General features: G+C 70.7%; 54 protein-coding genes and 1 riboswitch (1 of these 55 cut by a window edge). Of the genes, 22 read left to right on the top strand and 32 right to left on the bottom strand.

From position 1 onward, the window contains the following. The 3 genes from pknB to DY218_RS26770 form a co-directional block, all read left to right on the top strand. Nucleotides 1-7: the 3' portion of a Stk1 family PASTA domain-containing Ser/Thr kinase gene (gene pknB, locus DY218_RS26780; RefSeq protein WP_199566864.1), read on the top strand. 1964 nt of this gene lie to the left of the window's left edge; the window shows 7 of its 1971 coding nt (coding positions 1965-1971); its start codon lies beyond the left edge, outside the window; its stop codon occupies nucleotides 5-7. Between the two features lie 57 nt (nucleotides 8-64). After that, on the top strand, nucleotides 65-964 hold the full coding sequence (locus tag DY218_RS26775; protein WP_128558701.1) for a deoxyribonuclease IV: 900 nt from the start codon (nucleotides 65-67) through the stop codon (nucleotides 962-964). Between the two features lie 68 nt (nucleotides 965-1032). Further along, nucleotides 1033-1575, top strand: a complete 543-nt coding sequence (locus tag DY218_RS26770; protein ID WP_128558700.1) for a DUF4396 domain-containing protein — start codon at nucleotides 1033-1035, stop codon at nucleotides 1573-1575. Nucleotides 1576-1603: 28 nt separating this feature from the next. On the opposite strand, the gene DY218_RS26765 is transcribed toward DY218_RS26770, so the two are convergent. Beyond that, nucleotides 1604-2230 (bottom strand): sulfite oxidase-like oxidoreductase, encoded by a 627-nt coding sequence (locus tag DY218_RS26765; protein ID WP_128558699.1) that lies wholly within the window; start codon nucleotides 2228-2230, stop codon nucleotides 1604-1606. 171 nt (nucleotides 2231-2401) lie between these two features. Between DY218_RS26765 and bfr the strand changes: the two genes are divergently transcribed. Further along, nucleotides 2402-2881 carry a bacterioferritin gene (bfr, locus tag DY218_RS26760; protein WP_128558698.1) on the top strand — a complete coding sequence of 160 codons (480 nt, stop codon included), beginning with the start codon at nucleotides 2402-2404 and terminating at the stop codon, nucleotides 2879-2881. 40 nt (nucleotides 2882-2921) lie between these two features. Here the strand turns inward: bfr and DY218_RS26755 are convergent, their stop codons facing one another. Both DY218_RS26755 and DY218_RS26750 read right to left on the bottom strand, forming a co-directional pair. Further along, complete coding sequence (locus DY218_RS26755) at nucleotides 2922-3158, bottom strand: (2Fe-2S)-binding protein (protein WP_233521917.1); 237 nt, start codon at nucleotides 3156-3158, stop codon at nucleotides 2922-2924. 204 nt (nucleotides 3159-3362) lie between these two features. Then, the gene (locus DY218_RS26750) at nucleotides 3363-4715 is read right to left on the bottom strand and encodes a class II 3-deoxy-7-phosphoheptulonate synthase (RefSeq protein ID WP_128558696.1); all 1353 of its coding nucleotides are present in this window, start codon (nucleotides 4713-4715) and stop codon (nucleotides 3363-3365) included. 161 nt (nucleotides 4716-4876) lie between these two features. Between DY218_RS26750 and DY218_RS35910 the strand changes: the two genes are divergently transcribed. Both DY218_RS35910 and DY218_RS26740 read left to right on the top strand, forming a co-directional pair. Further along, nucleotides 4877-4933: a trp operon leader peptide gene (locus DY218_RS35910; RefSeq protein WP_407703692.1), complete on the top strand. Its 57-nt coding sequence runs from the start codon at nucleotides 4877-4879 to the stop codon at nucleotides 4931-4933. 107 nt (nucleotides 4934-5040) lie between these two features. Further along, the gene (locus DY218_RS26740) at nucleotides 5041-6969 is read left to right on the top strand and encodes an anthranilate synthase family protein (RefSeq protein ID WP_128558694.1); all 1929 of its coding nucleotides are present in this window, start codon (nucleotides 5041-5043) and stop codon (nucleotides 6967-6969) included. Here DY218_RS26740 and DY218_RS26735 read toward each other — a convergent pair. From DY218_RS26735 to DY218_RS26715, 5 genes are all read right to left on the bottom strand, one after another. Then, the gene (locus DY218_RS26735) at nucleotides 6909-7916 is read right to left on the bottom strand and encodes a 2-hydroxyacid dehydrogenase (RefSeq protein WP_128558693.1); all 1008 of its coding nucleotides are present in this window, start codon (nucleotides 7914-7916) and stop codon (nucleotides 6909-6911) included. The two genes, DY218_RS26740 and DY218_RS26735, sit on opposite strands and share 61 nt — an antisense overlap. A gap of 149 nt (nucleotides 7917-8065) precedes the next feature. Continuing rightward, nucleotides 8066-9094, bottom strand: a complete 1029-nt coding sequence (locus DY218_RS26730) for a 6-phosphofructokinase (RefSeq protein ID WP_128558692.1) — start codon at nucleotides 9092-9094, stop codon at nucleotides 8066-8068. Between the two features lie 125 nt (nucleotides 9095-9219). After that, complete coding sequence (locus DY218_RS26725) at nucleotides 9220-9951, bottom strand: response regulator (RefSeq protein WP_233521916.1); 732 nt, start codon at nucleotides 9949-9951, stop codon at nucleotides 9220-9222. Beyond that, nucleotides 9948-11183 (bottom strand): MacS family sensor histidine kinase, encoded by a 1236-nt coding sequence (macS, locus tag DY218_RS26720; protein WP_128558691.1) that lies wholly within the window; start codon nucleotides 11181-11183, stop codon nucleotides 9948-9950. The genes DY218_RS26725 and macS overlap by 4 nt, the downstream gene beginning before the upstream one ends. A gap of 66 nt (nucleotides 11184-11249) precedes the next feature. Further along, complete coding sequence (locus DY218_RS26715; protein ID WP_128558690.1) at nucleotides 11250-12014, bottom strand: lysophospholipid acyltransferase family protein; 765 nt, start codon at nucleotides 12012-12014, stop codon at nucleotides 11250-11252. Nucleotides 12015-12204: 190 nt separating this feature from the next. Here DY218_RS26715 and DY218_RS26710 point away from each other — a divergent pair, with 190 nt between their 5' ends. From DY218_RS26710 to DY218_RS26700, 3 genes are all read left to right on the top strand, one after another. After that, on the top strand, nucleotides 12205-12996 hold the full coding sequence (locus DY218_RS26710) for an alpha/beta hydrolase (protein WP_128558689.1): 792 nt from the start codon (nucleotides 12205-12207) through the stop codon (nucleotides 12994-12996). Then, nucleotides 12989-13693 carry a hypothetical protein gene (locus DY218_RS26705; protein WP_128558688.1) on the top strand — a complete coding sequence of 235 codons (705 nt, stop codon included), beginning with the start codon at nucleotides 12989-12991 and terminating at the stop codon, nucleotides 13691-13693. Before DY218_RS26710 ends, DY218_RS26705 begins: the two co-directional genes overlap by 8 nt. A 125-nt stretch (nucleotides 13694-13818) precedes the next feature. After that, entirely contained in the window at nucleotides 13819-15990 is a 2172-nt protein-coding gene (locus DY218_RS26700) for a terpene synthase family protein (protein ID WP_128558813.1), read from the top strand. Nucleotides 15991-16017: 27 nt separating this feature from the next. Here the strand turns inward: DY218_RS26700 and DY218_RS26695 are convergent, their stop codons facing one another. From DY218_RS26695 to DY218_RS26670, 6 genes are all read right to left on the bottom strand, one after another. Continuing rightward, nucleotides 16018-16812 (bottom strand): endonuclease/exonuclease/phosphatase family protein, encoded by a 795-nt coding sequence (locus DY218_RS26695; RefSeq protein ID WP_128558687.1) that lies wholly within the window; start codon nucleotides 16810-16812, stop codon nucleotides 16018-16020. A 54-nt stretch (nucleotides 16813-16866) separates the two neighbouring features. Continuing rightward, nucleotides 16867-17808, bottom strand: a complete 942-nt coding sequence (locus DY218_RS26690; RefSeq protein WP_128558686.1) for an ROK family glucokinase — start codon at nucleotides 17806-17808, stop codon at nucleotides 16867-16869. Between the two features lie 55 nt (nucleotides 17809-17863). Beyond that, a complete protein-coding gene (locus tag DY218_RS26685) occupies nucleotides 17864-18289 on the bottom strand; it encodes a DUF5304 domain-containing protein (protein ID WP_128558812.1) in 426 nt (141 codons plus the stop codon). 222 nt (nucleotides 18290-18511) lie between these two features. Further along, a complete protein-coding gene (locus tag DY218_RS26680) occupies nucleotides 18512-19681 on the bottom strand; it encodes an ArsA family ATPase (RefSeq protein WP_128558685.1) in 1170 nt (389 codons plus the stop codon). Between the two features lie 161 nt (nucleotides 19682-19842). Further along, a complete protein-coding gene (locus DY218_RS26675) occupies nucleotides 19843-20298 on the bottom strand; it encodes an SRPBCC family protein (RefSeq protein WP_128558684.1) in 456 nt (151 codons plus the stop codon). Between the two features lie 149 nt (nucleotides 20299-20447). After that, a complete protein-coding gene (locus DY218_RS26670; protein WP_128558683.1) occupies nucleotides 20448-21215 on the bottom strand; it encodes a metallophosphoesterase family protein in 768 nt (255 codons plus the stop codon). Between the two features lie 306 nt (nucleotides 21216-21521). Here DY218_RS26670 and DY218_RS26665 point away from each other — a divergent pair, with 306 nt between their 5' ends. After that, nucleotides 21522-23315, top strand: coding sequence for an AMP-dependent synthetase/ligase (locus DY218_RS26665; protein WP_128558682.1), 1794 nt, complete (start codon nucleotides 21522-21524; stop codon nucleotides 23313-23315). Nucleotides 23316-23380: 65 nt separating this feature from the next. Here the strand turns inward: DY218_RS26665 and DY218_RS26660 are convergent, their stop codons facing one another. From DY218_RS26660 to DY218_RS26635, 6 genes are all read right to left on the bottom strand, one after another. Next, nucleotides 23381-24523 (bottom strand): glycosyltransferase family 4 protein, encoded by a 1143-nt coding sequence (locus tag DY218_RS26660; RefSeq protein WP_128558681.1) that lies wholly within the window; start codon nucleotides 24521-24523, stop codon nucleotides 23381-23383. Between the two features lie 349 nt (nucleotides 24524-24872). Continuing rightward, complete coding sequence (locus DY218_RS26655) at nucleotides 24873-26105, bottom strand: hypothetical protein (protein ID WP_128558680.1); 1233 nt, start codon at nucleotides 26103-26105, stop codon at nucleotides 24873-24875. Between the two features lie 65 nt (nucleotides 26106-26170). Continuing rightward, nucleotides 26171-27196, bottom strand: coding sequence for a C40 family peptidase (locus DY218_RS26650; RefSeq protein WP_128558679.1), 1026 nt, complete (start codon nucleotides 27194-27196; stop codon nucleotides 26171-26173). A 305-nt stretch (nucleotides 27197-27501) separates the two neighbouring features. Further along, complete coding sequence (locus DY218_RS26645) at nucleotides 27502-28530, bottom strand: C40 family peptidase (protein ID WP_128558678.1); 1029 nt, start codon at nucleotides 28528-28530, stop codon at nucleotides 27502-27504. A 269-nt stretch (nucleotides 28531-28799) separates the two neighbouring features. Next, entirely contained in the window at nucleotides 28800-30161 is a 1362-nt protein-coding gene (locus tag DY218_RS26640; protein ID WP_128558677.1) for an NYN domain-containing protein, read from the bottom strand. A 29-nt stretch (nucleotides 30162-30190) separates the two neighbouring features. Continuing rightward, nucleotides 30191-30430, bottom strand: coding sequence for a hypothetical protein (locus DY218_RS26635; RefSeq protein ID WP_128558676.1), 240 nt, complete (start codon nucleotides 30428-30430; stop codon nucleotides 30191-30193). A gap of 209 nt (nucleotides 30431-30639) precedes the next feature. Between DY218_RS26635 and DY218_RS26630 the strand changes: the two genes are divergently transcribed. The 7 genes from DY218_RS26630 (at nucleotide 30640) to DY218_RS26600 (ending at nucleotide 37096) form a co-directional block, all read left to right on the top strand. Continuing rightward, on the top strand, nucleotides 30640-31479 hold the full coding sequence (locus tag DY218_RS26630) for a rhomboid family intramembrane serine protease (RefSeq protein ID WP_128558675.1): 840 nt from the start codon (nucleotides 30640-30642) through the stop codon (nucleotides 31477-31479). Then, nucleotides 31476-31757: an Lrp/AsnC family transcriptional regulator gene (locus DY218_RS26625; RefSeq protein ID WP_128558674.1), complete on the top strand. Its 282-nt coding sequence runs from the start codon at nucleotides 31476-31478 to the stop codon at nucleotides 31755-31757. Before DY218_RS26630 ends, DY218_RS26625 begins: the two co-directional genes overlap by 4 nt. A 158-nt stretch (nucleotides 31758-31915) precedes the next feature. Then, nucleotides 31916-32221, top strand: coding sequence for a small secreted hydrophilic protein (locus tag DY218_RS26620; RefSeq protein ID WP_128558673.1), 306 nt, complete (start codon nucleotides 31916-31918; stop codon nucleotides 32219-32221). Continuing rightward, nucleotides 32184-33662, top strand: a complete 1479-nt coding sequence (locus DY218_RS26615) for a sensor histidine kinase (protein WP_233521922.1) — start codon at nucleotides 32184-32186, stop codon at nucleotides 33660-33662. The genes DY218_RS26620 and DY218_RS26615 overlap by 38 nt, the downstream gene beginning before the upstream one ends. A 56-nt stretch (nucleotides 33663-33718) precedes the next feature. Then, nucleotides 33719-34387, top strand: coding sequence for a response regulator transcription factor (locus tag DY218_RS26610; RefSeq protein WP_128558672.1), 669 nt, complete (start codon nucleotides 33719-33721; stop codon nucleotides 34385-34387). 92 nt (nucleotides 34388-34479) lie between these two features. Further along, nucleotides 34480-35898 carry an SLC13 family permease gene (locus DY218_RS26605; protein WP_199566862.1) on the top strand — a complete coding sequence of 473 codons (1419 nt, stop codon included), beginning with the start codon at nucleotides 34480-34482 and terminating at the stop codon, nucleotides 35896-35898. Nucleotides 35899-35944: 46 nt separating this feature from the next. Then, nucleotides 35945-37096: a glycerate kinase family protein gene (locus DY218_RS26600; protein ID WP_128558671.1), complete on the top strand. Its 1152-nt coding sequence runs from the start codon at nucleotides 35945-35947 to the stop codon at nucleotides 37094-37096. A gap of 8 nt (nucleotides 37097-37104) precedes the next feature. Here the strand turns inward: DY218_RS26600 and DY218_RS26595 are convergent, their stop codons facing one another. The 6 genes from DY218_RS26595 to ctaE all read right to left on the bottom strand — a co-directional run bounded on the left by DY218_RS26595 (nucleotide 37105) and on the right by ctaE (nucleotide 44567). Continuing rightward, nucleotides 37105-38490, bottom strand: a complete 1386-nt coding sequence (locus DY218_RS26595) for an aminotransferase class V-fold PLP-dependent enzyme (RefSeq protein WP_128558670.1) — start codon at nucleotides 38488-38490, stop codon at nucleotides 37105-37107. Nucleotides 38491-38687: 197 nt separating this feature from the next. Next, nucleotides 38688-38804, bottom strand: a riboswitch (SAM riboswitch). 352 nt (nucleotides 38805-39156) lie between these two features. Next, on the bottom strand, nucleotides 39157-40221 hold the full coding sequence (gene trpD / locus DY218_RS26590; RefSeq protein ID WP_128558669.1) for an anthranilate phosphoribosyltransferase: 1065 nt from the start codon (nucleotides 40219-40221) through the stop codon (nucleotides 39157-39159). A 141-nt stretch (nucleotides 40222-40362) separates the two neighbouring features. Further along, nucleotides 40363-42009: a cytochrome bc1 complex cytochrome b subunit gene (gene qcrB, locus DY218_RS26585; protein WP_128558668.1), complete on the bottom strand. Its 1647-nt coding sequence runs from the start codon at nucleotides 42007-42009 to the stop codon at nucleotides 40363-40365. Further along, a complete protein-coding gene (gene qcrA / locus DY218_RS26580; RefSeq protein WP_128558667.1) occupies nucleotides 42006-43064 on the bottom strand; it encodes a cytochrome bc1 complex Rieske iron-sulfur subunit in 1059 nt (352 codons plus the stop codon). Before qcrA ends, qcrB begins: the two co-directional genes overlap by 4 nt. Continuing rightward, nucleotides 43061-43870 carry a cytochrome bc1 complex diheme cytochrome c subunit gene (gene qcrC, locus DY218_RS26575; RefSeq protein WP_128558666.1) on the bottom strand — a complete coding sequence of 270 codons (810 nt, stop codon included), beginning with the start codon at nucleotides 43868-43870 and terminating at the stop codon, nucleotides 43061-43063. Before qcrC ends, qcrA begins: the two co-directional genes overlap by 4 nt. Before the next feature lie 76 nt (nucleotides 43871-43946). Then, entirely contained in the window at nucleotides 43947-44567 is a 621-nt protein-coding gene (gene ctaE / locus DY218_RS26570) for an aa3-type cytochrome oxidase subunit III (protein ID WP_128558665.1), read from the bottom strand. A gap of 223 nt (nucleotides 44568-44790) precedes the next feature. On the opposite strand from ctaE, the gene DY218_RS26565 reads away from it, so the two are divergent. Further along, nucleotides 44791-45192: a hypothetical protein gene (locus DY218_RS26565; RefSeq protein WP_128558664.1), complete on the top strand. Its 402-nt coding sequence runs from the start codon at nucleotides 44791-44793 to the stop codon at nucleotides 45190-45192. Nucleotides 45193-45274: 82 nt separating this feature from the next. Here the strand turns inward: DY218_RS26565 and DY218_RS26560 are convergent, their stop codons facing one another. From DY218_RS26560 to ctaC, 4 genes are all read right to left on the bottom strand, one after another. After that, nucleotides 45275-46531: a L,D-transpeptidase gene (locus DY218_RS26560; protein ID WP_128558663.1), complete on the bottom strand. Its 1257-nt coding sequence runs from the start codon at nucleotides 46529-46531 to the stop codon at nucleotides 45275-45277. Between the two features lie 128 nt (nucleotides 46532-46659). Then, nucleotides 46660-47058, bottom strand: coding sequence for a cytochrome c oxidase subunit 4 (locus DY218_RS26555; protein ID WP_128558662.1), 399 nt, complete (start codon nucleotides 47056-47058; stop codon nucleotides 46660-46662). Continuing rightward, nucleotides 47055-48791, bottom strand: coding sequence for an aa3-type cytochrome oxidase subunit I (gene ctaD / locus DY218_RS26550; protein ID WP_128558661.1), 1737 nt, complete (start codon nucleotides 48789-48791; stop codon nucleotides 47055-47057). Before ctaD ends, DY218_RS26555 begins: the two co-directional genes overlap by 4 nt. Then, nucleotides 48788-49780, bottom strand: coding sequence for an aa3-type cytochrome oxidase subunit II (gene ctaC, locus DY218_RS26545; protein ID WP_407703689.1), 993 nt, complete (start codon nucleotides 49778-49780; stop codon nucleotides 48788-48790). Before ctaC ends, ctaD begins: the two co-directional genes overlap by 4 nt. A gap of 335 nt (nucleotides 49781-50115) precedes the next feature. Between ctaC and DY218_RS26540 the strand changes: the two genes are divergently transcribed. Continuing rightward, nucleotides 50116-51513 (top strand): cysteine desulfurase/sulfurtransferase TusA family protein, encoded by a 1398-nt coding sequence (locus DY218_RS26540; protein WP_128558660.1) that lies wholly within the window; start codon nucleotides 50116-50118, stop codon nucleotides 51511-51513. 141 nt (nucleotides 51514-51654) lie between these two features. On the opposite strand, the gene DY218_RS26535 is transcribed toward DY218_RS26540, so the two are convergent. Beyond that, on the bottom strand, nucleotides 51655-52629 hold the full coding sequence (locus DY218_RS26535) for a carbohydrate kinase family protein (RefSeq protein WP_128558659.1): 975 nt from the start codon (nucleotides 52627-52629) through the stop codon (nucleotides 51655-51657). 135 nt (nucleotides 52630-52764) lie between these two features. Here DY218_RS26535 and DY218_RS26530 point away from each other — a divergent pair, with 135 nt between their 5' ends. Both DY218_RS26530 and DY218_RS26525 read left to right on the top strand, forming a co-directional pair. Further along, nucleotides 52765-52965: a hypothetical protein gene (locus tag DY218_RS26530; protein ID WP_128558658.1), complete on the top strand. Its 201-nt coding sequence runs from the start codon at nucleotides 52765-52767 to the stop codon at nucleotides 52963-52965. A 181-nt stretch (nucleotides 52966-53146) separates the two neighbouring features. Then, complete coding sequence (locus tag DY218_RS26525) at nucleotides 53147-54658, top strand: hypothetical protein (protein WP_128558657.1); 1512 nt, start codon at nucleotides 53147-53149, stop codon at nucleotides 54656-54658. Between the two features lie 86 nt (nucleotides 54659-54744). Here the strand turns inward: DY218_RS26525 and DY218_RS26520 are convergent, their stop codons facing one another. After that, nucleotides 54745-55101, bottom strand: coding sequence for a HesB/IscA family protein (locus DY218_RS26520; RefSeq protein ID WP_128558656.1), 357 nt, complete (start codon nucleotides 55099-55101; stop codon nucleotides 54745-54747). Between the two features lie 302 nt (nucleotides 55102-55403). Between DY218_RS26520 and nadA the strand changes: the two genes are divergently transcribed. Then, on the top strand, nucleotides 55404-56612 hold the full coding sequence (nadA, locus tag DY218_RS26515) for a quinolinate synthase NadA (RefSeq protein WP_128558655.1): 1209 nt from the start codon (nucleotides 55404-55406) through the stop codon (nucleotides 56610-56612). Nucleotides 56613-56656: the final 44 nt, after the last annotated feature.

The following is a 56656-nucleotide window of genomic DNA, read 5'->3' as shown; positions in this document are numbered from 1 at the left end:
GCGCTGACCTGCAGACACCGGGCCCTTGTCGGGCCCGGCCCGAGCGCATGCCACCCTGGACGGCGTGACCAGCAGGAACCTTCGCAACCCCGTCGGCGGCCACGTACCGGTCGCCGGAGGCCTCGCCTCCGTCGGCCTCACCTACGCCCGCGAGATGGGCGCCGAGACCGTCCAGGTCTTCGTGGCCAATCCGCGCGGCTGGGCGACACCCGCCGGCAGTCCGCGGCAGGACGAGGCATTCCGCACCGCCTGCGCCGACGAGGGCATTCCGGCGTACATCCATGCCCCGTATCTGATCAACTTCGCCTCGCACACGGCCGCCACGGTCGACCGCTCCGTCGAATCGCTGCGGCACTCGCTGCGCCGCGGGCGCGAGATCGGTGCGCTCGGCGTCGTCGTGCACACCGGTTCGGCGACCGGCGGCCGGCATCGCGAGGAGGCGCTGCGGCAGATCCGCGAACGCATGCTGCCGCTGCTCGACGAGCTGACCCACGAGGACGACCCCCAGGTCCTGCTTGAGTCGACGGCCGGCCAGGGTTCCTCGATCTGCTCGCGCACCTGGGACTACGCCCCGTACTTCGAGGCCCTCGACGCCCATCCGAGGCTCGGTGTCTGCCTCGACACCTGCCACATCTTCGCCGCCGGCCACGATCTCACCGGTCCGGACGGCATGCGCCAGACGCTCGATCTGTTGGTCGGCACGGTCGGCGAAGGACGCCTGCGACTGATCCACGCCAACGACTCGAAGGACGTGGTCGGGGCACACAAGGACCGGCACGCGAACATCGGCGCGGGGCACATCGGCCTCGACCCGTTCCGCGAACTGCTCGCGCATCCCGCGACGGAAGGAGTTCCGCTCGTCATCGAGACCCCCGGCGGCAAGGAGGGCCACGCGGCCGATGTGGCCCGTCTCAAGGAACTCCGGGAGCTGCCGGACCGGCAGCTCCTCGCCCACACCCCTTGAGTCATACCCCTAGGGGGTATACGGTTCGGATCGGTCACAGGAACCGTCGTACGACCCTGGGGGCACGCATGCAGCACGGCACGCACGACCCGCACGCTTCACACGCCACGCACGGCACGCACTCCGCGCACGACCACGAAGCGCACGGCCACGACGCACACGCCCAAGGAGCCCCCGTCACCTGGGCCATGGCCGCCAGGGCGACCCTGCACTGCCTCACCGGCTGCGCCATCGGCGAAGTGCTCGGCATGGTGATCGGCACCGCACTCGGCTGGGGCACCGCACCGACCATGGTCCTCGCGATCGCCCTGGCCTTCGTCTTCGGCTACTCGCTCACGCTGCTCGCCGTGGTCCGCGCCGGACTGGGCCTCAGGGCCGCGATCGGCGTCGCGCTCGCCGCGGACACCCTGTCCATCGCGGTGATGGAGCTCGTCGACAACGGCGTACTGCTGCTCGTACCGGGCGCCATGGAGGCCCATCTGACCGACGCCCTGTTCTGGGGCGCCCTGGCCATCGCGTTCGCGGTCGCCTTCGCGGTGACCACCCCGGTCAACAGGTGGATGATCGGCCGCGGCAAGGGCCACGCCGTCGTGCATCAGTACCACCACTGAGACGGCACCGACAGGCGCCGCCCGCCGGCTACAACTCGGGCCCGTCGCCCGGCTCCTCCTGGTACGAGTAGCGCTGCTCGCGCCAGGGGTCGCCGACGTTGTGATAGCCGCGCTCCTCCCAGAACCCGCGGCGATCGGCCGTCATGTACTCGACGCCGCGGACCCACTTGGGCCCCTTCCAGGCGTACAGATGCGGTACGACGAGACGCAGCGGGAAGCCGTGCTCCGCGGTGAGCGGTTCCCCGTCGCGATGCGTCGCGAAGATCGTCTGCTCCGCCGCGAAGTCGGCGAGCCGCAGATTGGAGCTGAAGCCGTACTCGGCCCAGACCATCACATGCGTGACATCGGGGGCCGGGGGCGAGATCTCGAGGAGCGTCCGGGCCGACACCCCGCCCCATTCGGCGCCCAGCATCGAGAATTTCGTGACGCAGTGCAGATCGGCGACCACGGTCTCGTACGGCAGGGTCGCGAACTCCTCATGGGTCCAGCAGCGCTTGTCACCGTCGGCGGTCGCGCCGAAGACCCTGAACTCCCAGCGCTCCGGCCGGAATTTGGGGACGGGGCCGTAATGAGTGACCGGCCATCCGCGCTGCAGCCGTTGTCCTGGCGGAAGTTCCGACTGCTCCGACACCCCGCGACTTTCCGGCTGACCCATGACTCCATCCTGACAGACCGGGCAGGGTGGAGGTGACCAGGTCTGCACCGATTCGGGCAACTCCTACTAAGCCTGTACTTACTTACTAAGCATGTACTTACTGGACGACCCTCGGCGCCGATGCAAGGATGCGCGCACCTGCCCCGAACGCGCCTGGAAGGAGCCTCTGCCATGCAGGGCGACCCCGAGGTCATCGAATTCCTGAATGAGCAGCTGACCGCTGAGCTCACCGCGATCAATCAGTACTTCCTGCACGCCAAGATGCAGGACAATTTCGGCTGGACGAAGCTCGCGAAATACACCCGCGCCGAGTCCTTCGACGAGATGAAGCACGCCGAGATCCTCACCGACCGGATTCTCTTTCTCGACGGACTGCCCAACTACCAGCGGCTGTTCCACGTCCGGGTCGGCCAGACGGTCACCGAGATGTTCAAGGCGGACCGGCAGATCGAGGTCGAGGCCATCGACCGGCTGAAGCGCGGTATCGAGATCATGCGCGCCAAGGGCGACGTCACCTCGGCGAACATCTTCGAGTCGATCCTCGAGGACGAGGAGCACCACATCGACTATCTGGACACCCAGCTGGAGCTCGTCGAGAAACTCGGGGAGCCGCTCTACATCGCGCAGCTGATCGAGCAGCCGGAGAGCTGAGCGCGGCCGGACGGGCGGAGCCGCACGGACGGAAAGGGCCTCAGGCCGCTTCCGGCAGTCCGGGCCGGACGACGGGCGCGGGCTCGGCGACCCCCACCGCTTCGGCGGCCAGCGCGGCCGCCGTGGCGCCCTGGTCCACCAGCTCGCGCCGCGGGCAAGCGCCCCGGCCGAGCAGGGACTGGATACGACGGACACAGGAACCGCAGTCGGTGCCCGCCTTGCACGCGGAGGCGATCTGCCGCGGGGTGCACGCACCGGCGTCCGCGTGCTGCTTCACCTGCTGCTCCGTGACGCCGAAGCAAGAGCACACGTACAAGCGGTTCACCTCCCCGGGCTTCGTTCGGGATCGATCCGTCGTGCCTGTCCCGATGAATCGGTGAGGCTAACCTAACCTTACCCGGCCCGCTCCGGCTACGAAACGCCGTGGGGCGCGGATCACATCGATCCGCGCCCCACAGTGGTATGTCCGCCCCGGCGGGACCTACTGGTCCCGGTACATCTCCGCGACCAGGAACGCCAGGTCGAGCGACTGGCTGCGGTTGAGCCGCGGGTCGCAGGCCGTCTCGTAGCGCTGGTGCAGGTCGTCGACGAAGATCTCGTCGCCGCCGCCCACGCACTCGGTGACGTCGTCGCCGGTGAGCTCGACGTGGATGCCGCCCGGGTGGGTGCCCAGGCTCTTGTGCACCTCGAAGAAGCCCTTGACCTCGTCGAGCACATCGTCGAAGCGCCGGGTCTTGTGGCCCGATGCGGCCTCGAAGGTGTTGCCGTGCATCGGGTCGGTCACCCAGGCGACCTGCGCGCCCGAGGCGGTGACCTTCTCGACCAGCGTCGGCAGCTTGTCGCGGATCTTGTCCGCGCCCATCCGCACGATGAAGGTGAGCCGGCCCGGCTCGCGGTCCGGGTCGAGGCGCTCGATGTACTGCAGCGCCTCCTCCGGCGTCGTCGTCGGACCGAGCTTGATGCCGATCGGATTGCGCACCTGGGAGGCGAACTCGATGTGCGCGCCGTCCATCTGGCGGGTGCGCTCACCGATCCAGACCATGTGCCCGGAGGTGTCGTACCAGTTGCCGGTGCGGGAGTCGGTACGGGTCAGGGCGGTCTCGTAGTCGAGAAGCAGCGCCTCGTGGGACGAGTAGAACTCGACCGTCTGGAACTCGGCCGGGTCGGTGCCGCAGGCGCGCATGAAGTTCAGCGCGTTGTCGATCTCGCGGGCGAGCTGCTCGTAGCGCTGGCCGGACGGGGACGACTTCACGAAGTCCTGGTTCCAGGCGTGCACCTGGCGCAGGTCGGCGTAGCCGCCGGTGGTGAAGGCGCGGACCAGGTTCAGCGTCGAGGCGGAGGCGTGGTACATCCGCTTCAGGCGCTCGGGGTCCGGGACCCGGGCCTCCTCGGTGAAGTCGAAGCCGTTGACGGAGTCGCCGCGGTAGGTCGGCAGGGTCACGCCGTCGCGGGTCTCGGTCGGCTTGGAGCGCGGCTTCGAGTACTGGCCGGCGATCCGGCCGACCTTCACGACAGGCACGGAGGCGGCGTACGTGAGGACGGCGCCCATCTGGAGGAGCGTCTTGAGCTTGTTGCGGATGTGGTCGGCCGACACCGCGTCGAAGGCCTCGGCACAGTCGCCGCCCTGGAGCAGGAACGCCTCCCCCTTGGCGACGGACGCAAGGCGGGCGCGCAGCTGGTCACACTCGCCGGCAAAGACCAGCGGGGGATACGACTCGAGGTCCGCGATCACATCGCGCAGCGCCTCGGCATCGGGGTACTCGGGCTGCTGCGCCGCGGGAAGGTCTCGCCAGGTGTTGCCACCGGATGCGGTGGTCTTAGCGTTCACGGTCACCTCGTCAACATTACGGGGTCGCTCGGCGTGGTCTGCGCGGGGACCACTTGCTGAGACGCGCTGTCCAGCTCCGCGGTGACGCCGGGCCGCTCGCTCGTACGGGTGACCTGGGCGTGAGACGGGAGTGCCGGTACTCGCCGGTGTCCGCTAGGGTGCCTGGCATGTTCGCGCACACGACCCGTGACTGGTGGTGGACCGCTCGACCGGCGGCCCACTGACTGCGCGTACCCACACTCGCAAAGGCCGCCCGAGGGGCGGCCTTCTTGCATGTCCGGGCCGTTCCTCCCCCTTCGCACTCCGCTGTGATCCGACGGGAAGGAACACCATGCTGAGCCGTCTGCTCGAGGACGACTGCCCGCCCTTCGCCCTGCTGCGCCGCCGCACACCGGGCCGCGACCACGACATCGTCGAGGTGCTGACCGGTCCCACCCACGAGGCCGGGCGTCTCGCCGACATCCCCGAGAGCCCGCTGCCCGTGCTCGCTCTGGTGCCGTTCCGGCAGATCGCCGAGCGCGGCTTCGACGTACGCGACGACGGGACACCGCTCACCGTGCTGACCGCGGAGCAGACGTACGAGCTGACCGTGGCCGAGGCACTCGAGCAGCTGCCCGCGCACCGGGTGCAGGTCACCGACGGTGCATTCGACGTGGACGACGAGGCCTACGCGGAGATCGTCGAGCGGGTGCTGCGTGACGAGATCGGCAGGGGCGAAGGCGCGAACTTCGTCATCCGCCGGAACTTCGAGGGCCGGATCGACGGCTTCTCACGGGCCGATGCGCTCGCCCTGTTCCGCCGGCTCCTGGAGGGAGAGCGTGGGGCGTACTGGACGTACGTCGTGCACACCGGAGGCCCCCACGGGCGCACGCTTGTCGGCGCGAGCCCCGAGGTGCATGTGCGGATGAGCGGCGGGACCGTCGTGATGAATCCGATCAGCGGCACCTTCCGCTACCCCGAGCGGGCACCGAGCGCGGACGATCTCCTGCGCTTCCTCGACGACGCCAAGGAGACGGCCGAGCTGTCCATGGTCGTCGACGAGGAGCTCAAGATGATGTGCACGGTCGGCGACATGGGCGGAGTGGTGGTCGGTCCGCGTCTGAAGGAGATGGCCCATCTCGCGCACACGGAGTACGAGTTGCGCGGTCGTTCCTCGCTCGATGTGCGCGAGGTCCTGAAGGAGACCATGTTCGCCGCGACCGTCACGGGGTCGCCGGTGCAGAACGCCTGCAGGGTGATCGAGCGATACGAGCCCGCCGGATCGGACGGTGCCGGCCGCGGCTACTACGCGGGGGCCCTTGCCCTGATCGGCCGGGACTCCGGCGGGGCGCAGACCCTGGACTCCCCCATCCTGATCAGGACCGCCGACATCGCGGCGGACGGGCGCGTGAAGGTGGCGGTCGGCGCGACGCTCGTGCGCGACTCGGATCCGCGGTCGGAGGTGGCCGAGACGCATGCCAAGGCGGCCGGAGTGCTGGCCGCGCTCGGTGTACGTCCCGGGCGGAGGCGAACGGAGGACGCCGGTCCGCGGCTCGCGGACGATCCGCGGGTGCAGGAGGCCCTGGACTCCCGGCGTGCCTCGCTCGCGCCGTTCTGGCTGCGGATGCAGGAGCGGACCGGGGAACTGACCGGGCGCGCGCTGATCGTCGACGGCGAGGACACCTTCACCTCGATGCTGGCGCATCTGCTGCGTTCCTCGGGGCTCGACGTGCAGGTCCGGCGCTACGACGAGCCGGGGCTGCGGGACGTGGTGCGCGCCCACGAGGGACCGCTGGTGCTCGGCCCCGGCCCCGGCGACCCCTCGGATCTCGGCGATCCGAAAATGCGGTTCCTGCGGGAGCTCGCGGCAGAGGCGGTGCGCGAGCACCGGCACGGGATCCTCGGGGTCTGTCTGGGCCACGAGCTGCTCGCCGCCGAGCTGGGCCTGGAGATCGTCCGCAAGCAGGTCCCGTACCAGGGGGCGCAGCTGCGGATCGATCTCTTCGGCCGTCCGGAGACCGTCGGCTTCTACAACAGCTTCGTGGCGCGCTGCGACGACGAGGACGCGGCCGAACTGGACGCGCACGGGGTGCGGGTGGCCCGGGACGCGGCCACCGGCGAGGTGCACGCGCTCAGCGGTCCGGGCTTCGCCGGGGTGCAGTTCCACCCCGAGTCGGTGCTCACGCTGCGCGGCCCGGCCGTGGTGGCGGAACTGGTGCGTCAGGTGGTGGAGGGCAGGACGGGGACCAGGACGTTCTCGCTGCGGCGGCCCTCGGTGTAGTCCAGGACGTTCTGCAGGGTGGTGGCGATGATCTCGCCGACGGCGTCCACGGTGTAGTACGCCTGGTGCGAGGTCACCACCACATTGGGGAAGGTGACGAGGCGGGCCAGGGTGTCGTCCTCGATGCCCTGGATCGACTTGTCGAGGAAGAACAGCCCGGCCTCGGCCTCGTAGACGTCCAGGCCGACGCCGGCGAAGCGGCCCTGGCGCAGCTCGCCGACCAGCGCCTCGGTGTCGATCAGGCCGCCGCGGCTGGAGTTGACCAGGATCGCGTCGTCCTTCATGGACTTGAGCTGTGCCGCGCCGATCAGGTGCTCGGTGGCGGGCAGCAGCGGTACGTGCAGGCTGACCAGGTCGGACTCGGCGAGCAGGCGGTCCTTGTCGACGTACTCCATGCCGAGCTCGACGCAGGCCGGGTTCTCGGCGACGTCCCAGCCGAGCAGGCGCATGCCGAAGCCGTGGGCGATCCGGGCGAAGGCCTCGCCGATCTTGCCGGTGCCGAGCACGCCCGCGGTGCGGCCGTGCAGATCGCGGCCGAGCAATCCGTCGAGGCGGAAGTCGAAGTCGCGGGTGCGGCCGGCGGCGCGGACGATGCGGCGGTTGACGGCCATCGCGAGGGTCCAGGCGAACTCGGCCACCGAGTACGGCGAGTAGTACGAGACCCGGGCCACGGTCAGGCCGAGCCGCTCGGCGACCTGCAGGTCGATGTTGTTGAAGCCGGTCGAGCGCTGGGCGATGAACTGGGTGCCGCCGGCCGCCAGGGTCTGCAGGACGCGGTTGTTGAGGCTGGCGTTGACGCTGGTCGAGATGACCTCGTGGCCGGCCGCGATGAGGGCGGTGTCCTCGTCCAGGAAGACGTCCAGACAGCGGATGTCGTGGTGGCCCGCGAAGGCCTTCTCGAGCAGCGGCCGCTCGTCGGACTGCACGCCGAATGCCAGGATCTCCACGTCTGGTCCCGCCTTCTCGTAGCCGTTCGTCCCTGCGGCTTTCGCGCGCTCTGCGCACTGTGCCGGTCAGGGCGAATATACGGCGGTGTCCCGGCCGGGACACTCCGGAGCGTCCGGCGTGCGCCGGCCGGGTAACCGACGGGCGCACCTCAGCCGAAGAAGACGCCGACCTCCTCGTACAGCTCGGGGTCGACCGTCTTCAGCCGGGCGGTGGCGTCGGCGATCGGCACGCGCACGATGTCCGTGCCGCGCAGCGCGACCATCTTCCCGAAGTCCCCGTCCCGTACCGCCTCGATGGCGTGCAGGCCGAAGCGAGTGGCGAGCCAGCGGTCGAAGGCGCTCGGGGTGCCGCCGCGCTGGACGTGCCCGAGCACGGTCGTACGGGCCTCCTTGCCGGTACGGTCCTCGATCTGCTTGGCCAGCCACTCACCGACACCGGAGAGCCGGACGTGGCCGTACGAGTCGAGCGAGCCGTCCTTCAGCACCATCTCGCCGTCGCGCGGCATCGCGCCCTCGGCGATCACCACGATCGGTGCGTACGAGGCACGGAAACGCGAGCTCACCCAGGAGCACACCTGGTCCACGTCGAAGCGCTGCTCGGGGATCAGGATCGCGTTGGCCCCGCCGGCCAGGCCCGAGTGCAAGGCGATCCAGCCCGCGTGCCGGCCCATCACCTCGACCACCAGGACCCGCATATGGGACTCGGCCGTGGTGTGCAGCCGGTCGATGGCCTCGGTGGCGATTCCGACCGCGGTGTCGAATCCGAAGGTGTAGTCGGTGGCCGACAGGTCGTTGTCGATGGTCTTGGGTACGCCGATGACCCGGACGCCGTACTCGTCGGCGAGGCGGGCCGCCACGCCGAGGGTGTCCTCGCCGCCGATCACGATCAGGGCGTCGACCTCGGACTTGGCGAGATTCTCCTTGATCCGCCGGATGCCGTTCTGCTCCTTGAGTGGGTTGGTCCGCGAGGAGCCGAGGACGGTGCCGCCGCGCGGCAGGATGCCGCGCACCGCCGGGATGTCGAGCGGCACCGCGTCACCCTCGAGCGGCCCTCGCCAGCCGTCCTTGAAGCCGATGAATGAGTAGTCGTACTCCTGAACGCCCTTGCGGACGATGCCCCGGATGACGGCGTTGAGCCCGGGGCAGTCGCCTCCTCCGGTCAGTACTCCGACCCGCATGGAAACTTCCCTTCACCGCGTGGCTGTGTGCGGCCACGCTAATGGTGATCCAGGTCACTCCGGGATGGTCGGGACGTCAATTCCCTTGAAAGAGGGAGGTGTTGATCTACGGCTCGACGGTGGGGTCAACGAGGGCGAGCGGAATCCGGAGGCTCCTCGTCCAGGCCGCGCTCGATGGCGTACCGGACCAGCTCGACGCGATTGTGCAGCTGGAGCTTGCCGAGGGTGTTCTGGACGTGGTTCTGGACGGTGCGGTGGGAGATCACCAGGCGCTCGGCGATCTGCTTGTAGCTCAGGCCTTTGGCGACGAGCCGGAGCACCTCGGTCTCGCGGTCGGTGAGCTGCGGGGCGGAGGGCTCCTCGGCGGTCGCCGGGGCCGGCTCGGAGGCGAGCCGGCGGTACTCGCCGAGGACCAGGCCCGCGAGACCCGGGGTGAAGACGGGGTCGCCGGCGGCCGTCCTGCGCACCGCGTCGATCAGCTCCTCGGTGGAGGCCGACTTGAGCAGGTAGCCGGTGGCGCCCGACTTGACCGCCTCCAGCACGTCGACGTGCTCGCCGCTCGCCGAGAGGACCAGGACGCGCAGGGCCGGGTCGGCGCGGACGAGTTCCTTGCAGACCTGGACGCCGGGCTTGGCCGGCAGATTGAGGTCGAGTACCAGGACGTCGGGCGCGACCGCCCTGGCCCTGCGTACCGCCTGCTCGCCGTCGCCGGCCGTGCCGACGACCTCGAATCCGGGCTCCGCGCCGAGGTCGCGGGCGACGGCGTCGCGCCACATCGGATGGTCGTCGACGACCATCACCTTGATGGGGTCCGCCCCGTCCCGCTCGGTCCCCGTGGTGTCGTCCGCGCCTGTCATCGTGTCGCCTTCCCCCGGTTGTCGTCTCGCTGCTTCGGTGCCTTCAGTTCGACCTCGGTGCCCTGCCCGGGCATCGAGATCAGATCGGCCGTGCCGCCGATGTCCCGGAGCCGGCCGCGGATGGACTGGGCGACGCCGAGCCGGCCCTCGCCCTCGGCCTGGGCCAGGCGTCCGTCCGGGATGCCGGGGCCGTCGTCGCGCACGGTCACGATCACCTCGTCCGGCCAGTCCTCGATCAGGATCCAGGCGCGGGCCTCGTCGCCCGCGTGCCGGCGCACATTGTCCAGGGCCGCGCCGACGGCGGCGGCCAGCTCGCGTGCGGCGTGCGCGGGGAGCAGGACGGGGGCGCCCGGTTCGGAGAGAGTGACGCGCGAGCCGGCGTACGGGGTGAGCAGGCTACGCAGGTCGCGAGGGCCGTCGGGTCCGGCTGTTCCATCTGTGGTGGTGTCGGTGTCGTCGACCTCGCGGACCAGGGCGCCCTGCGAGGCGTCGTCGCAGGCGCGGGACACCGGGACCACGCCGCCGGCGACCAGACTGCGCAACGCCACCTCCTGCTCCCCCGCCATCCGGCCGAGCTCCGCGGCCTCGCCACCGAGCTGGGTGCCGCGGCGCTGCACCATGGACAGGACCTGCAGCACGCTGTCGTGGATGTCCCGGGCGAGCCGCTCGCGCTCGCGGGTGGCGGCCTCGATCTCCAGGGCCCTGGCCAGGGTGCGCTCGGAGGCACGGGCCACCTCGACGACGTAGCCGATGGCGATGGAGGCGACCCAGACGAGCAGCACGTTGTGCACGGTGTCCTGGCTCGGTGTGCCGCGCTGGACGAGATTGGCCGCCGCGACGAGCGAGGACGCCAGGGCCGCCCAGCGCCAGCCGCCCTTGACGGCGAAGGCGAGGACGGCGCCCGCGGTCCAGATGGACGGCAGGGTCGGCCCGTCGCCCCGGTCGACGTCGGCGAGCGGGGTCAGGAGTATCCCGGTGAGGGCCACGGTGAGGTCCGCGGCCAGGAAGCGCCGGGTGCAGCTGGCCTCGTTGGCCACCTTCGGCAGGGTGGCGAGGGTCCAGACGGCGAGCACGGCGAGGAAGGCGTAGCCGACCCAGGGCCGTTCGTAGTCCGCCCGGTTGTGCACGAACAGGGCGGCCGCGTACAGCATCGTCAGTACGCGGTAGGCGGTCAGCGCCCGCCACAGCGGCAGCTCGACCGACATCCGCAGCACGCGTTCGCGTCGCGCCATCTCCCCCACCTCGCCTTCGCCCGCCTCCGCCGCCCCGACCGGGGGCGCGACCGGGCACCTGTGGTCCTAACCGGGTCCGGACGACTCGTCCGAGGGCCCGTCTCCTTCGGCCTTGCGGGCCTTCTCCAGCTCCGCCTGCTTCTTGGCCGCCTCCGCGATCTGCCGCTTCGCCGCCGTCGCGTAGATGTCGACGTACTCCTGCCCGGAGAGCTTCATGATCTCGTACATCACCTCGTCGGTGACCGAGCGCAGTACGAAGCGGTCGCCCTCCAGACCGTGGTAACGGCTGAAGTCAAGCGGCTCACCGATGCGGATCCCCGGGCGCATCAGCTTGGGCACGACCTTGCCGGGCGGCTGGATCTTCTCGGTGTCGATCATCGCGACCGGGATGACCGGTGCTCCGGTGGCGAGGGCCACGCGCGCGAGGCCGCCCGGTTTGCCGCGGTAGAGACGGCCGTCCGGCGAGCGGGTGCCCTCCGGGTAGATGCCGAACAGCTCGCCGCGTTCGAGGACCGAGATGCCGCTGCGGATGGCGGCCTCGCCGGCACCGCGACCGCCGGAGCGGTCGACCGGGAGCTGGCCCACGCCCTTGAAGAACGCCGCCGTCAGCTTGCCCTTGACACCTGGCGAGGTGAAGTACTCCGCCTTGGCGATGAAGGTGACCTTCCGGTCGAGCACCGCGGGCAGGAAGAAGGAGTCCGAGAACGAGAGGTGATTGCTCGCGAGGATCGCCGGCCCCTCGGCAGGGACGTTCTCGAGGCCCTCCACCCAGGGCCTGAAGACAGTCTTCAGGGACCCGCCGACGGTCAGCTTCATCACGCCGTAGATCAACGCAGGTGCCTTTCTGTTCCGTCGAACAGACCTTAACCCGTGACGCGGTGCCGGTCCCCGGCACTGGCGCGCCGTCGGGAGTCCCGACGGCCCTGGTCGGTGTCGGTCCGGTCGCGTACGGTGAAGTACGCCTCCGCAGTGCGCTCCCCCGCGGGGCACCCCGCCCCTCTTCACGAACAGGAGACCGAAGGTGCCGGTCCTCCCCGGAGCCGAGCCGTACCGCCACGACGGCGGCGAGGTCGGCGTGCTCCTCTGTCACGGCTTCACCGGCTCGCCCCAGTCGATGCGCCCCTGGGCCGAGTACTTGGCCGAGCGCGGCCTGACCGTCTCGCTGCCGCTGCTCCCGGGGCACGGCACCCGCTGGCAGGACCTGCAGATCACCGGCTGGCAGGACTGGTACGCGGAGGTGGACCGCGAGCTGCGGGCACTCCTCGACCGCTGTGCGCAGGTGTTCGTCTTCGGCCTCTCCATGGGCGGCGCCCTCGCGCTGCGGCTCGCCGCCAAGCACGGCCACGCGGTCCGGGGCGTGGTGGTGGTCAATCCGGCGAACAAGGTGCACGGACTCGCCGCCCACGCCCTGCCCGTGGCCCGGCACTTCATCCGTACGACCAAGGGCCTCACCAGCGACATCGCCAAGGAGCACGGCGTCGAGATCGGGTACGACCGGGTGCCGCTGCACGCCGCCCACTCGCTGCGCCGCTTCTTCCGGATCGTCGACTCCGAGCTTCCCCAGGTGACCCAGCCGCTGCTGCTCCTGCACAGCCCGCAGGACCATGTGGTGCCGCCCGCCGACTCCGCGCGCGTGCTGAGCCGGGTCTCCTCCACGGACGTCACCGAGACCCTGTTGGAACAGAGCTTCCATGTCGCGACGTTGGACCACGACGCGGACCGGATCTTCGAGGACAGCCACGCCTTCCTCACCCGGCTCGCCACGAGCGCGGACACGGAAGCGGACAAGGAAGGGGCCTCGACCGGTGACTGAGCACGACGCGGACCGCGACCGGAGCCGCGAGGAGAAGGACGGCCCCGAGGACGCGGCGGCCCAGGGCGAGGCCCTGGTGCCCGAGACGGCGGGCGGCCCGCCCCAGAGCGCCGACGCACAGCCCGAGGAGGCCCCGCGCCGCCTCGACGAGGACGAGGTCTGGGCCGAGATCGTCGCGGGATACGGCGACGAGCCACCGGACCCGCCCGGTGCCAAGCCCTTCAAGTCGGTCGAGGACCTCGCGGGCCTGGTCGCGGAGGCCACGGGCAAGGACGCACCGGCCGGGCCCGAGCCGGACACCGAGGACTCGGGCCGGGACCGCGAGCGGGGCGAGGGCCGCTCCGGCGGTCCGGTCGGCGGCTCGATCGCCTTCGCACCCGGCGTCGGACCGCGCGACTACAGCCCGCGCGAGCCCGCCAAGGACGACCCGGAGGCCGAGGCCGACGACGAGGGACACTTCGTACCGCCCGAGCCGCCGCCGCTGCCCAGCGCGGACACCACGGCGCGGTTCGCCTGGCTGGCCGTCATCGGCGGCCCGCTGCTGCTGCTCGTCGCGATCCTGCTGTCCTGGCCGATGACTTGGTGGCTGGCCACGCTCAGCATCGGCGGCTTCCTCGGCGGCTTCGCGACCCTCGTCATGCGGATGAGCGACGACGACGAGGAGGACGAGGACCCGGGGCGCGGCGCGGTGGTCTGAGGCCGGCGAGCGGGTCTTGGCTGCGGCACCGGTGTGACTATTCGCAGGTCAGGATGGGCCGTACGGGCGAGGGGTAGGGCTGGGCCGTATTCGACCCTCCCGCCACCGTGAAAGGCCTGGTGCGCATGGCGCAGCCCTTCGAGCTCCCGGATTTCTACGTCCCGTATCCGGCACGCCTGAATCCCCATGTCGAGTCCGCCCGGCGGCACACCCGGTCCTGGGCCCGCCGTATGGAGATGCTGGAGGGCTCCGGCATCTGGGACGAACGCGATCTGGAGGCGCACGACTACGCCCTCCTGTGCGCGTACACCCATCCCGACTGCGACGCCGAGACCCTGTCCCTGGTCACCGACTGGTACGTGTGGGTCTTCTTCTTCGACGACCACTTCCTGGAACTCTTCAAGCGGACCCAGGACCGCGCGGGCGCGAAGCGCTATCTGGACCGGCTTGCGGCGTTCATGCCGGCCGATCCCGCGGTCGGTACGCCCGAGCCGACGAACCCGGTCGAGGCCGGTCTGGCGGATCTGTGGGCCCGTACGGTGCCGGCGATGTCCGGCGCCTGGCGGACACGCTTCGCCGAGGCCACCGAGAATCTGCTGCGCGAATCGCTGTGGGAGCTGTCCAACATCAACGAGGGCCGGATCGCCAACCCGGTCGAGTACATCGAGATGCGCCGCAAGGTCGGCGGCGCCCCGTGGTCGGCGGGCCTCGTGGAGTACGCGGCCCGGGCGGAGGTACCCGAACAGCTCGCCGGGGCCCGGCCGTTGCGCGTACTGCGGGACGCCTTCAGCGACGCGGTGCATCTGCGCAACGACCTCTTCTCGTACCAGCGCGAGGTCGAGGAGGAGGGTGAGAACAGCAATGGCGTCCTTGTCATGGAGCGCTTCCTCGGCTGTTCCACACAGCAGGCCGCGGAGTCCGTGAACGATCTGCTCACCTCCCGGCTGCAGCAGTTCGAGCACACCGCCGTCGCCGAACTCGGGCCGCTGTGCGCCGAGTCGGGGCTCGATGTGGCGGAGGCGGCCGCGGTCGCCGCGTATGTGAAAGGACTGCAGGACTGGCAGTCGGGCGGCCACGAATGGCATCTGCGCTCCAGCCGGTACATGAACGAGTCCGCAGGATCCGCGGGCGGGATCCGGCTGACGCCGCGCTCCGAGGCGGCACGGCTGCGCCGACACGGTCACATCCCGTACCAGCGGGTCGGGCCGGGCGAACTGCCCGAGTTCGAGATGCCGTTCCGCACCACCCTGAGCCCGCATCTGGCGGGCGCGCGGCTGCGGTGCGTGGACTGGGGCGAGCGGATGGGCATGCTGCGTGCGCAGCCCGGTATGCCCCACTCGGACATCTGGGACCAGCGCAGGCTCGCCGGCTTCGACTTCCCGCTGTGCGCCGCGGGTCTGCATCCGGACGCCACACCGGAGGCCCTCGATCTGGCCTCGCACTGGCTGACCTGGGGGACGTACGGGGACGACTGGTTTCCGGTGGTGCACGGTCACGGGCGGGACCTGGCGGGTGCCCGGGCGGCGAACGAACGTCTGTCGCTGTTCATGCCGCTCGACGGCGAGCCGGTGCCTGAGCCGGTCAATGCCCTGGAGCGCGGCCTCGCCGATCTGTGGGCGCGTACCGCCGGGCCGCTGCGGCCGGGCGACCGTGCCACGTTCCGCCGGTCCGTGGAGGAGATGACCGCGAGCTGGCTCTGGGAGCTGGCCAATCAGGCCGCGCACCGGATCCCCGACCCGGTCGACTACATCGAGATGCGCCGCTTCACCTTCGGCTCCGACATGACGATGTGGCTGGCCCGCCTGCAGCACGGCGGCCTGGTCCCGGACGCGATCTACGACAGTGGCCCGCTGCGGTCCCTGGAGCGCTCGGCACAGGACTACGCGGCCCTGCTCAACGACCTGTTCTCGTACCAGAAGGAGATCGAGTACGAGGGCGAGGTGCACAATGCGGTGCTCGTCGTGCAGAACTTCTTCGCGATGGACCGTGCCACGGCGACGGAGGTCGTCGCCGATCTGATGAACTCCCGGATGCGGCAGTTCCAGCATGTCGCACAGTACGAACTCCCGGTTCTGTACGAGGACTTCGAGCTGGACGAGGAGACCGTGGCCGTCCTGGACGCGCATGTGCACGAGCTGGAGAACTGGATGGCGGGCATCCTCACCTGGCACCGCGGCTGCCGCCGCTACCGGGAGGAGGACCTGCGCCAGGGCACCGGCGGGGCGCCCTGGCGCCTCGAGGGGCCGCGCGGGATCGGTACGCAGGCGGCGCGGATCGGGGCGCTGACCGCCGGATAGCTGATCCGGCCGGCAGCGGCAAGCGGTTCAGCCTGCCGGTACCCGCAGCGCGGCCAGCACCGGCAGGTGGTCGGTGGCCGCCGTCAGATCGGCGGCGGCCACACCGGGCAGACCGAGGGGCACTCCGCAGCCGAGCACCTCGATCCCGGGGGTGGCGAAGACGGCGTCGATGCGCTGGTGCGGGTCGTGGGGTGTCGAGGTGTACTCGGCGCCCCACGGCCGTACCGTCCAGCAGTCCTGCAGCTGCCCGGCCAGGCGCCGGAAAGTGCGGCCGTTCGGACGCTCGTTGATGTCGCCGCCCGCGACGGCGTGCGGCACACCGAGGGCCGCGAGCCGGTCGAGGAGCATCCCGCCCTGTGCGTACCGCTCGTCCTTCTGCAGCGAGAGATGGCAGCTGACCACGCCGATCCGGGCGCCGCCGAAACGCACCACCGCGGTGGAGAAGCCGCGCCGGTGCAGTCCGGGAGTGAGCGGCAGAAGCACGTCCTCGGTGCGCTCGACGGTGGCGCGCAGCGAACAGAGCAGCGCCGGCCCCGAGGCGGTGGCGCCGCCGGCGAGCGTGACCAGACCGGACGCCTTGGCGAGCCGCGCGAGATGCTTGCGCCAGCGGAAGAACCGCGGCGCCTCCTGGACGAGTACGAGATCGGGCGAGCAGCCCGCGATCACCCGGGCCAGCGCGGCGGTGTCGTCGCGCATCGAGCGGATGTTGTAGCTGAGCACACGGATGACGGCCGAACCGTCCTGTTCCGTACGGGAGTCGGGGAGCTGTTCTGCTTCCGTACGGGAGTCGGGGAGCTGCTCTGCACGGGTTTCGGGAGGCACGGGGATCAGGCTAGGGGGTACCTCCCCGATCTTCGTGGAGGTACCCCCCTGAGGTCAGCCCTGTCGGGCCAGGTCCGCGGCGCCCACCAGGCCTGCGCGGTTGCCCAGTTGGGCCGCGAGCACCTGGGCGTGCGGGCGCCAGGCGCCGCCGATCAGCCAGCGGCGGAACGATTTGCGGATCGGGTCGAGCACCAGATCGCCCTCGTCCGATACGCCGCCGCCCACGATGAAGGCGGACGGGTCGAACAGCGAGGCCAGGTCGGCGAGTCCGGCGCCGGCCCAGCGGGCCAGCTCGCGGAACGAGTCGATGGCCACCGGGTCGCCGTCGCGGGCCGCGGCCGAGACGTGCTTGCCCTGGATCCCGTCCGGCGAGCCGTCGCCGAGCGAGAGCAGCAACTCGGCTTCCTGCGGCGTCGCTTGAGCGCGCTGCCGGGCGTATCGCAGCAGCGCGCGGCCCGATGCGTACTGCTCCCAGCAGCCCTGGCTGCCGCAGCCGCACAGCAGTCCGTCCGGCACCACCCTGATGTGGCCGAACTCGGCGGCCACGCCGAAGCGTCCGCGGCGCAGCTTGTTGCCGATGATGATGCCGCCGCCGAGGCCGGTGCCGAGCGTGATGCAGATGACGTCGTCGTGGCCCTGGCCCGCGCCGAAGCGGTACTCGCCCCAGGCGGCCGCATTGGCGTCGTTCTCCACGACGACCGGCATGCCGACGCGCTGCTCGACCTTGTCCTTCAGCGGCTCGTGACGCCAGTCGATGTTGGGCGCGAAGAGCACGGTGGCGCGCTTGTCGTCCACATAGCCCGCGGCGCCGATGCCGACGGCCTCGATGTCCTGGCCCTCGCCGGCCGCCGCGACGGCGGCGCAGATCGCGTCGACGATGCCTTCGGCGGTCGGCGGTGTCGGCACGGTGTGGGTGTCGAGGATGGCGCCCTCCTCGTCGACCACTCCTGCCGCGATCTTCGTACCGCCGATGTCGACGCCGATGGTGAGTCCCATTAGTCCCTCAGTTTTCGGTCGTGCCCCGCTGCGCCCACCTTAACCGAGGAGGCTCTCAGTCCAGATCGATGTGTTCATTTGTTGAAGGGCCGTTGTCCTCGGGGCCGTCGGTCCAGCGGCGTTCGTGGCTCTCCACCGCCGACCGGTAGGCGGCGAGGAGTTCGGACCCGGCCGCGGCAAGATGGTCGAAGACATCCGGATTGCGCTCGATGACCGGTTCCACCGCCGCCTTGGCCTGGTCGATGAACTGCTGCACGGCGCCCTGTGCGGCGAATCCGGCGAGCGGACCCTGTACTCCGCCGAGCTTGTCGGCGACCGCGTCGACGAGCTTGCGCAGCTCCTCGGCGGCGGACCCGGGCGGTGTGCCGTACTCCTGCCGGCGCCGGGCCTGCTCGGCGGCCAGGTCCTCGGCACAGGCCTTGGCCCACGCGTCGTCGTCGACGGCCTCACGCGGGTCGGGAACGTTGCGGGCGCCACCCATGCCGTCGGGGCTAGGGGGGAGCTCGGTGTCACTCATGACGGGCTCCTGCGGGCTCTGGGGCGGGGCACGACCGCGTACGGTCTGCGAAGCGCTGGTACGGGTCGGCGAACCGCTGGTACCACTCGACGTTACCCGAACGGCCGTACCCCGTTCACGTCCTGCACATGCCCGGATCCGGGCGCCTTGCGGCCGCCGCGGTCCGGGTGCCGAGCGGTCGCCGCGTCAGGTGCCGCGCGGCCACAGGTCCGGGTCGGGGGCGAACCGGACGCGGAGCTCTCCCTCGCGCAGCCCCGCGCCCGCCACGGTGCAGCGGCGCAGGGCCGCGGGCAGGGCGAGGATCCGCCGGAACCGGCCTGCGGTGACGAGGAGTTCGTCGCCCCTGCGGACCAGGTCGAGGTCCTCGCGTACGGCGCCGGGCAGCGGGATGTGCCAGACCAGTACGCCGTCGTCGGCGAGCCGGTCGTCGATGCGCAGGTCCACGGAGCGGGGCGCTGCGGGGGCGGGCAGGCCGAGCGCCGCGAGGTCGTCGGCGCCGTGCGGATCGTGGCCCAGGTGCGGGGCGCGGTGCACGGCGGGCCCGCCGGCCGCCTCCCACTCGGCGAGTGCCTTGGCCTGCTGGGCGGCGAGCGATGCGACCCAGGGGTCGGCCGAGTCCTGGGGCACGGTGCGGTTCGCCACCAGGGACTCCACCGCGAGTCCGTGCAGGGCCAGACCGAGGGTGGCGCTGCGTATCGCTTCGGTGCCGGCCGGACCCGGCTCGGCGACCAGGCGTACGTCGGTGTCGGGCGCCTCGATCAGTGCCTGCAGCTCCGCGAGGTGCTCGTCCCAGCGAGCGGCGGCGCCGAACAGCCACTGCGCGGGCATCGGCACACCGGCGAGCTGGGCGAGCACGGGGCGCAGCGCGCGGGCGGCCTGCCGCTCCTGCGGAAGTACGCGCTCCAGATAGCGGCGCAGGCGCTCGGGCAGTGCGAGCAGTTCGAGGGCGCGGTCGGCCGGCGGCAGGTCCACGACGATCAGCTCGTACGGTCCCGCGGCGGCTTCGCGCAGCGCGCCGAGCAGGGCGAACTCCTCGGCGCCCGGCAGCTCGGTGAGTTCCTCCTCGTCCAGGCGGCGGGCGCCGAAGGTGTCGAGGGCGGGGCCCGCGCGGTGCTGCAGGGCGAGGAGTTCGGTGCGGAAGCCGGCCGCCGGGTCGACGCGGCGGACGTCGAGGCGTTCCGCCGCCTCCGCGGTCTCCGGGCCGGTGGTTGCGTTCAGGGCTGCGCCCGGGGTGTCTGCGCGGTCCGCGGAGAGCAGCAGGGTGCGGGTGCCGCTGCGGGCGGCCGTTCGGGCGGTTGCTGCGGCGACGGTGGTGCGGCCGGCGCCGGCGGGGCCTGTGAGGAGGAGGGTGCGCATGCGGTTCTGTCGTCAACTCCTGTAGCCGGGTGGCCGCCGGGCCCGGGCCCGGCGGCCCTTGTCGTCAAGGGCCGGACAGGCTGAAAGATGCCCTCGAACGCCGGGCGGGACAGGACACGTCCTAGCGGACCAGGACTCGCCCTGAGGGTCCTTAAGGATCCTCAAAGGGTGTCCGACGACCCCGGCTTCGATTCCACACGGGTCTTCAGACCCGCCAACGCGCGGTCGATAATGACCTTTTCGGCCTTGCGCTTGATCATGCCGAGCATCGGGATCTTCACGTCGACGGTGAGCCGGTAGGTCACCTCGGTGCCCTCGCCCGCGGGCGCGAGCCGGTAGGAGCCTTCGAGGGCGCGGAGCATCTGGGACTTCACCAGGGTCCAGCTGACCTCGTTGTCCCCGGTCCAGGTGTACGCCAGGGTCTGGTCGTCCTTGATCGCCCCGGCGTCCATCACCAGGCGGACCTGCTCGGCCCTGCCCTGGTCGTCGGAGGCCAGTACCTCGGCCTCCTTCACTTCGCCGGTCCAGTCGGGATAGCGGGCGAAGTCGGCGATCACTCCCATGACATCGGCCGGCGCCGCCTCGATCGTGATGCTCGAGCTGGTGTGTTCCGCCATCGCCGTGGCTCCTCCAGTGCGGTCCTGCGGGGGTGGATGGATGGCGTGGGCCTCGGCCGGGACGCTAGGTCCTGCCTGCGGGATCCGCCGCGGTGAAGGCTACCGGCTGCGGCCGCGGCGGTGTGCGCCGCCCACGGGCCGTGGCCTCGTCACCACTCCAGCGCCCACGGCCTGCCCGCCGAGGCGAAGTGTCCGACATTCACGCACTCGGTCGCTCCCACCCGCATCCGCCGTACCAGGGGTTGGTGCACGTGCCCGAAGAGCGAATAGCGCGGTCGGGTCCGGTGGATGGCCTCGAGCAGGGCCTTGCTGCCGCGTTCGAAACGGCGGGCCACGGTGTCGTAGACCAGCTCCGGCACCTCCGGCGGGATGTGCGTGCAGAGCACGTCGACCTCGCCGATCGCCTCGATCTTGGCCGCGTACTCCTCGTCACCGATCTCGTACGGAGTGCGCATCGGAGTGCGCAGTCCGCCGCCGACGAAGCCGAAGACCAGGCCGCCGATCTCGACCCGCTCGCCGTCCAGGACGGTGGTGCCCTCCTCGGCGTACTCGCTCCACAGGCCCGGGATGTCGACGTTGCCGTAGGTGGCGTACGTCGGAGTCGGGAAGACGGCGAAGAGTTCGGCGTACTGCTTGCGGACGGCCCGCTCGATGGCGGCCGCACGGTCCGACTCGATCGTCCCCCAGAGCTCGGCGCCGAAGGCGCGGGCCTCCTCGAAGCGGCGGGCGGTGCGCAGTTCGACGAGCCGGTCCGCGTTCTCGGCGCCGAACAGGTCGGGGAAGATGCCGCGCGAGTGGTCGGCGTAGTCCAGGAAAAGCACCAGGTCGCCGAGGCAGACCAGCGCGTCCGCGCCATCGCCGGCCCGGGCCAGGTCCCGGGCGTTCCCGTGTACGTCGCTCACCACATGGACCCGCATGCCGTCACCCTAGGACGCTTGCCGCTCCCCAGGTAGAGGGCCCTGGACCTGCGGTTACTTCCGAGTCGCAGACGAAGGGGACTAGTCTGCGCAAAGGAGCGCCAGGGCGTGTGACACACGGAACATCTGGTCGGACCCCCCTATCGAAAACGCGGTACCGGTGGGTAACGTCCGGGCAGTCCAGTCGTGCTCGGCCCTCCTCGCAGTGCCCTCGGCCTCGATGAGCCCGAGCACCTGCCAGATCTTGGACCGCTCCGTCGCATCACACAGTGTCGTGGCGCCGGCGCCCTATGAGGAGCAGCAGTCTTGCGCGAGTTCAGCCTTCCGGCCCTGTACGAGGTCCCTGCGGACGGCAATCTGACCGACATCGTGCGCCGCAACGCCGCACAGCATCCGGATGTCGCCGTGATCGGCCGCAAGGTCGCCGGCACCTGGCAGGACATCTCGGCGAAGGTCTTCCTCGCCGAGGTCCGCGCCGCCGCGAAGGGTCTGATCGCCTCCGGGGTCCAGGCGGGCGACCGGGTCGGCCTGATGTCGCGCACGAGATACGAGTGGACGCTCCTGGACTTCGCGATCTGGAGCGCCGGCGCGATCACCGTGCCGGTGTACGAGACGAGCTCCCCGGAGCAGATCCAGTGGATCCTCGGTGACTCGGGTGCCGTGGCCTGCCTGGTCGAACTGGACGCGCACGCCGCGGCCGTCGAGTCGGTGCGCGACCGGCTGCCGGCGCTCGGGAACGTCTGGCAGATCGAGCGCGGCGGCATCGAGGAGCTGGGGCGCATCGGCGCGGACCTCAGCGACGAGGCGGTCGACGAGCGCTCCTCGGTGGCCTGCGCCGACGACCCGGCGACCATCGTCTACACCTCCGGCACCACCGGCCGCCCCAAGGGCTGTGTGCTCACCCACCGCAGCTTCTTCGCGGAGTGCGGGAACGTGGTGGAGCGGCTGCGGCCGCTGTTCCGCACCGGTGAGTGCTCGGTGCTGCTCTTCCTGCCGCTGGCCCACGTCTTCGGCCGCCTCGTGCAGGTCGCGCCGATGATGGCTCCGATCAAGCTCGGCCACGTACCGGACATCAAGAACCTCACCGACGAGCTGGCGTCCTTCCGGCCGACCCTGATCCTCGGAGTGCCCCGGGTCTTCGAGAAGGTCTACAACTCGGCGCGCGCCAAGGCGCAGGCGGACGGCAAGGGCAAGATCTTCGACAAGGCCGCGGACACCGCGATCGCGTACAGCCGCGCCCTGGACTCCCCGTCCGGCCCGTCGCTCGGCCTCAAGATCAAGTACAAGACGTTCGACAAGCTCGTGTACTCGAAGCTGCGCGCGGTGCTCGGCGGCCGCGGCGAGTACGCGATCTCCGGCGGTGCCCCGCTCGGCGAGCGGCTCGGGCACTTCTTCCGCGGCATCGGCTTCACGGTCCTGGAGGGCTACGGACTGACCGAGTCCTGCGCCGCGACCGCGTTCAACCCCTGGGACCGGCAGAAGATCGGCACGGTCGGTCAGCCGCTGCCCGGTTCGGTGGTACGGATCGCCGACGACGGCGAGGTGCTGCTGCACGGCGAGCACCTGTTCGCCGGGTACTGGAACAACGAGGAGGCGACCGCCGAGGCGCTCGCCGACGGCTGGTTCCACACCGGTGACATCGGCACCCTCGACGCGGACGGCTATCTCGCGATCACCGGCCGGAAGAAGGAGATCATCGTCACTGCGGGCGGCAAGAACGTGGCACCCGCGGTGATCGAGGACCGGATCCGCGCGCACGCCCTGGTGGCCGAGTGCATGGTGGTCGGCGACGGCCGCCCCTTCGTCGGCGCCCTGGTCACCCTGGACGACGAATTCCTCGGCCGCTGGGCCGAGGAGCACGGCAAGTCCGGCCGTACGGCGGCGGAGCTGCACCAGGACGCGGACCTGCTCGCGACGGTACAGACCGCCGTCGACGACGGGAACGCGGCCGTCTCCAAGGCCGAGTCGGTGCGCAAGTTCCGTGTCCTGGCAGCCCAGTTCACGGAGGAGTCGGGCCATCTGACCCCGTCCCTGAAGCTCAAGCGCAATGTGGTCGCCAAGGACTACGCGGACGAGATCGAGGCGATCTACCGGGCCTGACCACAGGACCGGGTACGACGCGTGCGTGCCCCGTCCGGCGACGGGGCACGCACGCGTGTCCGGGGCTACAGCAGCCCCTTGAGCTCCTCCGCGAGCAGGTCCCAGCGCCACTTCTCCTCGACCCAGGCACGCCCGCGCTCGCCCATCCGCCGCCGCAGCTCCGGGTCCTCGAGCAGGCTCACGATCCGCTCGGCCGACTCGGCCGGCTCGGTGCCGCGCACCACCCAGCCCGTCTCGCCGTCGAGCACGGCGTCCGGCGCGCCACCCGAGTCACCCGCGACGACCGGCAGTCCGGTCGCCGAGGCCTCCAGATACACGATCCCGAGCCCTTCGACATCGAGTCCGCCGCGCCGCGTACGGCAGGGCATCGCGAAGACGTCCCCCGCCCCGTAGTGCGCGGGCAGTTCGGCCCACGGCACGGCCCCGGTGAAACGCACCGAGCCCGCCACCGAGAGCTCCGCGGCCAGCTTGCGCAGTTCGCTCTCGTACGGGCCGCCGCCCACCACGAGCAGGACGGCGTCGGGGACCGCGGCGAGGATCCTGGGCATCGCCCTGATCAGGGTGTCCTGTCCCTTGCGCGGTACGAGCCGGGAGACGCACACCACCACGGGCCGGTCGGTGAGCCCGAGCCGGGCCCGGACCGCGTCACCGCCGGAGCCGGGGTGGAAGGTCTTCTCGTCGACGCCGGGCGGCAGTTGCACCATCCGGGCCGCGGCCTCGGGGGTCAGCGCGGCGGCGATACGGGACCGGGTGTACTCGCCGAGGTAGGTGATCGTGTCGGTCGACTCGCCGATCCGGCGCAGGAGTTGGCGGGCCACGGGCAGCTGGGCCCAGCCCGCCTCGTGGCCGTGGGTGGTCGCGACCAGGCGCTCGGCACCGGCCCGGCGCAGCGCCGGTGCCATCAGGCCGAGCGGGGCGGCGGCCCCGAACCACACCGACGTACAGCCGTGTTCCCGCAGCAGCGCGGTGGCCCGCCGGGTGACCCGCGGGGTCGGCAGCAGCATGGTGGTGCGGTCGCGTACGACGGTGAAGGGCTGTTCGGCGTCGAAGGCCGCGGTCGCCTCGGCGCCCTCGCGGCCGCGCTTCCAGGTGGAGGCGTAGACGACGATCCGGGCGGGGTCCAGGCGCAGCGCCATGTTGTGCAGGAAGGCCTGGATGCCGCCGGGCCGGGGCGGGAAGTCGTTGGTGACGATCAGGGTCTTGTGCATCGCCGCCGACAGTACCGAACGCCTGGCCGCCGGGGTTTCCGATGCCCCCGGGGTGCGCCTCCCCGATCCTCGCGGACCAGGCCGCGGCGCCCACGGCCCTCCGGCTGGGCTTGGCCCCAGGTTCGTACCCTCCCCCGGCCAGAGACTGGAGGAGGGCACCCGGTGCCCAGACCCTCCCGGATCAGGCCACGGCGCCCCCGGCCTCCGGCCGGGACGTGTCCCCGGGCGCGACTACCTGCGGGTCCCCCGAGCCCGGGGAACGCCTCCCCGGGCTCCCCGGCCCCACGGCGCCCCCGGCCGGAGGCTGCGAAGCGTGCCAGGCCTCGTAGGCCCCGCAGGTCCCCGCCGGTCAGGGAGACGACCCCTGGCCGAGCTGCCCCCGCAGATACTCGCGCCAGCGGGTGGTGAAGTCCTGGGGTGTGGTGTCCAGGACTTCACGCAAGGCCTGCTCCGTGGCGGACCGCTTGCTTCCCGCGCCGCTGTCGCCGACCGCGCGGTAGAAGGCGAGCAGCTCGTCCTCGCCCCAGCGCTCGGCGATCATGCGGCAGGCGAGCCAGCCGCCCTCGTAGGCCCTGGCCAGCGCGTCGGGGTCGTCGTCGAAGCCGAAGTCGTCGTCGGCGGGGAGCGCGTCCGGCAGCTCGCCGCGCTCGACGGCGGCGCGCATCCCGGGTGCGGCCTGTGCCGCGCCGCGTCCGGAGCCGCGGTAGCCGACCCAGTCGGCGAGGCCCTCCGAGAGCCAGAGCGGGGTGGTGTCCGTGGTCGCCGTGCGGGTGGCCACATGGGTCGTCTCGTGGGTGAGGACGACCTGCCGGCCGAAGGCGCCGAGCACGTCGAAGGCGTCCGGATTGAGCACGACGCGGTCGGCCGGAGCCTTCCCGGACCCGCCCGTCTCCCCCGTGGTGACCGCGGCGATCCCCTGGTATCCGGCGGCCGGCGCCCCGAGCAGGTCCCCCATGTCGTCGAGCGACTTCGGTACGAGCACCACGACCCGGCCCGGCCAGTCGCGCCCCCAGGCGTCCTGCACGGCGGGCACCGCACGGTCCGCGAGGTCGGCGTACTCGCGCAGCTTCGCGCGGGATCTGCCGACCCCGAGCACCAGGCTGTGCCGTCCGGTCACGGAGACCACCTCGCCCTGCTCCCAGAGCTGCTCCCCCGCGTCCTTCCCGGCCCGCTCGTCGGCCACGTACCAGTGGTCCGCGCGGCGGTCGAGGCGGACGGTGCGCTCCACCGTGACGGGCGCACGGTCGTAGCCGCCGATCCGGAAGCTGAGCCGCACCCCGGCGGTGGCGCGCGCGCCGGACGCCTCGAGATCCGTCAGGCGGTACGTCCAGGAGCTGACCGGCACCTGGCCGAGCCGGTCGAACTCGTCGTCCCCGGCCGCGCCCGGCACCCCGGTGGCCCGATAGGCGCGCGCGTCCCGGTCGACCACGGCCTCGGCACGGCGGTCGAGCAGCGACTGCACCTCGGCGCGGGTCTCGTCGGCGGCGTCGGTGTCCGCCGGCGCCTGGCAGGAGGCAGCGCCGAGCAGCGCGGCGAGGCACAGCCCCGCCGCCGCACGTCTGCTCCCTCGTCGGCCCGCCACCGTATCGATCGTACGAGGTCGCGGCGGGCGGGCGCCGCCCCGCTCGGGCCGGGCCGGGGTCCGGGTCAGACCCGGGTGACCGACGACACGGGCATCATGCCGACGGGGTCGTAACGCACCGAAGCTCCCGGATGCGGAGCGTGCACGACCTGTCCGTCGCCCACGTACATACCGATGTGGCTGGCGTCGTCCCGATAGGCGACCAGGTCGCCGGGCTGTGCCTGGCCGAGCGGGACCTGGCGCCCGGCGTACCGCTGTGCCTGCGAGGTCCGCGGCAGACTGACCCCGGCCTGTGCGTAAGCCCACTGGGTCAGGCCCGAACAGTCGAAGCCGGAGGGGCCGTTGGCGCCCCAGACGTACGGGCGGCCGACCGCCTGCCTGGCCGCCGCCAGGGCCGCGGCCGCGCGCGGGGACGCCGCGGCACCCGAGAGTCCCGTCAGCTCGCCGTCGGCGCCCGCGCCGTCCTCGTAGGCGGCGCGCTCCGCCGCGGGCAGCGAGTTCAGGAGCCGCTGCGCGCGGGCGAGCTTGCTCTTCACGCTGCGCTTGTGGCGGGCCACGGACGCCCGTGCCTTCACCAGCTCGGCGAGCACGCGCTCGGCCTCGGCGCGCTCCTGGGCGAGTGCGCGCTGGGCGCGCTGGAGTTCGGTGAGTTCACCGGCCTGCCGGAGGCTGATCCGGTCCAGGGTGGCGGACTTGTCGAGGTAGGTGTCGGGGTCGTCGGAGAGCAGCAGCGCGAGCGAGGGGTCGATGCCGCCGGTCCGGTACTGCGCTCCGGCCAGTGAACCGAGCGCGCCCCGCATGGTGTTGATCCTGGCCTGGCCCTTCGCCACCCGGTCCTGCAGCCGGCTCACCCGGCCGCGCAGTCCGTCGGCCCGCTCGTCGGCCTTGTTGTACGCCTCGGTGGCCCGCTCGGCCTCGGTGTGCAGGCGGTCGACCTTCGCCTTGGTGGCGTCGGCCCCGCCGTCCGGCTCGGCGGTCGCGGGTACGGCGCCGAAGGCGGCCGCGACGGTGGCGGCCGCCGTGGAGACGACGGTGATGCGGGTACTGCGGTCGAGGCCGCGTTGCTGCGCGGGACGACGGTGGAACGCCACGGGTGGCCGCTCCCTTCCCCTGACAGGTCCCCCGCCGGTCGGGGGGCGATCAGCGGCAGACAGTAGCCGGGCGGTGCGGACGGCGGGGCCGGGCCGCGCCGGGCGGGAACGCCGGAGCCCCGCCGTCCACGCAGGTGGCAGGCGGGGCGCGGGGGTTGACGCGCGAGCGGCGAATTCGCCCGTTCGGAGGGCATCGCGGCGGCTTGCGCGGTGGACGGTGCGCCGGGCACCGGGAGGGCCGAACCGGCGCCGGAGAGCGTCCAGTTCACGGTGCGGGCCGCCGGACGCGGCCCGCATCCGGGACGTCAGATACGCACGCCGAACATGTACGGCATGTTGTTGACCGACTCGTAGCGCACCGAGGCGCCGGGCTTCGGGGCGTGCAGCACCTGGCCGTTGCCCGCGTAGAAGCCGACGTGGTGCAGATCGCTGTAGAAGATCACCAGGTCGCCGGGCTTGAGGTCGCTCTGCGAGGAGATCCGGGTACCGGCGTTGGCCTGGTCCTGCGAGATGCGCGGGATGGACACGCCGGCCTGCGCGAACGACCACTGGGTGAGCCCGGAGCAGTCGAAGGAGCCGGGGCCGGTGGCGCCGTAGACGTACGGCGAACCGATCTTGCCCTTGGCTATGTTGAGCGCGGCGGCGCCCCGGTTGGAGGCGGGCTTCTCGTTGCCGAGGTCGGCGCGGTCCGCGCTGTCCCGGCTGGCCCGGGTCTCCTGGTCGGCGAGCGCCTGACGCTCTTCGGCGGTCAGGGAGTTGAGCAGTCGCTGAGCGGCGGACAGCTTGCCCTGGACCTGCTTCTTCTTCTTGCCGAGTTCCTTGCGGGTGTCCGCCAGGTCGCCGAGCTTGTCGGAGGCTTCCTTGCGCTGCTGCGCGAGCGTGCGCTGCTTCGACTGGATCTTCTTGAGCGCCTCGGCCTGCTTGCCCGTCAACTGGTCGAGGGCGGAAGCCTTGTCGAGATACGAGTCCGGGTCGGAGGACAGGAAGAGCTGCACCGAGGGGTCGATGCCGCCGGAGCGGTACTGGGCGCTGGCCAGCGAACCGAGGCCCGCCCGCAGGTCGTTGAGGTCGCTCTGGCCGCGGGCGACCTTGTCCTGGAGCTCGTCGATGCTCTCCTCGAGCTGCTCCTGCGTCTCCTTGGCCCCGTTGTACTGCTCGGTGGCCTTCTCGGCCTGCTCGTAGAGCTTGTCGACCTTGGCCTTGACTTCCTTCTTGCTCGGCTTCGGGTCCGCGTGGGCGGACTGGGCCGTGATGGCCACGGCAGCGGCGGCGGTAGCGGTGAGCACGGTCACACGGGTGCGGCTCGGCTGCTTGGGTCGACGGTGGGACGCCACGAAGGCGAGCTCCTTCTTCCTCCAGCCGCCTACCGAAAGACCCGGCGGGCGGGCCCTCCACCGACACCCCGGATGGGTGATCAACCGAGCGGAGGTTCGAGCCGACCTTAGTGATGGACTTGTGATCGTTCAAATCCTCACAGGGAAAATCTCGCCCCACGCGAGCATTCTTTACTCACAACCCACAAGCAGTGACGGCCGCTTGACGCTACGTCCCCCACCATGCCCACCAAATCGGGCATACGCCACAGGAGTTACCCAACTCCCCGTTAGTTCCGCGAAAGCCGCTTCAGGAGCACCGCGGAGGCGACCGGTCGCGCCCCGGCGCGCGCGATCCCGTCGGCGACCTCCCGGTCGGTGGAGACCACCGTCACCGGACGGCCGGGAGGCTCGGCCCGCACCAGCTGCCGGATCAACTCGTCCGCGGTGACGCCCGGTTTGGAGAACAGCACCCGCACCCCGCGCGGCGGCGCGAGCAGCACGGGCGCGGCCAGTTCGGCGCCGTCGAAGACACAGGTGACCTCCGCGCCCGTCTGGGCCGCGAGGCCGGACAGGCTGCCGAGCAGCCGCAGCCGCTGCTTCTCCAGGGGCATGGTCGGATAGCCGGTCTTGGTGACGTTGTAGCCGTCGACGACCAGATGCGCCTGGGGCAGCGCGAGCAACTGGTCCAGGATCGCCGGGTCGTTCTCCGACAGGGCGCGGGCGGCGATGTCCTTGGGGGTCATCCGGCCCGGCTCCACGGCGTCCACCGTCTCGGCGGGCCGCACCGAGACCGGCGGCAGGGCCAGTTCGCGGCGCAGCCCCTGGGAGGCCTCGAGCACCGTGTCGAGCAGCAGACGGACCCGCATGTCCTCCATGGAGCGGCCCTCGCGCACCGCCTTGCGGCTCGCCTCCAGCGCCGCCTCCGCCTCGCCGAGCCGGGCCTTGAGCCGCCGGCCCTCGCTCTCCGCGGCCGACAGCCGGGCCTGACCCTCGGTCCGTACCGCTTCGGTCTCGGCGGCCGCCTTACGCAGGGCCGCCTCGCCGCGCTTGATGTCGCTGTGCGCGGCGCGCAGCTTGCGGTGCAGGGACTCGGCCTCTTTGCGGGCGGCGTCCAGATCGCCGCGCAGCCGCTCGGTGTCCGCCTTGGCGGCCGCCCGCGCCTCGGCCAGCTCGGCGCGCAGCCGCTGCAGTTCGGCCCTGGTCTCGTCCTCGGCCCGCTCGGCGTCGGCCCGCTGGGCCTCCTCGCCCGCGGCGGCCACCAGCTTGACCCAGCCGGTCGGCCGCAGCACGTACGCCGCGGCCGCCACGTCCAGCGGATCGGCGGCGGGCGGTGGAGTGCCGGACTCGAGGGCGGCGGCCAGCTCGGCCTGCGACTCCTTGAACCGCTCGCCGATGCGCTGGCGGAACAGGGCGTCGCTCTCGACGGCCGCGGCCATCGCATTGCCCGCGAACTTCAGCCGGCGATTCGGGGTGAAACGGGCGTACTGCCGCAGCTGGGCGGGGAGTTCGGACACGGTGAGACCGCCGAAGCCGTCGGAGACGATGCCCACGACGCGGCGGCGCACGCCCTCGGGCAGTGGGCGGTCGAGCGACTCGGCCGCCTCACCGGCCGCGTCGGCCGGCTCGGCACCGTTCGACGCCTCCACCATCCGTCACCCCACTACTGTGGCCGGCCCTCTCAGGAGCCCGCGCCCGGCCTGTCCACGAGTTCCACCTGGTTCTCCGCGTTGCACCAGCGGCAGCGCACCGACTCGATGGTCTCACTGACCACCTCGCGCTCCTCGACCTTGGGCTCACCGGCCAGGTCGAGATGTACGTACTCCACAACCTTCGACGAACGGGTCACGTCGAAACGCGTGAGATTGCCGCAGAGCGCGCAGCGCCAGCGGGTTTCGGCGGTCGGCTGGGGAACCGTCATCGTGGCGGTACGCCTTTCTCGCATGCACGGCCGCACCCGGCGCGTGCCCTTCGGTGTCTTCTGCACTCCCCGAAGCCCGCGGAGTCCTTTCAACCCTACGGCCTGCCGGAACGCCCCGTGGCCCGCTCCACCACGACCTCGGCGCGGCCGCGACCCGCCCCGGCGAGGCGCGGCGCCCCCATCACTCCCGTTACGTCAGGATCTGTCCCATGAACGGCAGGCGGGGCAGGCGCGTACGGCACGAGGACACCGGAAAGGACAGGGCCCGCAACGCGGAGGGGAACACCGCCCGCACGGCACTCGGCGGACTCCTGCGCGGGCACGGCCCCACGGTGACGTACGCGCTGATGGCCGCCTGCTGCGCGGTCTTCCTGCTCTCCCCGGTCTCCGGCTTCAATCCCGTGTACGGCACCGGCGACGAGCTCGCCGCCGCGCAGCGCGCCCATTTCGAGCGCTGGGGTGTGATCCCCGCGGAGCTGCTCGGCGGCTCGGTGCGCGCGGCGGTGACCCCGCTCACCGCGCTCTTCGTGCACGGCAGCTGGGTGCACCTGCTGGGCAATCTGCTTTTCCTGTACGTCTTCGGTGCGATGGTCGAGGAGCGCTTCGGCCATCTGCGGTTCGCCGTGTTCTACCTGGTCAGCGGTGGTCTCGCGCTGCTCGGGTTCGCGATCGCCGACGCGGGTTCGCGGGAGACCCTGGTCGGTGCCTCGGGGGCGATCTCCGCGGTGCTCGGGGCGTTCCTGTGGCTCTTCCCCAGCGCCCGGGTGACCAGCCTCTTCCCGTTCCTCTTCTTCCTGCCGCTGCGCTTTCCCGCCTGGCTCGTGCTGCCGTTCTGGGCGCTGCTGCAGTGGCTGGCCGCGCAGCGCCACACCAGCGGCCCCGGTGTGGCGTATCTCGCGCATCTGCTCGGCTTCGGACTCGGCTTCCTCTACGCCTGGGTCCGCTGCCCGAGGACGGACGGACCCGTCGGCGGCCCGGGCCGGAGAGCCGGCAGGAGAGCTAAGGTGAAGCGGCAAGCCGTGGCGACCGAGGGAGACAGTCAGCCGTGATCACCGCGATCGTGCTCATCAAGACCAGCGTGGACCGGATCCCCGAGATCGCCGAGTCGATCGCCTCGCTGGACAACGTCAGCGAGGTGTTCTCGGTGACCGGCACCTACGACCTGATCGCCATGGTGCGGGTCCCGAACCACGACGACCTGGCCGAAGTGATCCCCGGCCGGATCAGCAAGATCGCCGGTGTCGAGGGAACCGACACCCACGTGGCGTTCCGTACGTACTCACAGCACGATCTGGAGGCGGCCTTCGCGATCGGCCTCGACTCCTGAGGACGGACCCCGACTCCTGAGGACGGTCCCCGAACTCCCGAGGACGGTCATCGACTCCTGAGGACGGTCCTTCGCCGCGGGACTCCTGCGCCGCGGATGAAGAAGTCTTCATCCGCGGCTCATCCGGGCTCTCGGTTTCCCGCCGCAGTCTTGCCGCCATGGCCTTCTCGCATCGCATCGCGGCACTCGCCGCCGTCGTGGCGATCCCCCTCGGCATCGCCGCCACGAGCTACGCCCTCACCGACAGCCCCGAGACACCCAAGGTGCCGCCCAAGGTGGAACTCGAGGAATCGCCCTCCGGCCCCGCGAAGCCGACCACCGAGGGCCCGACCCCCAGCGACGAGGTCGTCTCCCCGCCCCCGGTGACCGACGAGCCCTCGGCCGACGACGATGACGACAGGACCGGCGGCGACTCCTCCCCCGATGATGACGACGACGACCACGGCGACAGGGACGACGGCTGACTCCGTGCCCCGCCGTCTCTCCGCCCGCGTCCGCATCCTGCTCTGGCTGCTCCTCGTGATGACCGTCGCGCTCGCGGCGGTCGCCACCACCACCCGGTCGATCCTGCTGCGCGACGCCGACCACCGGGTGGCCCGGCTGCTCGCCCAGGAGGCGAGCGAGTTCACCAACTTCGAGCGGCAGGGCCTCGACCCCGAGACCGGGCGGCGGTTCACCGACCCGGACCGGTTGCTCCGCCTCTTCCTGCAGCGGCAGTACGCCGACTCCGACGAGGAGTTGATGGGCCTGGTCGCCCGGACCGGACGCGATCCGGCCAAGCTCGTGCAGCAGCGGGAGATACCGGCCCCGCTCCCGCTGCACAAGGACGCACCGGCCCGCCGTGCGATCTTCGCCTCCGCCGACCCCACCGGCACCCTGCACCGCCCCGAGGGCGAGATCCGCTGGGCCAAGGTCGAGGTGGCCCGGCACGGCGGCGACCCCGAGGCCGCCTTCGTCGTCGCCTTCCACCCCGGGCGCGAACAGGACAAGGCCGACGAGGTGTTCCGGATCCTGCTCGCGATATCAGGGGTGGCGCTCCTGATGACCACCGGTATCGGCTGGGTCGTCGCCGGCCGCATCCTCAAGCCCGTACGCCTGGTCCGTACCGCCGCCGCCCAGCTCACCGAACAGGACCTGACCCGGCGGATCCCGGTGCAGGGCAAGGACGACATCGCGGCCCTCACGGAGACCTTCAACGGCATGCTGGACCGGCTCGAGCGGGCCTTCGCCGCCCAGCGCGAGTTCGTCGACGACGCGGGCCACGAACTGCGCACGCCGATCACCATCGTGCGCGGGCACCTGGAGCTGATGGGCGACGATCCCGCCGAACGCGAGGAGACGGTACGCCTGGTCACCGACGAGCTGGACCGGATGAGCCGCATCGTCGAGGACCTGCTGCTGCTCGCCAAGGCCGAGCGGCCCGACTTCGTCACCCCCGGGCCCGTACAGCTCGCCGAACTCACCGCGGACGTCTTCGTCAAGGCCAGGGCGCTCGGCGACCGCGACTGGCAGCTGGCCGAGGTGGCCGACCGCGAGATACGTGTCGACGCCCAGCGCATCACCCAGGCCGTGGTGCAGCTCGCGCAGAACGCGGTGCAGCACACCACCCAGGGGCAGACCGTCCGGATCGGCTCGCGCGCCGCGGCCGACCGGATCGAGCTGTATGTGGCGGACACCGGGCCGGGGGTGCAGCCGCAGGACATGGACGTGATCTTCGAGCGGTTCCGCCGCGGCACCGCACGCCGTGGCGTGCGCGGCGGCACCGGTGCGGGCCTCGGCCTGTCCATCGTCCGCGCGATCGCCGAGAGCCACCGCGGCCGGGTGGGGCTGCGCACCACCGAGGGCGGCGGCGCCACCTTCGCCCTGGACCTGCCGGAGCGTCCGGAGACGGCCGAACGGCCTTGAGAACAAGCCGACTTGAACAGCTCGATGGGGCCGGCGCCCGAGAGAGGAGACGAACAGTGCACCGCATCCTGATCGTGGAGGACGAGGAACGCATCGCCTCCTTCGTCGAGAAGGGCCTGCGCGCCAACGGCTTCACCACCACGGTCGTCGGCGACGGCGACGAGGCGTACGACTATGCGGTCACCGGCGGCTTCGACCTGATGGTGCTCGACATCGGCCTGCCCGGCCGGGACGGCTTCACGGTGCTCCGGCAGCTGCGCGAGGCCCGGGTGACCGTCCCGGTGATCGTGCTGACCGCCCGCGACTCCGTACGGGACACGGTGGCCGGCCTGGAGGGCGGCGCCGACGACTGGATGACCAAGCCCTTCCGCTTCGAGGAGCTGCTCGCCCGGGTGCGGCTCAGGCTGCGCACCGCGGCCCGCGCGCCGGAGGTGACCGTGCTGCGCAACGGTCCCCTGACGCTCGATCTGCGGACCCGCAGGGCGCGCGCCGGCGACCGGCTCGTCGACCTCACGGCCCGCGAGTTCGTACTGCTCGAGCTGTTTCTGCGCCATCCGGGACAGGTGCTGTCCCGCGAGCAGATCCTGTCCCATGTCTGGGGCTACGACTTCGACCCCGGATCCAACATCGTGGACGTCTACGTACGGGCGCTGCGCAAGAAGCTCGGTGCGGAGCGGCTGGAGACGGTGCGCGGTATGGGTTACCGACTGCCGGCCGGAGACTGACCGGCCCCGCTCCAGCCGGGCGATCCGCTCGGTGAACTTCCCTTCATGAAGGCCTCATTCGGCACTCACGGCCGGCCCGAAGACTGCCGTACGTGACACTGAATCTCCGGCAGACGGCAACCCTCTGTGTGGCCCTCAGCATCTGCGCGCTCCTCCTCGTACCGGGGAACTTCCCGGAGCTGAGCGGCCAGGCGCGGCTCACCCTGGGCGTCTTCACCCTCGCCACCTGCGCCTGGATCGCCACTCCGATCGACGACACCTACATCGCGCTCGGCGCCGGGCTCGCCCTGACCACGACCGGGGTGATCAGCAGCGAGACCCTCTTCGGCACCCTGGGCGACGAGACGGTGTGGCTGCTGATCTGCGCCTTCGTGCTCGCCGCCGCGGTGGCCCGCACCGGGCTCGCGGGCCGGGCGGCGGCCTTCCTGGTGAGCGGGGCGCGTACGGTACGTCAGCTCACCCATCTGACGACCGCGGCGCTGGTCGTCACCGCCTTTGCCGTACCGGCGACTTCGGGCCGTGCCGCGCTCGCCCTGCCGGTCTTCCTGGCCCTCGCGAAGGTGCTGGCCGGCCGCGGGCGCCTGGTGGTGATGCTGGCCCTGCTCTTCCCGACGGTGATCCTGCTGTCCGCGGTCGCCACGCTGATCGGCGCGGGCGCGCATCTCATCACGGTGTCCGTGCTGTGGGAGGCGACCGGCGACCGGATCGGCTTCACCCAGTGGCTGCTGCTCGGGCTGCCGCTCGCGGTGGCCTCGTCCCATCTGGCTGCCGAAGTGGTGCTGTTGACGACCACGAGACGCGCGGACCGGTGCGGCCCGGTGTCGATCAGCGCGCAGCAGATCCAGGAGCACAGCGACCGGCCGGTCACCGGGCCGCTCGCGCAGGACGAGACGCGCTGCGCGCTGCTCCTCGCCACGGTGGTCGCCCTGTGGTGCAGCGAGCCGCTGCACCAGGTGCCGCCCGCGGTGGTCGCCCTGATCGGCGCGGTCGTGGCGGCCTCCCCCGCGCTCGGCACCGTACGGCTCAAGGACGCGCTGAAGACCGTGCCCTGGGCGCTGTTGCTCTTCATGGCCGCGACGATGGCGATGGGTGTGGCGCTCGCGGAGTCCGGTGCGGCGAAGTGGCTGGTGTCGCATCTGCCCGACTCGCTGTCGCCCTGGATGTTCCTCGCCGCCGTGATCGCGGTCAGTACGGCCGCACATCTGGTCCTGCAGTCGCGTTCGGCGCGGTCCTCGGTCCTGGTGCCGCTGGTGGTGGCGGCCGCGATCGGCGCGGGGGTGAATCCGGTGGCCGCCGCGCTCGCCTCCACCGCGGCGGCCGGCTTCTGCCACACACTGCCCGCCTCCGCGAAGCCGGTGACGCTCTTCGCCGAGATCCCCGGCACGCCCACCTACACGCCCGGCGATCTGCTGCGGATGTCCGCCCTGCTCGCGCCGCTCACGGCCGCCCTTGTGCTGCTCTTCGCCGTCGCCGTGTGGCCGCTGCTCGGCGTGCCCGTACTCACCCCGTGACCCGCACCGCTGCCCCAAGTACCCACCCCCTGAAGGGAATCCGAGCATGCTGACCCGATTCGCCGTCGCCCCGAGCGGCTTCAAGGAGTCGCTCTCCGCCCAGGCCGCCGCGGCTGCCATCGCCGACGGGGTCCGCCGGGTGGTCCCGGACGCCGAGGTCGATCTGATCCCGCTGGTGGACGGTGGCGAGGGGACGGCCGCGACGCTGGCCGCCGCGAGCGGTGGGCGACTCGTCGGGCTCTCGGCCACCGGCCCGGTCGGCACGCCCGTGAACGGCCACTTCGCGCTGCTCGACGCGGACACCGCGGTCGTCGAGATGGCGGCGGTGGCCGGACTCGCCCTCGTACCGCGCGCAGTGCGCGACCCCGGCGCCACCACCACCTACGGCGTGGGCGAGCTGATCCGCGCGGCTCTCGACGCCGGCGCCCGTCGCATCCTGGTGGGCTGCGGCGACTCGGGTACGTCCGACGGCGGCGCCGGCGCCCTGCAGGCCCTCGGCGCCCGGCTGCTCACCGCGGACGGCGGCGAACTCCCTTACGGCGGCAGCCGGTTGAGCTCGCTGTCCCGGATCGACACCGCCGGGCTCGACCCGCGCCTGGCCGACACCGCGATCGAGGTCGCCTGCAATCCCTACAACGTGCTGTGCGGCCCTCGCGGAGTCGCCCGGGTCTTCGGCCCGCAGAAGGGCGCGTCCCCCGACCGGGTCGAGGAGCTGTCGGCCGCCCTGGAGCACTGGGCCGCCGTACTGGGCCGCGATCTGCCCACGGGGACGGACCTGCGCCTGGGTGCCGGGACCGGCGCCTCCGGCGGTCTCGGCGCGGGACTCGCGGCACTCGGCGCCCGGCTCCGCCCGCGTTTCGACGTGCTCCTCGACCATCTCGACCTGGACGCCCGGCTGGCCCGTGCCGATCTCGTACTCACCGCCGAGGGCGCCCTCGACCACCAGACGCCGCGCGGCAAGGTGCCCGCCGAGGTGGCCCGGCGGGCCAAGCGGTCCGGGCGCCCGGTGCTGGTCCTGGCGGGCACCATCGGCGAGGGGGCGCACCACGTCGAGGCGGTCGGCGTGGACGCGTACAGCTCGATCCTGCCCGCGCCCGTATCGCTGCACGAGGCGCTCGGCCGGGGCGCCGAGTTCCTCACCGACGCCACCGAACGCGCCCTCAGAATGATCAGCCTCGGCACCCGGCTGGCCGCATAGTGCCTGCGTCAGGCGCTGGTGTCCGGGACGCAACGGCCGTCCTCGGTACGGTAGTTCCACCGCGCGCCGTCGCGGACCAGCTCGCCCACGGCCCGTACGAAACGGTCCACGTGCTCGTCGGGCGTACCGGCACCGAAGCTCACCCGGATCGCGTTGAGCGACTTCTGGCCGGGTGCCGCCTCGGGGGCGCCGCACTCGCCCTGCTCCTGCGGGTCGCTGCCGAGCAGGGTGCGCACCAGCGGGTGGGCGCAGAACAGTCCGTCGCGTACGCCGATCCCGTACTCGGCGGAGAGCGCGGCGGCGAAGTGCGAGCTGTTCCAGCCGTCGACGACGAAGGAGAGCACCCCGACCCGGGCGGCGTCGTCGCTGAACAGGGAGAGCACCCGCACCTCGGACACCTCGGCGAGGCCGGCCCGCAGCTTGGCGATCAACTCCTGCTCACGGGCGACGAGTCGGTCGAAGCCGGCCTCGGTGAGCGCCTTGCAGGCGGAGGCGATGGAGTATGCGCCGATGACGTTCGGCGAACCGGCCTCGTGGCGGGCGGCGGTGGTGTGCCACTCGACGTCGACGCCGCCGTCCTCGCGCCGGGAGACGGCTCGCGAGGCGCCGCCGCCGGCCAGGTAGGGCTCGGCCTCCTGCAGCCAGTCGGACCGTCCGGCGAGCACGCCGGCGCCGAACGGGGCGTACAGCTTGTGCCCGGAGAAGGCGACCCAGTCCACGTCCAGGTCGGCGATGTCGACGGGGTGGTGCGGGGCCAGCTGCGCGGCGTCGAGCACGATCCGCGCGCCGTGGGCGTGTGCGGCCGCGGCGAGCTCCCGTACGGGCCAGATCTCGCCGGTCACGTTGGAGGCGCCGGTGACGCAGACCAGGGCCGGACCGTGGGGCTCGCGCTGGGCGAGGGCGCGCTCCAGGGTGGCGACGGCCTCGTCGGGCGTACGCGGGGCGTTGAGGTAGGTGACGCGGGCGTCCCGCCACGGCAGCAGGGAGGCGTGGTGCTCGGTCTCGAAGACGAAGACCTGGCAGTCGGCGGGGAGCGCGGCGGCGAGCAGGTTCAGCGAGTCGGTGGTGGAGCGGGTGAAGACGACCTGGTCGCCGGCGCGGCAGCCGAGGAACTCCTCGACGGTGCGGCGGCTGTTCTCGAAGAGGTCGGTGGAGAGCTGCGAGAGGTAGCCGGCGCCGCGGTGCACGCTGCCGTAGTACGGGGCGTAGGCGGCGACGTCGTCCCAGACGCGCTGCAGGGCGGGGGCGCTCGCGGCGTAGTCCAGGGCGGCGTAGGTGACTTCGCCGCCGGTGACGAGCGGGACGCTGACGTCGCGGCCGAGCACCTCGAGGGGCGTACAGGCGGCGGCGTCGGCGGCGGCGGCGGTGGCGGTGACAGTGGTGGCAGCAGACATGGCGAACTCCCGTGACAGGCAGGCGAATTCACTGCGCGAGCGGTGCGGGTGCGTTGGCACTGGGCTCGGGGCACGGGGCACACGTCGGCGCAGGAGAAAGGGAAAAGGGTGTGACCGGAGGTGGGGCGGAGGCGCCCTATCGCATTCGCTTGCTCACGAGACTGCTCCCTCGAGGACCAGGACCCCAGGGCTGCAGGGGTCCGCGCTTGCCGCAGACCTCGCTGCCTACGGCCTGGTCTTCACCCGGGGCACCCCGCCACGGACGGAGGGTTGCCGGACAGCGGGCCGGGGCCTAGTCGCTGTCGCTCATGACCTGCGGAGAACGTATGCGAAGCGACGCGCTTCGCGCAACACGGGGTCCACATACCGGACCACCACCTCAGCCCGTCCGGCTACCTCAGCCCGTGCGGCGCCATTTCAGCCCGTCCGGCGATTGAGGACATCTTTTGACCGGCGGCACGCAACCCCCCAGCCCGTCCGGCGTTTGAGGACATCTTTTGACCGGACGCACCGCTCGGGTGCGGTCTACCGATGTCCTCAAACGCCGGACGGGCTGAGTTGCGCACCGCACGGGCTGAGTTGCGCACCGCACGGGCTGAGTTGCTCGCCGGACGGGCTGAAGGGCACACCCGACGAGCTCAATGGCCAAAGCCGCGCTGCAAGGCGCTACGCGTTGCTGACCTCGACCCAGCGCGCCAACGCGCGCCCCGCCGCGCCGGAGTCGATGGACTCCTCCGCACGCTCCATCCCCGCGCGAATCTGCGAAGCAAGAGACCCCGAACCCGGTCGCACCGCGACCAACGCCGCGGCAGAGTTCAACACGACCGCATCGCGGACCGGCCCCCGCTCCCCGTCGAGCAGCCGCCGCGCGACCTCCGCATTGAACGAGGGGTCACCACCCCGCAACGCGTCGATCGCCACCGGCTCGATGCCGACGTCCCGCGGGTCGAAGACCTCCTCCCGCACCGCGCCGTCCCGCACCACCCACACCCGCGAAGTGCCCGTCACGGTCAGCTCGTCGAGCCCGTCGTCCCCGCGGAAGACGAGCGAGGAGTTGCCGCGTTCGGCGAAGACTCCGGCCACCACGGGTGCCATCCGGACATCGGCCACGCCGACCGCCTGGGCCCGCACCTGGGCCGGGTTGGTCAGCGGGCCGAGCAGATTGAAGACGGTACGAATGCCGAGCTGGCCGCGCGCGGCGCCCGCGTACCGCAGCGCCGGGTGGAACTTCACGGCGAAGCAGAAGGTGATACCGGCTTCCTCGGCGACCTCGCGGACCCGCTGCGGCGTCAGGTCCAGGTTGACGCCGAGCTTCTCCAGTACGTCCGAGGCCCCGGAGGCCGACGACGCGGCGCGGTTGCCGTGCTTGACCACCTTGGCGCCCGCGCCGGCCACCACGATCGCGGACATGGTGGAGATGTTGACGGTCTTGGCGCCGTCACCGCCGGTCCCGACGATGTCGACGGTCTCGCCCGGCACCTCGATCACATTGGCGTGCTCGTACATCGCCCGTACGAGCCCCGTGATCTCCTCCACCGTCTCGCCCTTGGCCCGCAGCGCCACCGCGAACGCCGCGATCTGCGCGTCGGTCGCCTCGCCCTGCATGATGCGGTCCATCGCCCAGGCGGTGTCGTCGGCGCTCTGGTCGCGGCCGTCGAGCAGGCCGTTCAGTACGCCGGGCCAGGAACGGGCCGCCGCGGTGTCGCCTCCAGCGGGGTGCACAGCGCTCATGGTCGCTCCTGGTGTCGTTGCGGCGTATACGGGACGGGGCTCAGCCTAGCCAAGCCCCGGGACCGCAAAGAGCCCCGTCCAGCGAATGGACGGGGCTCAGAGCGGTGGCACAGCAGGTACTGCCGGGTACTGCCGGTGGGATCAGTGGTGGCCGTGGCCGCTGGTGATCTCCTTGTACTCGTCCGCCGTGGGCTTGGGGATCTGGTTGTCCTCCCCGTAGTAGCCCTCGGAGAGCTTGGCGCGCAGCTTCTGCGAGGCGGACACCTTGCGCTCCACGCCGTTCTCGTCGGTCGTGGCACCGATGGCGACCGGCTCGTACTGCTCGTGTGCCGTGAGGGTGTGCAGGTCCTCCTGGCTGAGCGGCTCGTGCACCTCGATGAACTCACCGTGCGGCAGCCGCTTGATGATGCCGGACTCGCGGCCGTGCAGGACCTTGTCCTTGTCGCGGCGCTGCAGTCCGAGGCAGATCCGCTTGGTGGCGACGAAGGCGAGCACCGGTGCGACGAAGAACGCGATCCGGACGAACCAGGTGATCGCATTGATCGACAGATTGAAGTGCGTCGCCCAGATGTCGTTACCACCACCGACGAGCAGGACGAAGTACCAGGTCAGCCAGGCGACACCGAAGGCCGTACGGGTCGGGGCGTTGCGCGGGCGGTCCAGGATGTGGTGCTCGCGCTTGTCCCCGGTGACCCAGGACTCGATGAACGGGTACACCGCGATCGACACCAGGACCAGCGGGAAGATGATCAGCGGGATGAACACACCCAGGACGAGCGTGTGGCCCCACAGATTGATCTCCCAGCCAGGCATCACACGGATCAGGCCCTCGGAGAAGCCCATGTACCAGTCGGGTTGGGCACCGGTGCCGACCATGTCCGGCCGGTACGGGCCGATCGCCCAGATCGGGTTGATCGAGGCGACCGCCGCGACGACCGCGATCACACCGAACACCAGGAAGAAGAACCCGCCGGCCTTCGCCATGTACACCGGGAGCAGCGGCATGCCGACGACGTTCTTGTTCGTCTTGCCGGGGCCCGCGAACTGGGTGTGCTTGTGGTAGAAGACCAGGATCAGATGCGCCACGAGCAGGCCGAGCATGATGCCCGGCAGCAGCAGGATGTGGATCGAGTAGAACCGGGCCACGAAGTCGCCGCCCGGGAACTCCCCGCCGAACAGGAACATCGACAGATAGGTGCCGACGACCGGTACGGACAGGATCGCGCCCTGCATGAAGCGCACACCGGTACCGGAGAGCAGGTCGTCCGGCAGCGAGTAACCGGTGAAACCGGTGAACATGCCGAGGACGAGCAGCAGGAAGCCGAAGACCCAGTTGACCTCACGCGGCTTGCGGAACGCGCCGGTGAAGAAGACGCGCATCATGTGGACCAGCATCGCGGCCACGAAGATCAGCGCCGCCCAGTGGTGGATCTGCCGGATCAGCAGACCGCCGCGGACGTCGAAGCTGATGTGCATCGTCGAGTTGAACGCCTCGGACACCAGCTGGCCCTGCATGGGGATGTAACTGCCGTGGTACTCCACCTCGTTCATCGACGGGTGGAAGAACAGCGTCAGGTACACACCCGTGAGGATGATGATGATGAAGCTGTAGAGGCAGATCTCGCCCAGCATGAAGGACCAGTGGTCCGGGAAGATCTTCCGCATGTTGGCCTTGGCGAGGCCGTAGATGCCCAGCCTGCCGTCGGCCCAGTCGGCGACCCGCTCGCCCGCGGGCGCCTTGCGCCCCGAGTCGGCCGCGGGTGCGGTCTTGGTCTCTTCAGTACTCATCCGCGCTCCCAGAAGGCAGGACCGACGGGCTCTTCGAAGTCGCCGAGCGCCTCGAGGTAGCCCTCCTCGTTCACGCCGATGCGCAGCTGCGGCAGGGCGTGACCGGCCGGGCCGAAGATGACTCGGGCGCCGTCGGAGAGGTCGAAGGTGGACTGGTGGCACGGGCAGAGGACGTGGTGCGTCTGCTGCTCGTACAGGGAGATCGGGCAACCCACGTGGGTGCAGATCTTCGAGTAGGCGACGATGCCCTCGTGCGCCCACTCGCGCTGCTGCTTGTCCTTGATGTCGTCCGGCTTGATGCGGACGACCATCAGGGCGGCCTTGGCGATCTGCGTCTGGAAGTCGTGGTCGTGCTCCTCCAGGCCCTCCGGCTTGCAGAAGGTCAGGGAGCCGACGCGGACGTCCGAGGGACGCAGCGGCTCGTTGGTGTTCTGGTTGACCAGGAGCTTGCCCTTGGACCACAGCGTGTGGCGCAGCTTGTCCTCCGGCAGCGGACCGAGGTCGCGAAGCAGCACCAGGCCGGACAGCGGGACCAGGGTCAGCGCACCGAACATGGTGTTGCGGATCAGCTTGCGGCGACCGAAGCCGGACTCCTTGGCACCCTGCCGGAAGTCGTCCATGACCTTGGCCTTGACCTCGGGGGTGGCCTCGATCGGGTGCCGCTCGTCGGCGATCTCCACGTCGGACATCAGGGTGCGGGCCCAGTGGACCGCGCCGGCGCCGATGCAGAACAGCGCGATGCCCAGGGTCAGCCCGAGCGAGAAGTTGAGCGCGCTGATCCGGCCGAACGGGAAGATGTAGACGATCTTGTCGACCGGGAAGGCCACGAAGGACGCGATGAACGCGACCGTGGCCACCATGGACAGCGTGAACAGCAGGGCGACGGTGCGCTCGGAGCGCTTGGCGGCCCGCTCGTCGATGTCCTGGATGCGGTGCTCGTGGGGCGGAAGACCCGGATCCGCGAACGGGTCCTTGGCGTCCGCCTCCGCGACCGCGGCGTGACCGGCGTCCTGCTCGCTCGGCAGGTTCTCTTCTGGAATGTCTTGGGTACTCATGACTTCCTGGCCTTTGCGGTCCGCGCGGCAACCCAGACGGCGACGCCGATCAGCGCGCCGAGCCCGAAGATCCAGGCGAACAGCCCCTCACTGACCGGGCCGAGTCCCCCCAGGGTGAGTCCGCCCGGGTTGTCGGCCTTCTCGCTGTTGACCGACTGGAGGTAGCCGATGATGTCGCGCTTCTGCTGCTCCGGCATCGTGGTGTCGGGGAAGGACGGCATGTTCTGCGGGCCGGTCTGCATGGCCTCGTAGATGTGCTTGGGCGAGACGTCCGCAAGATTCGGCGCGTACTTGCCGTGCGTGAGCGCGCCGCCCTGACCGGTGAAGTTGTGGCACTGCGCGCAGTTGTTGCGGAACAGCTCGCCACCCTTGCCGATGTCGGCGCCCTCGGGGTTGTACTGCTTCTCGGTGGGCGTGACGGGACCGGCTCCGAGCGACGCGATGTACGCCGAGAGCTGGTCGATCTCCGCCTGCGAGTAGATGGCCTTCTTCTTGGGCACCTGGGCGCCCGGCTGCTGGGCGGGCATCCGGCCCGTGCTCACCTGGAAGTCGACGGCTGCGGAGCCGACGCCCACCAGGCTGGGGCCGTCGGAGCCGCCCTGACCGCCGGTTCCGTGGCAGCTGGAGCAGCCCACGGAGTAGAGCTTCTTGCCCTCGTCGATGGCGAGGGACTGGGCGGTTTCTTCGGCCTGCGCCTTGTCCGCCGGCGCGAACGCGGCGTACAGCCCCCCGGTGGCCGCCAGCGCGAGGAGTAGGACGACGACCGCCGCCAGCGGATGGCGTCGTCGTGCGGAGAGCTTTTTCACGGATTACCCCGGTGTCAGGATCTTCTGCGTCGATGCTTCTGGACTGTGTCCGGTATGCCGCCGGTGCGGTGCCGGGTTACTTGATCATGTAGATCGTGGCGAAGAGGCCGATCCAGACGACATCGACGAAGTGCCAGTAGTAGGACACGACGATGGCGGCGGTTGCCTGCTCGTGGGTGAACCTCCTGGCCGCGTAGGTCCTCCCGAGGACGAGGAGGAAGGCGATGAGCCCGCCCGTCACGTGCAGGCCGTGGAAGCCGGTGGTCAGGTAGAACACGGAGCCGTACGGGTCGGACGAGAGTGAGAGCCCCTCGTGCTTGACCAGCTCCGTGTACTCGAGGACCTGACCTCCGATGAACACCGATCCCATGATGAAGGTCACGATGAACCACATCCGGAGCTTCTTCACGTCCCCGCGCTCGGCGGCGAAAACGCCGAGCTGGCAGGTGAGTGAAGAGAGCACCAGGATCGTGGTGTTCGTGAGGGAGAACGGGAAGTTCAGGGCCGAGGCCATTTCCTTCCAGTGCTCGGCACCCGTAACCGAACGCAGGGTGAAGTACATCGCGAAAAGGGCCGCGAAGAACATCAGCTCGGAACTCAGCCAGATGATGGTTCCGACGCTGGTGAGGTTCGGCCGATTGACCGACGGGTGCGCGTGCCCGGTATCTACTGTCGTTGCTGTCGCCACGACCGACATTATGTCGGTCGCTTATCCCGCCCTCACCCCGGGGGGTGCCGTTCGGAGTGTTCCGCCCCGATGTCCAGCCCGGATGGCCCATCGAAGGCCTGTCCGTACCGGTGTTGACGGGGTGTTGGACGGAGTAGCATCCGGCCATCGGTTCATGACCGGCAGGGCCCTCACCGGGCCGGAAGCTCCGACAGCCCAGACGGCCAACTGACAGCGCAGTCACGGAGGAACGATGCAGGCGACCGCCACGGTCCTGGTCTACAGCGACAACGCCGACACCCGCGAACAGGTGCGCCTTGCCACGGGACGGCGCCCGGCGGCCGACGTACCCCAGGTGCGGTTCATCGAGTGCGCCACGATGCCCGCGGTACTCAAGGAGCTCGGCGAGGGCGGCGTGGACGTCTGCGTCCTGGACGGCGAGACCACTCCCGCGGGTGGCATGGGCGTCTGCCGGCAGATCAAGGACGAGATCTTCAACTGCCCGCCCGTACTGCTGCTCATCGGCCGCCCGCAGGACGCCTGGCTGGCCACCTGGAGCCGCGCGGAGGCAGCCGTGACGCTGCCCGTGGAGCCCGTCGAGTTCGCCTCGGCCCTGGCCCAGCTGCTGCGCACACGGTTGGCCATCGGGGCCTAGGGATCGTCCCTGCGGGCGTCGCGTGCGCCCGCAGGGCCCGCAGTCCGCGAGACGCCCCGTGGGGCGCCCGGGCGGCATCGGGTCAGACCTGTGGCCGCAGCCGCGCGGCGTCGACCTTGCTGCGCCCGTCGGGGGCGTCGCCGAACACGGCGCTGCCCGCACGCCACTTGTTCCAACTGAGATTCCAGTCACCCAGGCCGTTGCCGAAGGCGGGCATGTCCTCGCCGTCGCTGTTGACGGTCCGCACCAGGTCGCCCTGCCGTACGGTCTCGTAGAACCAGGCGGCGTTGCCGGTGCTCATGCCCACACAGCCGTGGCTGACGTTGGCCGCCCCGTGCGAGCCCACCGACCAGGGCGCCGCGTGCACGTACTCACCCGTGTCGGTGAGTCTCGTCGCGTAGTACACGGGCAGGTCGTACGAGTCCGAAGTGCCCTCGGCGATGCCGATGCTGGTCCCGCGCATCCGGACGAAGTACTCCTTGCCGAGCACCACCTTGGTGCCGTTGCGGGTGGAGAAGCCGGGCTTGCCGGTCGTCACCGGGATCGAGTTGATCTCCTCGCCGTTGCGGTACACCGTCATGTAGTGAGCGCCGGCGTCCGCGACGGCCTCGATACGGTCGCCCGTCTTCAGCTTCAGCGGCTTGGACTCGCCGCCCCTGAGCTTGTCGGTGACCTTGATGCCGCGCAGGTTCGAGCTGACCTCGATGGTCGCGTTCGCGGGCCAGTAGTCCTTCGGGCGGTAGTGCAGCTTCTTGCTGTCCACCCAGTGCCAGGATCCCTCGGCGGCCGGCTGTGAGCGGACCTTGAGGGCCCGTTCGACCACCGCTCGGGCCTCCTTGTCCTTCACCGGTTCGCTGAGCTCGGCCGTGACGGGCTGGCCGACCCCGTACGTCCCCGCCTCCGGGCCGAACTCGACCTTCAGCTGCTTCTTCTTGGCGGCGCCCGTCTCGAAGGTGAGCTGCTTGCGGCCCGGCGAGCCGTCCTCGTTCTCCGTGCTGACCCGGACCGTGTACATCGCCTCGGCGGCCAGCGGCGTCGTGGAGTGCCAGCGGGTGCCGTCGGCGGAGAGTTCGCCCGCCACGTAGCGGCCGGCCGCGTCGGTGGCCGTCACATCGGTGATGCGGCCGTCGTCGCCCTGCCCGGTGACCTCGATGGGCTTGTCCGGGTCGGCCTTCTTGCCTTCGGAGGGACCGTTGAAGTCGACCTGGCCCGCCGCGTCGTACGGCTGCGCCGAGAGCGGATGGCCGTCGGTGCTGCCGCAGCCCACGGCGCCCGCCCCGAGGGCGACGACAAGGAGCGTGCAGCTCAGTACCGTGCGGATTCGCGGTGAGTGGCTCATGGTCCGACGGTATGAACCACCGTCAATTCCGGCGCGTCGGGTGACCCGTACGAGGGTCACCCGACGGGGCAAAAGAGGGACCCGGACCTCCTGGTGGAGTGTCCGGGTCCCTCGGGCAGTGCGGTGTGTTACTGGTTCTGGCTCTCTCCGCGGTAGTACTCGAAGACCCAGCCCCACAGTCCGACCAGCAGCAGCGGCGCCGAGAAGTACAGCAGCCACCAGCCGATCGCGACGCCCAGGAAGGCCAGGGCGCCGCCGACACCGAGCGCGAGCGGCTGCCAGCTGTGCGGGGAGAAGAACCCCACCTCGCCGGCCTCGTCCGCGACATCGGCCTCCTTGTTGTCCTGGGCCATCGCGTCGACGCGGTTGGCCGTGAACGCCAGGTAGAAGCCGATCATCAGGCTCAGCCCGAAGGACAGGACCAGCGCCGTCGTACCGACCGGCTCCTTCGACCAGACGCCGTACACGGCCGCCATGATCAGCAGGAAGACGCTGAGCCAGAGGAACATCTTGCCCTGGATCTTCACTTGCCGGCCTCCTTGCTGCCGGAGAGGGCCGAGGCCCCGTGCCCGGAGTGCCCGAGCTGGTCGATGGCGGAGATCTCAGGGTGGTGCAGGTCGAACGCCGGGGATTCGGACCGGATCCGCGGCAGCGTGAGGAAGTTGTGCCGCGGCGGCGGGCAGGAGGTCGCCCACTCCAGCGAACGCCCGTAGCCCCAGGGGTCGTCGACCTCGATCTGCTTGCCGTACTTGGCCGTCTTCCAGATGTTGTAGAAGAACGGCAGGATCGACATGCCGAGCAGGAACGAGCTGATCGTGGAGATGGTGTTCAGCGCGGTGAACCCGTCGGCCGCGAGGTAGTCCGCGTACCGGCGCGGCATGCCCTCGGCGCCCAGCCAGTGCTGGACCAGGAACGTGCCGTGGAAGCCGACGAACAGCGTCCAGAAGGTGATCTTGCCGAGGCGCTCGTCCAGCATCTTGCCGGTGAACTTCGGCCACCAGAAGTGGAATCCGGCGAACATCGCGAAGACGACGGTGCCGAACACCACGTAGTGGAAGTGCGCCACCACGAAGTACGAGTCCGAGACGTGGAAGTCCATCGGCGGCGAAGCCAGGATGACACCGGTCAGACCACCGAAGAGGAAGGTGATCAGGAAGCCGATCGACCAGAGCATCGGTGTCTCGAAGGAGAGCGATCCCTTCCACATCGTGCCGATCCAGTTGAAGAACTTCACACCGGTCGGTACCGCGATGAGGAAGGTCATGAAGGAGAAGAACGGCAACAGCACGCCGCCCGTCACATACATGTGGTGCGCCCAGACCGTCACCGAGAGGCCGGCGATGGCGATCGTCGCGCCCACCAGACCCGAGTAACCGAAGATCGGCTTCCGCGAGAAGACCGGGATGACCTCGGAGACGATGCCGAAGAACGGCAAGGCGATGATGTACACCTCTGGATGCCCGAAGAACCAGAACAGATGCTGCCAGAGCAGCGAACCTCCGTTCTCCGGACTGAAGATCTGCGCTCCGAACTTACGGTCCGCCTCCAGGGCGAACAGCGCGGCGGCGAGCACCGGGAAGGCGAGGAGCACGAGCACACCGGTCAGCAGGACGTTCCAGGTGAAGATCGGCATCCGGAACATCGTCATGCCAGGGGCACGCATGCAGATGATCGTGGTGATGAAGTTGACCGAGCCGAGGATCGTGCCGAAGCCGGAGAAGGCCAGACCCATGATCCACATGTCGGCGCCGACACCCGGCGAACGCACCGCGTCGGACAGCGGCGAGTACGCGAACCAGCCGAAGTCCGCGGCACCCTGCGGGGTGAGGAAGCCGGCCACCGCGATGATCGAGCCGAACAGGTAGAGCCAGTAGGCGAACATGTTCAGGCGCGGGAACGCGACGTCGGGGGCGCCGATCTGCAGCGGCATGATCCAGTTCGCGAAGCCGGCGAACAGGGGCGTCGCGAACATCAGCAGCATGATCGTGCCGTGCATCGTGAACGCCTGGTTGAACTGCTCGTTCGACATGATCTGCGTGCCGGGACGGGCGAGTTCGGCGCGCATGAAGAGCGCCATCACGCCGCCGATGCAGAAGAACGCGAACGACGTGATCAGGTAGAGCGAACCGATCGTCTTGTGGTCAGTGGTGGTGAGCCACTTGACGACGACATTGCCCGGCTCCTTGCGCCGTACCGGCAGCTCGTTCTCGTATGAGTCGTCGGCTGCGGCGGCACCCTGGGGTTCGTTGAGGATGCTCACAGTTGGTTCTTCTCCGCATTCCTGGCCGGGTCCGTCTGCTCGATGCCCGACGGGACGTAGCCGGTCTGGCCCTTCTCGGCCAGCTCCTCGAGATGCTCCTTGTAGCGCTCGGGGGAGACGACCTTGACGTTGAAGAGCATCCGGGAGTGATCGACGCCGCAGAGCTCGGCGCACTTACCCATGAAGGTGCCCTCCTTGTTCGGAGTCACCTCGAAGGTGTTGGTGTGTCCCGGGATGACGTCCTGCTTCATCAGGAACGGCACCACCCAGAAGGAGTGGATGACATCGCGGGAGGTCAGGACGAACCGGACCTTCTCGCCCTTCGGCAGCCACAGGGTCGGGCCCGGGTTCTTGTTCTGCGGATTGCGTTCGCCGGGAGTGCCGACGTGGTGCACACCGCCCGCGTTGTCCGGGAACTGCTCGACGAACCGGTTGGGGATCGCCTTGAGGTTCTCGTCCTTCTTCGCGTCGCCGCTCGAGCCCTCGACGTCCTCGATGTAGTTGAAGGCCCAGCTCCACTGGAAGCCGACCACATTGATGGTGTGGGTGGGCTTCTCGTCGAGCGCGAGGAGCTTCGACTCGTCACGAGCGGTGAAGTAGAAGAGGACCGAGACGATGATCAGCGGGACCACGGTGTACAGCGCCTCGATGGGCATGTTGTACCGGGTCTGCTGGGGAACCTCGACCTTGGTGCGGCTGCGCCGGTGGAAGATGACACTCCACAGGATCAGGCCCCATACGAGCACGCCCGTGACGAGGGCTGCCGCCCACGAGCCCTGCCAGAGCGACAGGATCCGCGGCGCCTCCTCCGTGGTCGGGGTCGGCATGCCGAGGCGGGGAAAGTCCTTGTATGTGCATCCTGTGGCGGATGCCAGGATCAGGCCCGCAGTCAGCGCCTGGAGCAGCTTCCGCCGCATCGGGCGCCGCGACATGGGGGTACCGCCCACGCCCTTCAGGCGGTGGGGGAGGTCGGAGCCGTTGGGACTCACGTAGCGCCTTCCCGAGAGTCTCGCCCGCTCGGCCGGGCTCGTCCTTGGAGGTGGTCGGGCTCCGGACCCTGTACGGGCAGGGTTTGGATGTTTATGCGGACCAAACCCTACTGGACGCTATTTGGGGTCGCGCGGGGAGGGTGCCCAACGCGCCGCGGCACTCCCCGAAGGGGTGGTGAGCAGGCGCCCCGGCACTCCGATTCGGCGGCTCGGCGCGGTATCTGACGGAGGCTCCACCGGTTCGCCGGGGCATCCCGGCCGGTCGGTGAGTCGTCTGTACGAGGCGGGGCACGGGTCGCCGCAGCTCGTCCCGGGACCGGGGTTAGCGTGAGCGCGTGCCCTACTTCGACGCCGCATCCTCCGTCCCTCTGCACCCGGTGGCCCGGCAGGCCCTCGAGGCCTCCCTCGACGAGGGCTGGGCCGACCCGGCCCGGCTCCATCGGGAGGGCCGGCGCGCCAGGTTGCTGCTCGATGCCGCGCGCGAGGCGGCCGCGGATGCGGTGGGGTGCCGGCCGGACGAGCTGGTGTTCACCTCCTCCGGTACGCGTGCGGTGCATGCGGCGATGTCCGGCGCGCTGGCCGGCCGGTCGCGGGTGGGGCGGCATCTCGTGGTGTCCTCCGTCGAGCATTCGTGCGTACTCCATTCGGCGGCGGCGCACGAGGCGTCGGGCGGTGAGGTGCAGGAGGTGCCCGTCGACCGTGCGGGGCGGGTCGATCCGGCGGAGTTCGCCGCGCTGCTGCGGGCGGACACCGCGCTGGCCTGTCTGCAGTCGGCCAACCACGAGGTGGGCACGCGGCAGCCGGTGCCGGAGGTGGCGTCTGCGTGTCGTGCCGCGGGGGTTCCGCTCCTGGTGGACGCGGCGCAGTCGTTGCTGTGGGGGCCGGTGCCGGGTGACTGGTCGCTGCTCGCGGGCAGTGCGCACAAATGGGGCGGTCCGTCCGGTGTCGGTCTTCTCGTCGTACGCAAGGGAGTGCGCTTCGCGCCACAAGGCCCGTCCGACGAACGGGAGTCGGGCCGGGCCGCCGGCTTCGAGAACATCCCGGCGGTGGTCGCCGCGGCGGCCTCGCTGCGGGCGGTACGGGCGGAGGCGGCCCAGGAGGCGGCCAGGCTGCGCGAGTTGACGGACCGGATCCGGCGTCGGGTGGCCGAACTGGTGCCGGACGTGGAGGTGGTCGGCGATCCGGAGCGGCGGCTGCCGCATCTGCTGACCTTCTCGTGTCTCCATGTCGATGGAGAGACCCTGCTGCACGAGCTGGACCGGGCCGGCTTCTCGGTGTCGTCGGGCTCCTCGTGCACCAGCTCCACCCTGACGCCCAGCCATGTCCTGAAGGCGATGGGTGTGCTCAGCGAGGGGAACATCCGGGTGTCGCTGCCGCTGGGCACCGCGGACGACGACGTCGACCGGTTCCTGCAGGTGGTGCCCGGAGCGGTGGCGGAGGTGCGCGCCAAACTGGGCGTGCCGGCCGCAGGGGACCCGGCGGACGCCTCGGCCGGCGAGGACGCATCGGCGGAGCTGGTCGTCGACGCGCTCGGCAAGCGGTGCCCGATCCCGGTGATCGAACTGGCCAAGGTGATCGGCCGGGTGCCGGTGGGCGGCACGGTGACGGTCCTGTCGGACGACGCGGCCGCCCGCCTCGACATCCCGGCCTGGTGCGAGATGCGCGAGCAGGCCTACGAGGGCGAGCAGCCGGTGGACGGGGGCGTGGCGTACCGGGTGCGGCGGCTCACCTGAGGGGCGCGGCCCCGCCTCGTGCGACGGCGGCCCCCGGTCCGCATTCCTCGCGCGTGAGCGAGAGGGCGGGCCGGGGGCCGCTGTCATGAATCGGGTGCGTCCGCGGGGCGTGATCCCCTGCGGCACATGCTCGGTCGCGGACTACGACAGATGCTCGCGGACCTCGGTCGCCGCGTCGTAGCCGTAGGCCTTGGTGAAGCGGTCCATGAAGGTGACGCCGCGCAGCGTGTACTCCTGGGTGCCGAGGGTCTCGATGACCAGGGTGGCCAGCATGCAGCCGACCTGGGCGGCGCGCTCCAGGCCGACGCCCCAGCCGAGCCCGGACAGGAAGCCGGCGCGGAAGGCGTCGCCGACGCCGGTCGGGTCGACCTTGGCGGTCTCCTCCGGGCAGCCGACCTCGATCGGGTCCTCGCCCACGCGCTCGATGCGGACGCCGCGGGCGCCGAGCGTGGTGACCCGGTGACCGACCCGCTCGAGGACCTCCTGGTCGCTCCAGCCGGTCTTGGTCTCGATGAGCCCCTTCTCGTACTCGTTGGAGAAGAGGTACGTCGCGCCGTCCATGAGGGTGCGGATCTCCTCGCCGTCCATGCGGGCGATCTGCTGCGAGAAGTCGGCGGCGAACGGGATGCTGCGGCTGCGGCACTCCTCGGTGTGGCGGAGCATCGCCTCCGGGTCGTCGGCGCCGATCAGCACCAGGTCGAGGCCGCCGACTCGCTCGGCGACGGAGTGCAGCTCGATGAGGCGGGCCTCGCTCATCGCGCCGGTGTAGAAGGAGCCGATCTGATTGTGGTCGGCGTCCGTGGTGCAGACGAAGCGGGCGGTGTGCAGCACCTCCGAGATCCGTACGGAGGCGGTGTCCACACCGTGCCGGTCGAGCCAGGCGCGGTACTCGTCGAAGTCGGCGCCCGCGGCGCCGACCAGGACCGGGCCTGCGCCCAGCTGGCCCATGCCGAAGGCGATGTTGGCACCGACGCCTCCTCTGCGTACGTCGAGGTTGTCGACGAGGAACGAGAGAGAGACCGTGTGCAGCTGATCCGCGACCAGTTGGTCGGCGAAACGGCCGGGGAAGGTCATGAGGTGGTCGGTGGCGATGGAGCCGGTGACTGCGATACGCACGGCTGAGTCTCCTGCGGGAGGCGACGGGAGGAGCTGACGCTTCACGCTACCGGGTCCCGGCCGCTTCACTGAACAGGCAAAACTACCCGATAGTAGACCTTTCTCATGGGGGTGTGCCGTGCGTACGGTTCCGTTATGTCGACCCATACCGGCCTGCCGGAGCACTCCGACCTCGATCTGGACCAGCTGCGCGGGGACTGCGCGCGGATGGTCGCGCACTGGTCGACCCCGGCCGAGCCGACCACCGCACCAGTGGCTCCGTCCCTGATCCACGGCGTGCGGGTGCCGAGCACCTCGGCGCGCATGCTCGACCAGATGTCGGACTACGGGGACTAGCTCCGGCCCTCGCACACCTCGCCCTGATCCTCGGGGACGCCGCCTTGAGGGGCGCGTTCCGGGAACCGTGCGCCCCTCCGCTTCGTCCCATCGTCGATTCCTCATCCGGGGAACATTCTCCGGGGACATTCTGGGGACATGACGTACGGCCCTGGGCCGGCGCAGGCGAAGGAGCGATGCGGTGAGCACCGAACGACCGGACGAGAGCGGCCCCCGCCGACGACGCACTCCGCTGGCCGTCGTGTCCGTCGCGGCCGCGGTACTGATCGCCGGGGGTGGCGGCGCGTATCTGGCCACCAACGCCTCCGGGGACAGCCCGCGCGCCGATGCGGGTGCGGGCGCGGACGGCGCCACTCCCCCGCCGTTGGACCTGGACGGCCACACCGAAGGCGTGGCGCCCGGCGAGCCCGCACCGGGCGGGGTGATCTACCGCGCCGCGGACAAGCTGCCCGACGGGCCGGACTCGGCGCCGGTGTACCGGGCGAAGGCGAAGGTCGACTCCGCGAGCGTCGCGAAGCTGGCCGAGGCGCTCGATGTGAAGGGCTCCCCGCGGGCCGAGGGCAACACCTGGCGGGTGGGCAACCCGAAGGACGGACCGCTGCTCCAGGTCGGCCGTGCGGCCCCGGGCGCCTGGACGTACACGCTGCACCGCCCGAGCGACACCGACAACTGCCCCAAGGGAAAGGCCTGTACGACGGTCGGCGGCTCGGCGGGGACGGCGCGCGGCTCGGCCGACGACAGCAAGGCGGTCAGCGAGGCGGCCGCGAAGAAGGCCGCCGCCCCGGTCCTGAAGGCGCTCGGCCTGAGCGACGCGAAGACCGACGCCGAGCAGACCATGGGCGCGGTACGGGTGGTCAACGCCGACCCGGTGATCGGCGGTCTGCCGACCTACGGCTGGTCGGTCGGCATCCAGGTGGGCCCCGACGGTGTGGTCAGCGGCGGCAGCGGCCGGCTGAGCGAGCCCGTGAAGGGCGCCGAGTATCCGGTGGCGGGTGCCGAGAAGACGCTGGAGCGACTGAACTCCGCCGGCTCGGGCAAGCCCCGCGGCGGCATCGGCGGCTGCGCGAGTGCGGTACCGCAGGACGTCGGCTCGACCACGAAGGACGACGCGGGCACCGGCAAGGACGGCGGCGTCGCAAGCAAGCCGGTCGCCCCCTGCGCGCCGGACGGCAAGCCCACCTCATCGGGCAAGAAGCCCGCCCCCGTGGACGTACGGAGCGCCGAGTTCGGCCTCGCCGTGCACTTCGAGAACGGGCGGCACACATTGGTGCCTTCGTGGCTGTACACCGTGCGGAACAACGGCTCGGACCGCGATGTCACCCTCACGCACCCCGCGGTGGAGCCGAAGTTCCTGGCCGCGCCGCGCTCCGCGGAGCCGACGCCGGCACCCACCGGGACCGAGCCGCCGCGGGACGGCACCGAGCAGGGCCCGCGCAGCGTGCGCCCCGAGTCCTACGACGCCGACGGCAGGACCCTGACGCTGAAGTTCTGGGGCGGGGTGTGCAGCAAGTACAGCGCTGACGCGAAGGAGAAGGGCGACCGGGTCGAGGTGCGCATCACCGGGACGCCGATCAAGAAGGACACCGCCTGCATCATGATCGCCAAGCAGCAGACGGTGAAGGTCACGCTGGACAAGCCGCTCGGCGACCGCGAGGTCGTCGGGTCCAACGGGACGGCGCTGCCGAAGCGTTGACCGCGGCGGCAGGACGGCAGCAGCACGACACACAGCGGCCCGCCCTTCCCCTCGAGGGGAAGGGCGGGCCGCTCAGCTGCAGTCGGTCAGCTGAAGGAGTCGCCGCAGGCGCAGGAGCCGGTGGCGTTCGGATTGTCGATCGTGAAGCCCTGCTTCTCGATGGTGTCGACGAAGTCGATCGAGGCGCCGCCCAGGTACGGAGCGCTCATGCGGTCGGTGACCACCTTGACGCCGCCGAAGTCCTTGACGACGTCACCGTCGAGCGAGCGCTCGTCGAAGAACAGCTGGTACCGCAGGCCCGAGCAGCCGCCGGGCTGAACGGCCACGCGCAGCGCGAGATCGTCGCGACCCTCCTGCTCGAGCAGGGCCTTGACCTTGCCCGCGGCGGCGTCGGACAGGAGGATGCCGTCGCTGACCGTGGTCTTCTCGTCCGATACGGACATCTGCTTCTCTCCCGGGTTGTTCGGACTGCTTGCCGACGGCGACAACCGCCGTGGCCCCGGATTCATTCCGGGCGGGCTGAAGAAATATCCAGCGCCGTTCCTGTCCTTCATGCTCGCACACACCCGGTGGCTACGGTGCGGCCCGGCCGCCCGGGAATGCGTCACATCGACATGATGGCCATCGTCAAACTGACGTGAAGCGGTTATGATAGATAGCGTCATTTAGACGAGAAGGGGTCCTGGCGTCACCGCACGGACTCCGCGGGAGCGGCTCGCGCCGCACTCATCAACACGTAGAAAGGGTGCGTGACGTGACCACCGCCCAGCCTCGCCAGGATCTCGACGTAACCGCGACACCGCTCGCCCTGCTCCTGCTCGGCCGCGAGGCCGACCCGAGGAGCGAGCGCGGCGTGGAGTGCCCCGGCGACCTGCCCGCCGCATCCGACCCGGACCTGGTGGAGCGCGCCCGCGCGGCCAAGGAGAAGCTTGGGGACAAGGTCTTCGTGCTCGGCCACCACTACCAGCGCGACGAGGTCATCCAGTTCGCCGACGTCACCGGCGACTCCTTCAAGCTGGCCAGGGACGCCGCCGCGCGGCCCGAGGCCGAGTACATCGTCTTCTGCGGTGTGCACTTCATGGCCGAGTCGGCCGACATCCTCACCGGGGACGACCAGAAGGTGGTCCTGCCCGATCTCGCGGCCGGCTGCTCGATGGCCGACATGGCGAGCGCCGAGCAGGTCGCCGAGTGCTGGGACGTACTGACCGAGGCCGGCATCGCCGAACAGGTCGTGCCCGTCTCGTACATGAACTCCTCGGCGGACATCAAGGCGTTCACCGGCAAGCACGGCGGCACCATCTGCACCTCGTCCAATGCGAAACGGGCCCTCGACTGGGCCTTCGAGCAGGGAGCGCCCGGCGCCACCAAGGTGCTGTTCCTGCCCGACCAGCACCTCGGCCGGAACACCGCGGTACGGGACATGGGCATGTCCCTCGACGACTGCGTGGTCTACAACCCGCACAAGCCCGGCGGCGGGCTCACCGTGGAGCAGCTGCGCGCGGCGAAGATGATCCTCTGGCGCGGTCACTGCTCGGTGCACGGCCGCTTCTCGCTCGACTCGGTGAACGACGTGCGCGAGCGCATACCGGGCGTCAATGTGCTGGTGCACCCCGAGTGCAAGCACGAGGTCGTCTCGGCGGCGGACTACGTGGGCTCGACGGAGTACATCATCAAGGCCCTGGAGGCGGCGCCCGCCGGCTCGAAGTGGGCGATCGGCACCGAGCTGAATCTGGTCCGCCGGCTCGCCAACCGCTTCGCGGACGAGGGCAAGGAGATCGTCTTCCTCGACAAGACGGTCTGCTTCTGCTCGACGATGAACCGGATCGACCTGCCGCACCTGGTGTGGACCCTGGAGTCGCTCGCGGAGGGCAACCTGGTCAACCGCATCGAGGTGGACAAGGAGACGGAGAGCTTCGCCAAGCTCGCGCTCGAGCGGATGCTGGCGCTTCCGTAGCAGCCACCCGTACCTACGCCGATGGGGCGCCCCGTTCGTGAACG

This window comes from Streptomyces triticagri, from assembly GCF_003429565.1.
GTDB classification, from domain to species: domain Bacteria; phylum Actinomycetota; class Actinomycetes; order Streptomycetales; family Streptomycetaceae; genus Streptomyces; species Streptomyces triticagri.
This window is presented reverse-complemented; position numbering and strand designations above follow the sequence as displayed.

What these genes read in the sequence shown, in the direction of transcription:
- DY218_RS26770 (WP_128558700.1), top strand. Translation starts at nt 1,033, where the DNA reads ATGCAGCACGGCACGCACGACCCGCACGCTTCACACGCCACGCACGGC.
- DY218_RS26765 (WP_128558699.1), bottom strand. Translation starts at nt 2,230, where the DNA reads ATGGGTCAGCCGGAAAGTCGCGGGGTGTCGGAGCAGTCGGAACTTCCG.
- bfr (WP_128558698.1), top strand. Translation starts at nt 2,402, where the DNA reads ATGCAGGGCGACCCCGAGGTCATCGAATTCCTGAATGAGCAGCTGACC.
- DY218_RS26740 (WP_128558694.1), top strand. Translation starts at nt 5,041, where the DNA reads ATGCTGAGCCGTCTGCTCGAGGACGACTGCCCGCCCTTCGCCCTGCTG.
- DY218_RS26730 (WP_128558692.1), bottom strand. Translation starts at nt 9,094, where the DNA reads ATGCGGGTCGGAGTACTGACCGGAGGAGGCGACTGCCCCGGGCTCAAC.
- DY218_RS26725 (WP_233521916.1), bottom strand. Translation starts at nt 9,951, where the DNA reads ATGACAGGCGCGGACGACACCACGGGGACCGAGCGGGACGGGGCGGAC.
- macS (WP_128558691.1), bottom strand. Translation starts at nt 11,183, where the DNA reads ATGGCGCGACGCGAACGCGTGCTGCGGATGTCGGTCGAGCTGCCGCTG.
- DY218_RS26700 (WP_128558813.1), top strand. Translation starts at nt 13,819, where the DNA reads ATGGCGCAGCCCTTCGAGCTCCCGGATTTCTACGTCCCGTATCCGGCA.
- DY218_RS26690 (WP_128558686.1), bottom strand. Translation starts at nt 17,808, where the DNA reads ATGGGACTCACCATCGGCGTCGACATCGGCGGTACGAAGATCGCGGCA.
- DY218_RS26685 (WP_128558812.1), bottom strand. Translation starts at nt 18,289, where the DNA reads ATGGGTGGCGCCCGCAACGTTCCCGACCCGCGTGAGGCCGTCGACGAC.
- DY218_RS26680 (WP_128558685.1), bottom strand. Translation starts at nt 19,681, where the DNA reads ATGCGCACCCTCCTCCTCACAGGCCCCGCCGGCGCCGGCCGCACCACC.
- DY218_RS26675 (WP_128558684.1), bottom strand. Translation starts at nt 20,298, where the DNA reads ATGGCGGAACACACCAGCTCGAGCATCACGATCGAGGCGGCGCCGGCC.
- DY218_RS26670 (WP_128558683.1), bottom strand. Translation starts at nt 21,215, where the DNA reads ATGCGGGTCCATGTGGTGAGCGACGTACACGGGAACGCCCGGGACCTG.
- DY218_RS26660 (WP_128558681.1), bottom strand. Translation starts at nt 24,523, where the DNA reads ATGCACAAGACCCTGATCGTCACCAACGACTTCCCGCCCCGGCCCGGC.
- DY218_RS26640 (WP_128558677.1), bottom strand. Translation starts at nt 30,161, where the DNA reads ATGGTGGAGGCGTCGAACGGTGCCGAGCCGGCCGACGCGGCCGGTGAG.
- DY218_RS26635 (WP_128558676.1), bottom strand. Translation starts at nt 30,430, where the DNA reads ATGACGGTTCCCCAGCCGACCGCCGAAACCCGCTGGCGCTGCGCGCTC.
- DY218_RS26630 (WP_128558675.1), top strand. Translation starts at nt 30,640, where the DNA reads ATGAACGGCAGGCGGGGCAGGCGCGTACGGCACGAGGACACCGGAAAG.
- DY218_RS26620 (WP_128558673.1), top strand. Translation starts at nt 31,916, where the DNA reads ATGGCCTTCTCGCATCGCATCGCGGCACTCGCCGCCGTCGTGGCGATC.
- DY218_RS26615 (WP_233521922.1), top strand. Translation starts at nt 32,184, where the DNA reads ATGACGACGACGACCACGGCGACAGGGACGACGGCTGACTCCGTGCCC.
- DY218_RS26600 (WP_128558671.1), top strand. Translation starts at nt 35,945, where the DNA reads ATGCTGACCCGATTCGCCGTCGCCCCGAGCGGCTTCAAGGAGTCGCTC.
- DY218_RS26595 (WP_128558670.1), bottom strand. Translation starts at nt 38,490, where the DNA reads ATGTCTGCTGCCACCACTGTCACCGCCACCGCCGCCGCCGCCGACGCC.
- trpD (WP_128558669.1), bottom strand. Translation starts at nt 40,221, where the DNA reads ATGAGCGCTGTGCACCCCGCTGGAGGCGACACCGCGGCGGCCCGTTCC.
- qcrB (WP_128558668.1), bottom strand. Translation starts at nt 42,009, where the DNA reads ATGAGTACTGAAGAGACCAAGACCGCACCCGCGGCCGACTCGGGGCGC.
- qcrA (WP_128558667.1), bottom strand. Translation starts at nt 43,064, where the DNA reads ATGAGTACCCAAGACATTCCAGAAGAGAACCTGCCGAGCGAGCAGGAC.
- ctaE (WP_128558665.1), bottom strand. Translation starts at nt 44,567, where the DNA reads ATGTCGGTCGTGGCGACAGCAACGACAGTAGATACCGGGCACGCGCAC.
- DY218_RS26565 (WP_128558664.1), top strand. Translation starts at nt 44,791, where the DNA reads ATGCAGGCGACCGCCACGGTCCTGGTCTACAGCGACAACGCCGACACC.
- DY218_RS26560 (WP_128558663.1), bottom strand. Translation starts at nt 46,531, where the DNA reads ATGAGCCACTCACCGCGAATCCGCACGGTACTGAGCTGCACGCTCCTT.
- DY218_RS26530 (WP_128558658.1), top strand. Translation starts at nt 52,765, where the DNA reads ATGTCGACCCATACCGGCCTGCCGGAGCACTCCGACCTCGATCTGGAC.
- DY218_RS26520 (WP_128558656.1), bottom strand. Translation starts at nt 55,101, where the DNA reads ATGTCCGTATCGGACGAGAAGACCACGGTCAGCGACGGCATCCTCCTG.